Origin of the sequence: Methylobacterium sp., from assembly GCF_019750675.1 — a bacterium.
Taxonomy (GTDB): Bacteria; Pseudomonadota; Alphaproteobacteria; order Rhizobiales; family Beijerinckiaceae; genus Methylobacterium.
This window is the reverse complement of sequence record NZ_JAIEOF010000246.1, coordinates 1-54,038: the sequence shown is the minus strand read 5'-3', so window position 1 is coordinate 54,038 and position 54,038 is coordinate 1. Positions and strand designations below refer to the sequence as shown.

Here is a 54,038-nt window from a genome sequence, read left to right as displayed (position 1 = left end):
GCGCAGGCAGGCGGTGACGGAGGATCAAAGGTTGCAACGAGAACCCAAGACACGATGATGACACGCGCGCATCGCCTTGCCTTACGTAAATCACGCCATACACATTAAACCAATAATCCCGGCCGCGCACAATACGGTTGCGCGCAGCCTAACGCCTCGCAAACGGCGCAGCCCCACGAAAAGTTTCAAGCCGAATACCGAATTGGCAGGTTCGGGCGCGCACGCGATAAGCGGCCCATGAAGAATACCCGCCATCCCAAGCCGAACAGCCGTCCCAAGCGCACCAGCCTTGCGGGCCTGCGCGTGCGCGCCCTCGTGACCGATCCGAGCCGGGGCCAGCTGATCGCCGGGGCGGCCGTCATCCCCTGCGCCCTCGGGCGGAGCGGGATCAAGCAGGCCAAGCGCGAGGGCGACGGCGCCTCGCCCCGGGGCACGTTCCGCCTGCGCGGCGGCGTCTACCGGCCCGACCACTTCGCGAGCCGGCCGGTCAGCCCCCTCCCCGTGCGCCCGAGCGCGCCCGGCGACGGCTGGTGCGACGATGCCCGGGACCGCCGCTACAACCGGCCGATCCACCTGCCCGCCCCGGGGGTCGGGCACGAGCGGATGTGGCGCGAGGACGGGCTCTACGACCTCGTGGTCGACCTCGACTACAATCGCGGGCCGATCCGGCCCGGGCGCGGCTCGGCGATCTTCCTGCACGTGGCGCGGGGCGGCTTCCTGCCGACCGAAGGCTGCGTCGCCCTGCGCCGGGCCGACCTCGTCCGCCTGCTGCGCCGGGTCGGCCCGGGGACCCGCATGCGGATCGGCTGACCGGGTTCAGGCGGCGCGCGCCCGCAGGGCGGCGAGGCTCGCCGCCACCGCCGCATCGAGGGGCGTGTGCGGCTCCGCGCCGAGGCGGGCGACGAGGCGGGCATTGTCCGGCTGGAGGGTCGCCGACCAGAGATAGCGCATCTCGATCACCTCGCGCAGGAAGGTGACGAAGGGCGCCCCGAGATAGACCGGCGCCCAGGCGAAGGGCCGAATCGGAGGCCGGCCGCCATCCGCCCGCGCCACCGCCTCCGCCATGGCGCGGCCGTGCAGGGCATGGCCCCGGAAGTTCAGGGACAGGTGGTGCGGCAGGGTCGCCGCGTCGTCGAGGAGGCGCGCGAAGGTTTCGGCGAGGTCGGGGAGGTAGGCCCAGGCATGCCCCGCCCCCGGAACCTCCGGCGTCACCACCCGCCGCAGGGGCCGGCCCTCCCGCATCAGCACGGTGGTGACCCAGGAACTCGGCGCACGCGGGCCGAAGAAGTCGCCGGCGCGGACGATCAGGTGGGCCAGCCCGGCCGCGGCCTCCAGCATCGCCTCCATCTCGACGCGGATCGCGCCCTTGCGGGTGCGGGGCCGGCGCGGCGCGTCCTCCCCGACCTGCGGACCGGCCTCGGGGGCGTAGACGTAGAGGTTGCCCGGCAGGACGAGGCGGGCGCCGGCCCCCGACGCCGCCGTGATGGCATGCCCCAGCATGGGGACCGCGAGGCCGCGCCAGTCGCGGTAGCCGGGCGGGTTCACCCCGTGGAATAGAATGCGGGCGCCGCGCGCCGCCGCCACCATGTCGGCCTCCCGCATGGCGTCGCCCGCGACCCAGTCGACGCCCTCCGGACCCGCCCGGCGCGCCCGGTCGGGGTCCCGCGCGAGGCCGCGCACCCGCCAGCCGTGCCGAAGCAGCGCCTCCGCCACCGCCCCACCGATTCCCCCCGTCGCCCCGGTAACCAGGGCCAGCCTCTCCGTCATCGCATCCGTCTCCTGCGCGTCCGCCTCTCGTGCATCCACCGTTCGGGGAGCGGACCGAGAGTGGCGTGCCGGCGGCTCATCGCCCATTGCCGAAAGGTGGCGCATTGCCATACGAAAACGCATGGACGAGCCGGACTGGCACCTGTGGCGGGCATTTCTCGGGGTGGTCCGCGCGGGCAGCCTGTCCGGGGCGGCGCGCGACCTGCATCTGACTCAGCCGACCCTCGGGCGCCAGATCGCCGCCCTGGAGCGCGGCCTCGGCCTGACCCTGTTCACCCGCGCCACCGACGGCCTGCGGCCCACCGACCGGGCCCTCGACCTCGTGCCCCAGGCCGAGGCGATGGCGGCCGCGGCGGCGGCGCTCCTACGCCGGGCCTCAGGCGATGCCGATGCGATGCGGGGGCGCATCCGCCTCACCGCCAGCACGTTCCTCGGCGGCGCGGTGCTGCCCGACCTGCTCGCCGGGTTCCACGCGGCCCATCCGGACGTCGGTCTCGAACTCTCCCTGAGCGACCGCACCGAAGATCTGCTGCGCCGCGACGCGGACCTCGCGGTGCGCAACGTGGCCCCGACCCAGGGCGCCCTCGTGGCTCGGCGCATCGGCGCGGCCCCGGTCCGGTTCTATGCCCACCGCGCCTACGCAGCCCGCCGCGGCCTGCCCGCCACTGTGGCGGAGCTCGGGCGCCACAGCCTGATCGGCCGGGCGGTCCATGCGGCGCAGGTGCGCCCGACGCTCGGCCATGACCTAACCTTCGCCTTCTCGTGCGACGACGACCTCGGGCTCCTGGCCGCACTGCGCGCCGGCCTCGGCATCGGCTACTGCCAGGACGGCCTCGCCCGCCGCGACCCGGACCTCGTGCCGGTGCTACCTGAACTCGTACTCGCCGAGATCGGCATCTGGCTCGTCATGCACGAGGACCTGCGCAGCACCCGCCGCATCCGCGCGCTGTTCGATCATCTGGCGGAAGGACTGACGGGGTATCTCGGCGAAGAGTTGCCGGCTTACTAATCGTGTAGCCGGCTGTCTGTTGTGTCGTGCCGTGGTCTCTCGACCCGGCCCGGCCTTATACGCGAGGGCTGCCTTCACCCCCCGTCATTCCGGGGCCGCGCAGCGAAACCCGGGATGCAGACACGCAGGTCGGGCAAGGCCTTGCACCGTCGGCGGCTCTGGCTTCCACGCCGCCGACGTCCGGAAGTACGGCGCGGGGGGAGAGGCTGCCCCCTCCCCTGCCCTGGCTCAGCCGGCCACGTCGGCGGACGCCGCCGTCAGGGCCGTCATGTTGACGATGCCGCGCACGGTGGCGGTGGGGGTGAGGATATGGACCGGGCGCGCCGCGCCGAGCAGGATCGGGCCGACGGAGACGCTCTGACCGGCCACCACCTTGAGGGCGTTGAAGGTGATGTTGGCTGCCTCCAGGTTCGGCATGACCAGGAGGTTGGTCTCGGCGGTGAGGGCCGAATCCGGCCGCAGGCGGCCGAGGATCGTGCGGCTCAGCGCCGTGTCGGCCGACATCTCCCCGTCGACCTCGAGATCCGGCGCCTGGGCGCGGATCAGGGCGAGGGCCTCCTGCATCTTGCGCGACACCGGATCGTCGACGCTGCCGAAGTTCGAGGACGCGACCAGGGCCACGTGCGGCGTCTGCCCGAAGCGGCGCATCTCCGCGGCGGCCAACACGGTCATGTCGGCGATCTCCGCCGCGCTCGGGTCGCGGTGGATGTAGGGATCGCAGATGAACAGCGTGTGCCGGGGCAACTGTAGTAGGCCCATGGCGGCGAGGCCGTGCGCGCCCGGCTTCAGGCCGATCGCCCCAGTCACCTCCGCGAGGTGGGCCGGATAGGTGCCGGTGGTGCCGCAGAGCATGCCGTCGACCTCGCCGGCCGCGAGGAGCCGGGCGGCCTGCACGGTGGCGCTGGTCTCGGGGCTGGTCTCGGCGACATGCACGTCCGTGCCGATGCGGATGCGTAGGCCGAGGCTGGCGATCTTGCTCGCGATGGTCTCCGTCCGGCCGACGAGGACCGGGGTGGCGAGGCGCTCGTCCACCACCACCTGGGCGGCGCGCAGCACCCGGTCCTCCTCGCCCTCCGCGTAGGCGATCCGCTTGGCCCCGGCCTCGGAGGCGGCGGCGAAGACCGGCTGCATCACGGTGCCCGAGGTGTAGACCAGTCGCTCCAGGGAGCGGCGGTAGGTCTCGATGTCCTTGAACGGCCGGGCGGCGACGCCGCTGTCGATTGCGGCCTGGGCCACCGCCGGGGCGACGGTGGTGATCAGGCGCGGGTCGAAGGGCCGGGGGATCAGGTAGTCGGGCCCGAAGCGCAGGTCGTTGGCGCCGTAGGCCGCGGCCACCACGTCCGACTGCTCGGCATGGACGAGGTTTGCGATGGCGCGCACGGCGGCGAGCTTCATCGCCTCGTTGATCTCGGTGGCGCCGACGTCGAGGGCGCCCCGGAAGATGAAGGGGAAGCACAGGACGTTGTTGACCTGGTTCGGGTAGTCCGAGCGGCCGGTGGCGATGAGACAGTCCGGCCGGACCTCCTTGGCCAGCGCCGGCAGGATCTCCGGGTCGGGGTTGGCGAGCGCCAGGATGATCGGCTTGTCGGCCATGTTGGCGACCATCTCGGGCTTGAGCACGCCGCCCTGGGAGACGCCGAGGAAGATGTCGGCGCCCGCGACGGCGTCGCCGAGGGTCTTGGCCCGCGTGTCCCGCGCATAGGCCCGCTTCTGCTCGTCGAGGGTGGCCATCCGGTCGGTGGAGACGACGCCGCGGGAATCGCAGACGAGGATGTTCTCGCGCTTCAGGCCGAGGCCCACCAGGATGTTGAGGCACGCGATGGCGGCCGCACCCGCGCCCGAGCAGACCAGGGTGGCGGATTCGATCGGCTTGCCCACCACTTGCAGCGCGTTGATCAGGGCGGCGGCGGCCACGATGGCGGTGCCGTGCTGGTCGTCGTGGAAGACCGGGATCTTCATGCGCTCGCGCAGCTTCGTCTCGATGACGAAGCATTCGGGGGCCTTGATGTCCTCGAGGTTGATGCCGCCGAAGGTCGGCTCCAGCCGGGCGACGGTCTCGATGAACTTCTCCGGGTCGGTCTCGTCGATCTCGATGTCGAACACGTCGATGCCGGCGAACTTCTTGAACAGGCAGCCCTTGCCCTCCATCACCGGCTTGCCGGCGAGGGCGCCGATGTTGCCGAGGCCGAGCACCGCCGTGCCGTTGGTAATGACGGCGACGAGGTTGCCGCGCGAGGTCAGGCTGTAGGCCTCGTCGGGCTCGTGCGCGATCGCCATGCAGGCGGCGGCCACACCCGGGGAATAGGCGAGCGCGAGGTCGCGCTGCGTGCTCATGTCCTTGGTCGGCTGCACCGAGATCTTACCCGGCGTCGGGAAGCGGTGGTAATCGAGGGCCGCCCGGGTCAGGGCGGCCTCGGTGCCGGCATCGGCGTTGGCGGCGGCGCCCGCGGCGCGCAGGTCCGTGTCTTTGCTCATGGGGTGATCCTTTCGGTGTTGGGGTGACAGGCGCCGTCCGCCCCGCCGGGGGCGGGGTCGGTCGGCATCTGGGTGAGGGTGTCGGACGGTTCGCGCGTCGGCGGATCAGGCTGGGTCGGCGGGGGGCGCCGGCGGCTCCGGAGCCGCAGCCTCCGGTTCGCCCGGCGGCGGCGGCGGAACCGGTTCGGGTTCGTCCTCGGCCGTTCCGCGCCCCTCGGCCAGGAGGGCGAGGGTCTGGGTCCGGGCCAGGTCCCAGTCGCGCATCGCCCAATCCATCTGACGCCGCAGGAAATCCTGCTGGAGTTTCAGCATCGCCGGCAGGGTGCGCGCCTCCATCAGCCCCTGCACCAGGGTCAGGTTGGCGGCGAGCTGACGGCGGGTGTTGCGGGCCATCAGCCGGCGGGCGGCCAGGAGGTCCGCGTCGACGTCGGCCCGGGCCGTGCGGCTCACCGCAGCGAGGCGTTCGAGGGTGGCCTCGATGGCCTCCGCGACGGCGTCACGAGCGGCCTCGGCGCGGCGGAGGGCGGGGTCGGATTCGGGCTCGTTCGATGACATTGGCACCTCTCCCGAAAGCGCGTCTTCCGAAGCCGGAGCCGGTACGGGCTCCGCGAGGATCGCGCCGGCCCCGGCGCGATCCTGTCTTCCCGATGCGGCGGCGCCCGTCCCCGGTGCGCCGCCGATCCCGCCGACCGGTCTTCAGTGACCGGCCTTTTTCGGCCCGTCCTTCCGGGGCATGTAGAGGTCGGTGATGGTGCCCTCGAAGGCCTCGGCCGCCAGTCCGATCGTCTCCGACAGGGTCGGGTGCGGGTGGATGGTCAGGCCGATATCCTCGGCATCCGCCCCCATCTCGATGGCGAGTGCGGCCTCCGCGATGAGGTCGCCCGCCGACGGCCCGACGATGCCGCAGCCGAGGATGCGGTCGGTCTCGGGGTCGAACAGGACCTTGGTCAGGCCCTCCTCGCGCCCCAGCGCCAGGGAGCGCCCGGAGGCCGCCCAGGGGAACACGCCCTTGCCGACCTTGATGCCCTTCGCCTTGGCCTCGTTCTCGGTCATGCCGACCCAGGCCACCTCGGGGTCCGTGTAGGCCACCGAGGGGATGACCTTGGCGTCGAAGGCGCTGGCCTTGCCGGCGGCGACCTCGGCCGCGACCTTGCCCTCGTGCGTCGCCTTGTGGGCCAGCATCGGCTGGCCGACCACGTCGCCGATGGCGAAGATGTGGGGCACGTTGGTGCGCATCTGTTTGTCGACGGCGATGAAGCCGCGCTCGTCGACGGCCACACCCGCCGCCTCCGCGCCGATGCGCTTGCCGTTCGGGCGCCGCCCCACCGAGACCAGCACCTTGTCGAAGGTGTCGCTCGCCGGCGCGGTGCCGCCCTCGAACGAGACCTTCAGGCCCTCCGGCGTCGCCGCGACGGCGGTGACCTTGGCCTTGAGGTGGATGGCCTCGTACTGCTTTTGGATCCGCTTCATCAGCGGCGTGACCATGTCCTTGTCCGCGCCGGGGATGATCTGGTCCATCAGCTCGACGATGGTCACCTTCGAGCCGAGCGCGTGATAGACGGTGGCCATCTCCAGTCCGATGATGCCGCCGCCGATCACGAGGAGGCGGGCCGGCACGCCGTCGAGTTCGAGCGCGCCCGTCGAGTCGATGACCCGGGGGTCGTCGTGCGGGATGAAGGGCATCTGCACCGGCTCGGAACCCGCCGCGATGATCGCGTGATCGAAGCCGATGATCCGGGTCTTGCCCTCGTGCTCCACTGCCACCTGGTTCGGCGAGACGAAGCGGGCCTCGCCCGTCACCACCGTGACCTTGCGCTGCTTGGCGAGACCGTTGAGGCCCCCGGTGAGGCGCTTGACCACGCCGTCCTTCCATTCGCGCAGCTTGTCGATGTCGATCTGCGGCGCCGTGAAGGAGATGCCGTGCGCCGCCATGGCGTGGCTCTCGTCGATGACCTTGGCCGCGTGCAGCAGGGCCTTCGACGGGATGCAGCCCACGTTGAGGCAGACGCCGCCGAGGCTCGGCCAGCGCTCCACGAGCACCACCGACTGCCCGAGATCGGCCGCCCGGAAGGCGGCGGTGTAGCCGCCGGGGCCGGCGCCGATGACGAGGACCTGGGCCCGCATCTCCTCGCCGGAGACGGGGGCCGCACCCTTCGGAGCGGCGGAGGCTTGGGCACCGGCACCGCCCTGGGTCGCGGCCGAGCCGTAGCCGGCCTGGCCTTCGCCCGGGGCGTGGGCGGCGGCCGGAGCGGCAGCGCCGGTCTTGGTGGTGTCCGTCACGGCGGGCTTGGCCGCGCCGGCACCGGCGGTCTCGGCCATCACCAGGATCAGGTCGCCCTGGCTCACCGTGTCGCCCGGCTTGATCCGAACCTCGGCCACCGTGCCGGCCACCGGGGACGGGATGTCCATGGTGGCCTTGTCGGATTCCAGGACGATGATGACGTCGTCGGCCGAGATCACGTCGCCCGGGCTGACGCTGACCTCGATCACGGGCACGTTCTTGAAGTCGCCGATATCCGGCAGGTGGACGTCGTTGCTGCTCATCGCTTCACCTCTTTAGAGTTCGCGCGGTTCTGCCTGTCGTCCTCAGACGACGAGGCGCCGGACGTCCTCGAGGACGTGGGCGAGGTGGCGGGCAAAGCGCGCGGCGAGCGCACCGTCGATGACGCGGTGGTCGTAGGAGAGCGAGAGCGGCACGATCAGGCGCGGCTTGAACTCCGTGCCGTTCCAGACCGGGCTCATCTTGGAGCGGGCGACGCCGAGGATGGCCACTTCCGGCGCGTTGACCAGCGGCGTGAAGGAGGTGCCGCCGATGCCGCCCAGACTCGAGATCGAGAAGGTGGCGCCCTGCATGTCGGCCGCCGAGAGCTTGCCGTCGCGGGCCTTGGCCGAGATCGCACCGAGGTCGCGGCTGATCTCGATGATGCCCTTGCGGTCGGCATCCTTGATCACCGGCACGACGAGGCCGTCCGGCGTGTCCACCGCCACGCCGATGTTGTAGTAGCGCTTGAGGATCAGCGCGTCCTTCTCAGGCGAGAGCGAGGCGTTGAACTCGGGATGCTTGCGCAGGGCCGAGACGGCGGCCTTGATCAGGAAGGCCAGCAGGGTGACGCGGTAGCCCTTGTCCTTGAGATCCTTGCCGGCGTTGTCGAGTTCCTTGCGGTAGGCATCGGTCTCGGTGATGTCCGACTCGTCCTGGTGGGTGACGAGGGGCACGTTGAGCCAGGACCGGTGCAGGTGCGCGCCGGAGATCTTCTTGATCCGCGACAGGGCTTGCGTCTCGATCGGACCGAACTTCGAGAAATCGACGGCCGGGATCTCCGGGATACCCATGCCGCTCCCTGAGAAGGCGGCCGTGCCGGAGGCCGCGGGGGCCGGGGCTGCCGAGCGGGTGAGATGGCCCTTCACGTCCTCCTTGGTGATCCGGCCCTTCTCGCCGGTGCCCTTCACCGCCGTCAGGTCGAGCCCGAGCTCGCGGGCCAGCCGGCGCACGCCGGGGCTGGCATGGACCTGCGAGAAGTCCGGGAGGTTGCCGGCCGGGGCGGCCGGGGCGGGCGCGCTCGGAGCGGCGCTCAGGGCCGGCTCCTGCTGCGTCACGAGGGCGGCGCCGTCGGCACCGGCGGGCGCGGCGGCGGCCGTCTCTGCGGCCTTGGCCGACTCGCCCTTGAACACGAGGAGCGGCGAGCCCTCGCTGACCTTGTCGCCCAGCTTGACCAGGATCTTCTCGACCACGCCGGCGCTCGGCGAGGGCACGTCCATGGTCGCCTTGTCGGATTCCAGCGAGACCAGCGGGTCGTCGGGCCCGATCGTATCGCCCTCCTTCACGTGGATCTCGATGATCGGGATGTCCTTGAAGTCGCCGATGTCCGGAATCTGGATCTCGATACCCACTGCGTAGTCTCCCTGGCTGAGTCGAGGCCTCTGGCGGGCCCCCTCGTGCGGTCTTCTCGGTGAAAGGGTCGGGACGTCGGGGCGCCGGCCGCGCTCGGGCGGCCGGCGCGAAGTCGGATCAGACGGTCCAGGGTGCCGGCCGGTCCGTATCGATGCCGTACTTGGCGATGGCGTCGGCCACGGTCTGGGCCGGGATCACGCCGTCCTCGGCGAGGCTGTGCAGGGCCGCCACCACGACCCAGTGCCGGTTGACCTCGAAGAAGTCGCGCAGGCGGACCCGGTAATCCGAGCGGCCGAAGCCGTCGGTGCCGAGCACGCGGTAGCGTCCGGGCACCCAGGTGCGGATCTGGTCGGCGAACAGGCGCATGTAGTCCGTCGAGGCGATCACCGGGCCGGTGCGGCCGGTGAGGCAGGTCTCGACGTGGGAGAGGCGCTTGCCCTCCAGCGGGTGCAGGAGGTTCCAGCGCTCCGCCGCCATGGCGTCGCGGCGCAGTTCCGTGAAGCTCGGGCAGCTCCAGATGTCGGCGCTGATCCCGAAATCCTGCTCCAGGAGTTCGGCGGCCGCGATGACCTCGCGCAGGATGGTGCCCGAGCCCAGGAGCTGCACCCGGTGACCCTTGGTCGTCTCCGCGGGGCCTTCCTTGAACAGGTACATGCCCTTGATGATGCCGGCCTCCGCGCCCTCCGGCATGCCGGGGTGCTCGTAGTTCTCGTTCATCACGGTGATGTAGTAGAACACGTCCTCCTGCTCGGCATACATCCGGCGCAGGCCGTCCTGCACGATCACCGCGACTTCATACGAGAAGGTCGGGTCGTAGGAGACGCAGTTCGGGATCGTCGAGGACATGAGGTGGCTGTGGCCGTCCTCGTGCTGCAGGCCCTCGCCGTTCAGGGTCGTGCGCCCGGCGGTGCCGCCGATCATGAAGCCGCGGGCCCGCATGTCGCCCGCCGCCCAGGCGAGATCGCCGATCCGCTGGAAGCCGAACATCGAGTAGTAGACGTAGAACGGGATCGTCGGCGCGTCGGAATGCGAATAGGAGGTCGCGGCCGCGATCCAGGACGACATCGCGCCCGGCTCGTTGATGCCCTCCTGGAGCATCTGACCGTTCTTGTCCTCCTTGTAGTACATCAGCTGGTTGGCATCCTCCGGCCGGTAGAGCTGGCCGACCTGGGAGAAGATGCCGAACTGGCGGAACATGCCCTCCATGCCGAAGGTACGGCTCTCGTCGGGCACGATCGGCACGATGCGGTTGCCGATGTTCTTGTCGCGCAGGAGCGTGTTGAGGATGCGCACGAACGCCATGGTGGTGGAGATCTCGCGGCCCGCGGTCTCCTTGAGCTGGGCCGAGAAGGCCGAGAGCGGCGGAATCTCCAGGGATTGCGACTTGCGCCGCCGGGCCGGGAGGGGACCGCCGAGCGCCGCGCGCCGCGCCATCAGGTAGTTGTGCTCGGGGCTCCCCTCGGAGAACTTGATGAAGGGAATCTCCTTCAGCTGGTCGTCCGAGAGGTCGATCTGGAAGCGGTCGCGGAACTGCTTGAGGACCGCTTCACCCATCTTCTTCTGCTGGTGGGTGATGTTCTGGCCCTCGCCGGACTCGCCCATGCCGTAGCCCTTGACGGTCTTGGCGAGGATGAGGGTCGGCTGGCCCTTGTGCTTGGAGGCGGCGCTGTAGGCCGCGAACACCTTGCGCGGGTCGTGGCCGCCGCGGGTGAGGCGCCAGATGTCGTCGTCCGACCAGTCGGCCACCAGGGCCGCCGTCTCCGGGTACTTGCCGAAGAAGTGCTCGCGCACGTAGGCGCCACTCTTCGACTTGAAGTCCTGGTACTCGCCGTCGACGCATTCCTCCATCAGGCGGGCCAGCATGCCGGTGCTGTCCTTCTGGATCAGGGCATCCCACCCTGAGCCCCACAGCACCTTGATGACGTTCCAGCCGGCGCCCCGGAAATCGGCCTCGAGCTCCTGCACGATCTTGCCGTTGCCGCGCACCGGGCCGTCGAGGCGCTGGAGGTTGCAGTTGATGACGAAGACGAGGTTGTCGAGTTTCTCACGCGCGGCGAGCGCGATCGCACCCAGGCTCTCCGGCTCGTCCATCTCGCCGTCGCCCATGAAGGCCCAGACCTTGCGGCCGTCCGTCTGCGCGAGGTTGCGGTGGTGCAGGTAGCGCAGGAAGCGGGCCTGGTAGATCGCCATCAGGGGGCCGAGGCCCATCGAGACGGTGGGGAACTGCCAGAAATCCGGCATCAGCCAGGGATGGGGATAGGAGGACAGGCCCTTGCCGCCGACCTCCTGGCGGAAACCGAGGAGTTGCTCCTCGGTCAGGCGGCCTTCGAGGAAGGCGCGGGCATAGACGCCGGGCGAGGAATGGCCCTGCACATAGATCAGGTCGCCGCCGTGATTGGCGTCGGCGCCCCGCCAGAAATGCATGAAGCCGGTGTCGTAGAGGGTCGCGGCCGACTGGAAGCTGGCGATGTGGCCGCCGAGCTCGGACGAATCCTTGTTGGCCCGCAGGATGATCGCGATGGCGTTCCAGCGGATCGCCGAGCGGATGCGGTGCTCGATCGCGCGGTCGCCGGGATGCGGATCCTGCTTTTCCGGCAGGATCGTGTTCAGGTATGCAGTATTGGCCGAATACGGAACCGGAGCGCCCTTCTTGCGGGCCCCGTCGATGACCTGCTCGATCAGGTAATGGGCGCGTTCCGGGCCGTCGACGTCCAGGACGCCGTCCAGCGAATCTAGCCATTCCTGAGTCTCGACCGGGTCGAGGTCGCGGCTACGCTCCATGGGCATCCTCCATTAACTTTTATGCGGATCGCGGGACCCGCTTATTTGGCTGAGCGCACTTGAGCAGCGTTCGTGCCAAACCCAACCAAGCGCTTTTCGCGTTTTGTGGCAATGGGTTCGCAAAAAGACAAAGCCGTCGGTCTGCGATATTTGTTACGCGTTTGAATTTTTTTGTCTGGGTTTCCGGACACGTCCCGATGACGTTGATCGCCGGGTACTCGGCCCTCCGGCGCGAGACGCATGGATTCGCGTCCGCACGTGCCTAGGGTTGCATCCGGGGCGGGCCTTCGGCCACACCGCCCTCGGGGGCGTCAACCCAGCCCTGCACGCCCCGCAAGGCAGCGCGGATCTGTCCTGAAATCCGCACCACGCCTCAGGCGCGTTGCGACGAGCCGCGCACGATGAGCCGACCGCTCAGGGTGACCTTGCGGACGGGCTGGTCCGGCGCCTTCAGGCGGTCGAACAGCAGCGCCATCGCCTGGGCGCCGATCTCGGCGACCGGCTGCTCGATCACCGTGAGGCCGGGTTCCACGAGGTCGCTCCAGGGCTCGTTGTCGAAGCCGGCGAGGCCGAGTCTTCCGGGCGTGGCGAGCCCGAGGCGCCGGGCCGCCCGCACCGCACCCATCAGCATCAGGCCGTTGGAGAGGACCAGCGCGTCCGGGCGGTCGTCCCCGGCCAGCCATTCCGCCAGGATCGCCTCGGCGGCGGCGGCGTTGGGGGCGGCCACCCGCGCCAGGGGCTCGGCCCCGACCCGGCGCAGCGCACCCTCGTAGCCCGCCCGGCGCTCCTGCGCGGTGGAGCTCGTCGCGCCGAACAGGCCGCCGATCCGGCGGTAACCCTGTGCCCAGAGGTGTTCGGCCAGCTGGGCGGCGGCCGCCACGTTGTCGAGGACCACGCTGTCATGGGCGCCGGGCGGGCCGGCCCGGTCGATCAGCACCGCCGGCACGTCGAGGTCGCCCGCCTTCATCGCCTCGGCGGTGACCCGGGTCGGGGCGAAGATGAGGCCGGTGACGCGCTCCTCCTCCATCAGGCGCAGGTACAGGGCCTCGCGGTCCGGGTCCTCGTCGGTGTTGCAGAGGATCACCCGCATCCCGGCGGCATAGGCCGCATCCTCCACGGCCCGGCTCACCGCCGTGAAGAACGGGTTGCGGATATCGGCCACGATCAGGCCGATGGTCTGGGTCGATTGCGAGCGCAGGCGGCGGGCCGAGAGGTTGGGCCTGTAGCCGGTGGCCCGCACCGCCGCCTCGACCTGCTGGCGCAGGGCCTCGCTGACCGGCCCGCGCCCGAGGGCCCGCGAGACCGTCGCGGTCGAGACCCCCGCCGCGCGGGCGACATCGCGAATTCCGACGCTCATCGGGCGAGACGCCCGGAACGGTGCGCGACATCCGGGTCCGGACGGCCCGCGGTAGGAAACGTTTTCAGCATCATGGCGTCGACATTGGCACCGATGCGCGGAGCGGGCAATCGCCGATTTTGCACTATTTCACCAATCTGGATTGACAGAGTTTATGAAAACGTTTTCATTGGTTGCAACGACAAACCCCACACCATTGACGGGAGGAGCACGCCATGCTCGCACCGACACCCCCCTTGGGCCCGCGCCTGCTCATTCGCCTCGCCGCCGCGCCCGCCACCAAGGAGGCGGCCATCCGTGAGGCGGCGCAGCTCCTCGTGGCGGCCGGCTGCATCGATCCGGCCTACGAGGCCAGCATGCTGCGCCGGGAGGCGGTGTCGAACACCTATCTGGGGCACGGCGTCGTCATCCCCCACGGCATGGTCGACGACCGCCACCTCGTCCGTCAGAGCGGGCTCGCGGTGCTGCAGGTGCCCGGGGGTATCGTCTGGCACGACGGCCAGGTCGCGCATCTGGTGGTGGCCATCGCGGCGCAATCCGACACGCACATCACGGTGCTGCGCCGCCTCACCCGCCTGATCCAGGACGAGGCCCGCCTCAGCGCCCTGCGCGACACGACCGCCAAGGAGGAGATCGCCGCCGCCCTCAGCGAGGACGCGGCGAGTCCCGGCGCGGCCGGCCCCGCCACCGATCTCAGCCAGCGCTTCGAGTGGACGGTCGATTATCCGACCGGGCTGCATGCCCGCCCGGCCTCGCACTGGGTGGAGGTGGCCCGGACCTGCCCGGCGCGGATCCAGGTGCGGCACGGCGCCGAGGTGGCCGATGCCAAGAACCTCATCGCCCTCCTCCAACTCGGCCTGCGCTGCGGCGACGCGGTGACGATCTCGGCGGAGGGTGACGACGAGGCCGGGGCGCTCGCGAAGATCTGCAAGGCGGTGACCGGCCTCAGCGCCGCCGAGAAGGCCGCCGCGAAGGCGGCCGCCGATGCCGCCGCCAAGGCGTCAGGCCCGGTGGCGGGCTGGAACCCGGCCGAGGCGCCTCGTGCCCTTGCCGGCCTCGGGGCCAGCCCCGGCCTCGTCATCGGCCCCATCCACGTCCTCAGCCTCGCCGAGCCCGTGGTGCCGGACGAGCCGGAGCCCCTGACGAGCGGCGGCGACCGCCTGCACGCGGCCCTCGAGGCCACGGACGGACAGCTCCGGGCGCTCGCCGACGACACCGCGCGCCGTCTCGGCGCGGCCGATGCCGGCATCTTCAAGGCCCAGGGCGAGCTCATCGCCGACACCGACCTCATCACCCTGGCCTGCCAGCTCATGGTGGAGGGCCACGGCGTCGCCTTCGCCTGGAACCAGGCCGTGGAGCGGATGGCCGCCAAGCTCTCGGCCCTGGGCAACCCCGTGCTCGCCGCCCGCGCGGCGGACCTGCGCGACGTCGGCCGCCGGGTGCTGGCCCAGATCGATCCGGCCCTGAAGAGCGGCCACGACCTGCCGGACGTACCCTGCATCCTCGTGGCCCCCGACCTCGCCCCCTCCGACACCGCCGGGCTCGACCCCGCCCGCGTCATCGGGCTGGCCACGGCGCAGGGCGGTCCGACCTCGCACACCGCGATCCTCGCCCGGACGCTGGGCATCCCCGCCATGGTGGCGGGCGGGTCCGGGCTGCTCGCCCTGGAGAACCGTACGCAGGCCATCCTCGACGGCGGCACCGGTCGCCTCTACCTCGACCCGAGCGCGGCGGACCTGGCCTCGGCCCGGGCCTGGAGCGAGCGCCAGCGCGCCAAGGCCGAGGACGAAGCCCGCGCCCGGGCGCTGCCCGCCCGCACCACGGACGGGCACGTGGTCGCCATCGGCGCCAACGTGAACAACCCCGAGCAGGTGCCGCTGGCCCTCGACCAGGGCGCGGAGGGCGTCGGCCTGATGCGCACGGAGTTCCTGTTCCTGGAGCGCGGCGACACGCCTTCCGAGGACGACCAGTACGCCACCTACCGGGGCATGCTCACGGCGCTCGCCGGCCGGCCGCTCATCGTGCGGACCCTCGACATCGGCGGCGACAAGCAGGTGGCGCATCTCCACCTGCCCAAGGAGGAGAACCCCTTTCTCGGGGTGCGCGGCGCCCGCCTACTCCTGCGCCGGCCCGACCTGATGGAGCCGCAGCTGCGCGCCCTCTACCGTGCCGCCAGGGACGGCGTGTCGGCAGGCGCCCCCCTCGGCCAGCATGCGCCGCTCTCGATCATGTTCCCGATGATCACCTCGGTGCCCGAGGTGCTGGCCCTGCGCACCCATTGCGACCGCATCCGGGTCGAACTCGGCGCCCCGGAGGTGCCGATCGGCATCATGATCGAGGTGCCGGCCGCCGCGATCCAGGCCGATGCGCTCGCCCGCCACTGCGATTTCTTCTCCATCGGCACCAACGATCTGACCCAGTACGCGCTGGCCATCGACCGCCAGAACACCGACCTCGCGCCCGAGGCCGACAGCCTGCACCCGGCGGTGCTGCGCCTGATCCACATGACCTGCGAGGGGGCGGCCCGGCACCGGCGCTGGGTCGGCGTCTGCGGCGGCATCGCGGGCGATCCGTTCGGGGCCTGCCTGCTGGCCGGGCTCGGCGTGCACGAGCTCTCGATGACGCCCCGGGACGTCTCCGCGGTGAAGGCGCGCCTGCGCGCCTCCGAGATCGGCGACCTGCGGGCGCTCGCCGCCCGGGCCTGCGCCCAGGAGGATGCGGCCGGCGTCCGGGCGCTCGCCCACGAGATCATGGGAGCGGTCGCATGAGCGTCGACGGCGCGCGGGTCGTGACCTGCACCCTGAACCCGGCCCTCGACCAGACCGTCGTGCTCGACGCGCTGGTTCCCGGGGCGGTCCACCGCGCCCGCAGCGTGCGCAGCGACGCCGGCGGCAAGGGCGTGAACGTGGCCGCCTGCCTGGCCGACTGGGGCGTGCCCGTCGCCGCCACCGGCGTGCTGGGCCAGGACAACGCCGCTCCGTTCCAGGCCCTGATGGAGGCCAAGGGCATCGCGGATGCCTTCGCGTGGATTCCCGGCGAGACCCGGACCAACCTCAAGCTCCTCGACGCGCAGAGCGGCGACACCACCGACATCAACCTGCCGGGGCTAGCCGTGACGGCGGACGCCCTGGTCACGGTGCGGGCGGTCCTGCGCAGCCGCGCCACCGAAGGCACCCTCGCGGTCCTGGCCGGCAGCCTGCCCGGCGGCCTGCCGGCCGGGACCTATGCGGATCTCACTGCCGCCCTGGTGGCGCGGGGCGTCCGCGTGATCCTCGACGCGTCCGGGCCGGCCCTCGCCGCCGCCCTCGCGGCCCCGACGGACGCCCTCCCCTTCGCGATCAAGCCGAACCGACACGAGCTGGAGGAATGGGCCGGGCGCTCCCTGCCGACGCTCGCCGACGTCGCCGCCGCCGCCCACGACCTGCGGGTGCGGGGCATCCCTCTGGTGGTGGTGTCCTTGGGCGCCGAGGGGGCCCTGTTCGTCACCGAGGCCGAGACGCTGCACGCCCTGCCGCCCCCGACCACGATCGCCAGCACGGTGGGGGCCGGCGACGCCCTGGTGGCCGGGCTCGTGGCCGGACTGCATGCGGAGCTGCCCCTGGCCGATACCGCCCGCCTCGCCCTTGCCTTCGCGGCCGGCAAGCTCGGCCAGGCCGGGGCGAACCTGCCGCCGCGTGAAACCGTGCGGGCGATCGCCGCGACGGTGCGGGTCGAGCGCCTCGCGGGCTGAGCGGAGGCCCGTCGCGGGCCGACGAGCCGCCCGTGAGACGATCAACCGAAACAAGAACCGACAGGAGGAAGCCATGACCCAGGTGTTGGCGGTGGTGGGAGGTGGGGATCAGGGCCTGCACGCGGTGCTGGCCGGGGCGGCCCTGCGCAAGGCGGCCGAGCGGCGCCGGCAGGCTGTCGAGGTGGAGCTGCGCGGCAAGGGCGTCGGCGGGAACCCGCTCAGCGCCAGCGCGATCCAGGGCGCCCAGGCGGTGCTGCTCATCGGCGAGGGCGATCTCGGCGAGGGCCGGTTTGGGGCGATGCGCCGGGCCCGCATCCGGATCGAGGACGTGCTTACCGACGCGCAGGCTGTGCTGGACCGCGTCCTCTCCGGGGACGCCCCGACCCCGGTCGCCGCGAGCATCCCGAAAAAAATCGTCGCCATCACCTCCTGCCCCACCGGCATCGCCCACACCTTCATGGCGGCCGAGGGCCTTCAAGCGGCGGCCGAGGTCCTGGGCCATCCGATCCGCGTGGAGACGCAAGGCTCGGTGGGTGCCCGCGACGCCCTCACGCCGGAGGAGATCGCGGCGGCCGACCTCGTGCTGATCGCCGCCGATACGGGCGTGGACCGGGCGCGCTTTGCCGGCAAAAAGCTCTATGCCACCAACACCAAGGCGGCGATCCGGGACGGCAAGGGCCTGATCGCCACCGCCTTCGCGGAAGCCCAGGTCCACGGGGGCGAAGCCGCCGCCGAGGGACCGGCCCGCCCGGTCGCCGCCGAGACGAAGGCCGGCGCCTACAAGCACCTGATGACCGGCGTCTCGTTCATGCTGCCCTTCGTGGTGGCGGGCGGCCTGCTCATCGCGCTCGCCTTCGCCTTCGGGGGCATCGACGCGATGAAGCCCGAGAATGCCGGAACCCTCGGCTTCGCGCTGGGCGAGATCGGCGCTAAGGCGGCCTTCGCTTTGATCGTGCCGGCGCTCGCGGGCTACATCGCCTATTCCATCGCCGACCGGCCCGGCATCGCGCCCGGCATGATCGGCGGCATGCTGGCCGCCAACCTCCAGGCGGGCTTTCTCGGCGGGATCGCGGCCGGATTCATCGCCGGCTACGCGACGTCCTTCCTCAACAAGCACATCCGCCTCCACCGGAACCTGGAGGGGTTGAAGCCCGTCCTGATCCTGCCCCTGCTCGCCACCGCGATCACCGGGCTCCTGATGATCTACGTGGTCGGCGTGCCGGTGGCGGCGATCCTGGCCGCGCTCACCGAATGGCTGAAGGGCATGCAGGGCACCAGCGCGGTGCTCCTCGGCCTCGTCCTCGGCGGCATGATGGCGGTCGACATGGGCGGTCCCGTCAACAAGGCGGCCTATGCTTCCTCCGCCGCGCTGATCGCCTCCGGCATCACCGCCCCGATGGCGGCGGTGATGATCGGCGGCATGACCCCGCCGCTCGGCATCGCCCTCGCCACCCGCCTGTTCCCGGCCCGCTTCTCGAAGCCCGAGTGCGAGGCCGGCGGCGCGGCGGCGGTGCTGGGCGCGGCCTTCATCACGGAAGGCGCGATCCCCTTCGCGGCGGCCGACCCGCTCCGGGTCATCCCCGCGATGGTGGCGGGCTCCGCGCTCGCGGGCGCCATCGCCCTGAGCCTCGGCGTCGAGATCAAGGTGCCTCATGGCGGCCTGTTCATCCTGCCGATCCCCAACGCGGTGACGAACCTGCCCGGGGCCCTGATCGCCCTTGCCGTCGGCACCTTGGTGACGGGGCTGCTGGTCGGCCTCCTGAAGAAGCGGGCTGCCTGACCGTACCGACCACGACACGACGGACCCGGCGCCAAGACCGGGCACATCGGAACGCCGAATCACAGGGGAGACGAGAGATGGGCAGGGGATTGAGGGCGGCCGTGATCGGCCTCGGACTGGCGACGATGGCCGCCGCGCCGGATGCGCGGGCGCAGGGGCTGGACGCCGGGACCGGCCTCGGCGTGCCGGAGACGGTGCAGCGCCCCGCCCTGCGGCGGACCCGTGCCCGGCCGCCGCAGCCGGACGGCCAGGGCTTCGCGGGCGCCGACAGCGCGGCGGGGGCCGCCGACACCCTGGGCCAGACCGCGACCCCGCCGACCCTGGCGGCCGGCACCTTCGACCTCGGCAACGGGCTCAGCCTCATCGCCAACTACACCGGGCAGGCGGCCGCCAACCCCATCGGCGGCATCCGCCAGGGCGGCGCCTATGCGGGACAGGTGTTCTTCGGCATCGACGCCGACCTGAACCGGCTCGCCGGCATCACGGGCGGCGCGGTCCACATCGCGGTGACGAACCGGCACGGCAACAGCCTGTCGGAGCGCTACATCGGCAACAACACCTCCGTGCAGGAGATCTTCGGCGGCGGTCAGACCACCCGGCTCACCTTGCTCAGCTACGAGCAGAAGCTGTTCGACGACCGGCTGATCGTCGAGTTCGGTCGGCTTGTCGCCAACATCGCCTTCCTCAATTCGCCGATCTACTGCAATTTCCAGTCGAACTCCGCCTGCGGCAACCCGACCTTCGTGTTCAAGACCTCGAACTTCACGTTCTGGCCGGTCTCGAGCTGGGGCGCGCATGCCAAGGCCTGGCTCACCGACCGGGTGTTCTTCCACGCGGGCGTCTACGAGGTGAATCCGCGCCACCAGCAACCCGGCGACAACGGCCTCGACTTCTCGACCCGGGGCGCCACCGGCGCGATCCTGCCGTTCGAACTCGGCTATTCCACCACCTTCGCCAACGATCCCCTGCCCCGGAACTACGGCATCGGCGGCTGGTACGACGCCTCCGACTATGCCGATCCGGTCCGCGACGTCACCGGTCAGCGCTCTGTGCTCACGGGCCTCGCCCCCGCCACCCGGTTCGGGCGCTCCGGGGTCTATGCCCGCTTCGACCAGATGGTGTGGCGGCCCGACCCCGCCGGCATCCAGGGCCTGACCCTGTTCGGCGTCGCCATGGCGGGTACCTCGGGGCGTCTGGTGGAGGATTACTTCCTGGAGATCGGCGCGCTCCAGACCGGCACCTTCGCGGGCCGGCCCTTCGACACGCTGGGCTTCGTCATCAACACCCAGAAGTTTTCGCCCCTCGCGCTCTCCAACATCGTGCTGGCGCAGAACAGCCTCGGCGTCGACCGCACGATTCCGCGACAGCAGATCATGATGGAGCTGAACTACGGCATCCAGGTCGCGCCCTCGGTGCGGCTGACGCCGAACCTCCAGTACATCATCAACCCGGACCAGACCCGCTTCCCGTTCTACCGCAAGAACATCCCCGACGCCTTCGTCATCGGTGCCAAGCTGTCCGTGGACCTGTTCACCCTGGCGGGGCTCGCCCGGGGGCCGGGGCAGTAGCTTCGGGCACGCCGATCAGGTCGGCGAGGCCGTCCGGGCAGGCGCCGTCGCGGGGGACGATGTGGGTCGCCACGGCACCGTGGCGGGCGATGGCCCCGGCGACGAAATCGGGCGGCGTCGGGGCGTCGGGGCTCTCGCAGACAACGGCGGCGAGGAGCGGCACGCCGTGCGCCCGCAGGGTCTCGATCGCCGTCAGCGCGTGGCTGATGGCGCCGAGATAGGAGCCCGAGACGAGGAGCGCCGGCAGGTCGAGGGCCTTGAGCCAGTCGAGGCCGGTGGCCTCCGGGGTGACCGGGCTCATCAGGCCGCCGACGCCCTCGATCAGCAGGGTGCCGCCGGGCGGCGTCGCCCGAATCGCGTCACGGCACCAGCCGACGAGATCGGCCAAGGCCAGCGCCCTGCCCTCGCGGGCGGCGGCGAGATCGGGGCTGAGGGGCGCGGAAAAGCGCCAGGGCGAGCAGGCCGCGACCGTCCCGGGCGTGACGGCCAGGCCCTGGGCGGCCAGGAGCCGGGCCGTGTCGCTCGCCGCGAAATTGGAATCGGCGAGGGCGGGCACGCCGCTCGCGAGCGGCTTGAGGGTGCGCACGGGGCGACCCGCTTCCCGCAGCCGCCGCGTCAGCGCGGCGGTGACATAGGTCTTGCCGATCTCGGTGCCGGCGCCGGCGACGAAGACGGCGCGGGGGCGGCTCACTTCTCGACGAACGCCTTCTCGATGACGTAGTGGCCGGCCTCGCCGTGGTTGCCCTCCTCGTAGCCGCCATCGGTGAGCAGCATGCGCGTGTCGCGGATCATGTCGGGCGAGCCGCAGAGCATGAAGCGGTCGTTCTCGATCGACATCAGCGGCAGACCGATATCCTCGAACAACTTGCCGGAGGTCATTAGGTCGGTGATGCGGCCGCGGTTGCGGAAGGGCTCGCGGGTGACGGTGGGATAGTAGATCAGGCCGGCGCTGATGACCTCGCCGAGGAACTCGTGGTTGGGCAGGTCCTGCGTGATGGTCTCGCCGTAGGCAAGTTCCTGCACCTGCCGGCAGCCATGGACGAGCACGACCTTCTCGAAGCGCTCGTAGGTCTCCGGGTCCTTGATGATCGACATGAAGGGGGCGAGCCCCGTGCCGGTGCCGAGGAGGTAGAGGTGCTTGCCCGGCATCAGGTTGTCGAGCACCAGGGTACCGGTGGGCTTCTTGCCGACGATGATCGGGTCTCCGACCTTGAGGTGCTGCAGCTTCGAGGTGAGCGGGCCGTTCGGCACCTTGATCGAGAAGAACTCCAGCTCCTCCTCGTAATTGGCCGAGACGACGCTGTAGGCGCGCAGCAGCGGGCGGCCCTCGACTTCCAGGCCCATCATCACGAATTCGCCGTTGCGGAAGCGGAAGGCGGGGTCACGCGTGGTGCGGAAGGAGAACAACGTGTCCGTCCAGTGGTGGACGCTCAGCACACGCTCCTCGTTGAACTTGCTCATCGACGGTCCGTCTCGACTCTCGCTCGAATCTCGAAGCTTTGCCCGGGGTCTTCTCGCACCTGCGGTAGGCCCGTCAAGGCACATGACAACGCACCCGTCCTGCATCGTGCTCAAGCCTCGCACACGGGGCGCAGCCGTGTCGCGGCGGGCACTCCGGTCTGTTCGCGCGAGGAGCCCCCTCCACGGAGAGCCGAGGCCGGACGGGGACCCGATCGCCCGCGCGCAGGATCAGAGGGGCTTCAGACCCGCCTCGATCTCGGCCCGGCGGCCTTCCAGGAACGGTGGCAGGGCGAGGCGTTCGCCCAGGGTCTCCAGCGGTTCGTCGGTGGCGAAGCCCGGCCCGTCCGTGGCGATCTCGAACAGGATGCCGTTGGGCTCGCGGAAGTAGAGGCTGCGGAAATAGTAGCGGTCCACCGGGCCGCTGGAGGGCACGCGGCGCTGCTTCAGGCGGTCCGCCCAGGCGTCGTAATCGGCGTCCGGAATGCGGAAGGCGACGTGGTGCACGGCGCCCGCGCCCTGGCGGGCCGGGGCCAGCTTCGGCTCGGCCACGAGATGGATTTCGGCCGCCGGGCCCCCCGCCCCCATGCGGTAGACCCGGACTTCGCCCTCGGGCAGTTCGTAGACCCGGTCATGGCTCATGCCGAGCACTTCGGTGAGGACGGCTTCCGTGCGGGCGATCTGCGCCACGCTGAGCCGGATCGGGCCGAGGCCACGGATCTGGTGCTCGGCCGGCACCGGGCTCCGCGCCCAGGGGTGAGCCTCGCCCGCCCCGCCATCGTCCACCAGCATCAGGCGCTGGCCCTCGCCGTCCTCGAAATCGAGGGTGAGACGGCCGTCCCGCTCCACCGGCCCGGCGTGGGTGATCCCCTGCCGGGCCAGGTGCTCGCGCCACCAGTCGATCGCCGCCGGCCCGGCGACCCGCAAGGCCGTGCGGCTGATCGCGTTGGTGCCCCGGCGCTCCGGCGGGGCCGGCCAGTCGAAGAAGGTGATGTCGGTGCCGGGCGAGGCGAGGCCGTCGGCGTAGAACAGGTGGTAGGCCGAGACGTCGTCCTGGTTCACCGTCTTCTTCACCAGCCGCAGGCCGAGGACGCGCGTGTAGAAGGCTAGGTTGTCTGCGGCCTGCGCGGTGATGGCGGTGAGGTGGTGGATTCCGGTGAGCTGCATCGTGCGTTCCTGGCTGGCCGCGCGCGGGGCCCCTCACATGGGTGGGAGGGGCCATGAAAGCAAAACGGCCCCCGTGCGGGGGCCGTTCGGTGGGTCGGGGTGGCGCCCGCTGTCAGAGCGCGGCGGTGAGGAGTCCGAGGCCCGCCACGGCGAGGCCGGCGCCGGCGACGCGTAGGGCGGGCAGGCTGCGCGCAAGGCGCCCGGCGGAGAGGCCGAGCCCGAGGCCAACCGCGTGCAGGAGCGCGGTGGCGCCGACGAAGCCGGCCCCGTAGGCGAGGCCGGAGGCCGTCTCCGGCATTTCGGCGCCGTGGGCATGACCGTGGAAGACCGCGAAGGCACCGACCAGGAGCATGGCGGCGGCCACCGGCAGGGCGGGGCGCAGGGCCAGGGCCGCGCCGAGCACCACCACCGAGAGGGCGATTCCGATCTCCACGAACGGCAGATCGGTGCCGGCGACACCGAGAGCGCCGCCGAGGACCATCATGCCGACGAAAGCCAGCGGCACGAGGAGGAGGGCGCGACCGCCGATGCGGGCCGCGATGAGGCCCACCGCCACCATCGCCAGCACGTGATCGAGCCCGCTCAGGGGATGCAGGAAGCCTTCCGTGAAGCCCGACGCGGCCTCGTGGCCCGGATGCGCGAGGGCGGGCGTCGCGACGAGAACCGACGTCGCCGCGAGGGCGACGCGGGCCGGCAGGGAGGCGAGGCGTGGTGTCATCGACGAATCCCGGATCTGGAATGGGGGGCGACGGCCCCGCTCGCTGTAACTAGCAACCGGCATGCCCGTGTACAGCCCCCGGGGCCGCGTGGGCGACGCGGCTCCCGGAAATGCGGCGTCGGTACCACCGGGCGCTTAGGCCTGTTTCCCGTGAAATCTCTCCCGCAAGATCCCCGGGGGCGCAGCGCTCAATCCGTCGTGCGTTCGAAGGTGACGATGCTGCGGGTCTCGCCCTGGTCGGCCCAGTTCGGCATCACCCGCCAGGGGGTGAGGACGCGCAGACGGTCGCCCTCGATGGCGAAGGTGCGGGTCTGCTCGGTGCCGACCCATTTCGGGTCCCAGGCGGCGTCGAGCTTGGCGGTCCACTGATCGCCCTTGAGGGTGACCTTGCCGGTGTAGGAGACGAGGGTCTTCATCAGGGCCGCGCGCTCGGCGTCGGTCTCGGCGGGCTTGCGACCCTCCCCCGTGAGCAGGAAGAACACCCGCTCGTCCGGCGTGAAATAGGCAAAACCCGTGGGGTGGTCGCCCATCACCGGCTGCTTCCTGCCGTCGGCGCGAACCTCGACCTCGTAGGAAACCAGCTTCCAGAGGCCCTTCAGGGCCGGCGGTGTCTCGGCCCGGGCTGGGCCGGCGAGCAGGCCGGCCGCGGCGAGGCCGGCAAGGATCATCGTGGTGCGTGTCCGCATGGATGGTGTCTCTCCCTGAAGGTGCGGACCTCGCGATGCTTCCCGCATAGCCACCCGTCCGTTTCGGGGCGGGGCCGCCCGCCGATGAAACTCGGCCCTCCCGGCATAGAGCGTTTCGGGGGCCGGGGGAGCCGGACGGGCGCCCTGAGGCGGGCGTTCGAACGACAGAGAGGCGGTTCCGTCTCACCGGAACCGCCTCTCTCGAGCCGACGCGACCGTGGGGTTCGCCGTGCGCGGATCAGTGCGCGCGGTTCGACGGACGATTCAGTGGACGAGGATCTTCGACAGGAAGTTCTGCGCGCGCTCGGAGCGGGCATTGGCGAAGAAGTCCTCCTTGGTGGCGTCCTCGACGATCTCACCCTTGTCCATGAAGATCACCCGGTTGGCGACCTTGCGGGCAAAGCCCATCTCGTGGGTCACGCACATCATGGTCATGCCTTCGCGGGCGAGCTGCACCATGACGTCGAGCACCTCGCCGACCATCTCGGGATCGAGGGCCGAGGTCGGCTCGTCGAAGAGCATGACCACCGGGTTCATGGCCAGGGCCCGGGCGATGGCCACGCGCTGCTGCTGTCCGCCGGAGAGCTGGCCGGGGAACTTCTTGGCGTGCGCCGAGAGGCCAACCCGGTCGAGGAGCGACAGGCCGGTCTTGAGGGCGGTGTCCTCGTCGCGCTTGAGCACCTTCCTCTGGGCCAGGGTCAGGTTCTCCGTGATGGAGAGGTGCGGGAACAGCTCGAAGTGCTGGAACACCATGCCGACCCGGGCGCGCAGCTTCGGCAGGTTGGTCTTCTTGTCGTGCACGGGCGTGCCGTCGACGACGATCTCGCCCTTCTGGAAGGGCTCCAGGGCGTTGACGCACTTGATCAGGGTCGACTTGCCGGAACCCGAGGGGCCGCAGACCACCACGACCTCGCCCTTGTTCACGGCGGTGGTGCAGTCGGTGAGGACCTGGAAGTCGCCGTACCATTTGCTGACGGACTTCATGGTGATCATGGGGCCCGTGGTCACGGGGGCCTGGGCGGTGTTGAGCGACGTGGTCATGGCGGAAATCCTCGTCTCGGGTGCGGCGACGTCACGACAATGGGACGTCCGGCGTCAGCGGATGATGGCGATCTTCTTCTGAAGGCGGCGCACCGCCATGGAGGCCACGAAGCAGACCGCGAAGTAGACCACGGCCGCGAACAGGTACATTTCCACGAGGCGACCGTCGCGCTGGGCGATCTTCGAGGCGGCGCCAAGGAAGTCGGTGATCGAGAGCACGTAGACCAGCGAGGTATCCTGGAACAGCACGATGGTCTGGGTCAGCAGGATCGGCGTCATGTTCCGGAAGACCTGGGGCAGGATCACGCTGCGCATGGAGGCGAAGTAGGTCAGGCCCAGCGCCGAGGCGGCCGCGGCCTGGCCCTTGGGGATCGACTGGATGCCCGCGCGCATGATCTCGGAGAAGTAGGCCGCCTCGAACAGCGTGAAGGTCACCAGCGACGAGGTGAAGGCGCCCACCGTCATCGGCCGGTCGGCCCCCGTCACCCATTGCCCGAGATAGGGCACCAGGAAGTAGAACCAGAAGATCACCAGCACGAGAGGCAGCGAGCGCATCAGGTTGACGTAGCCCTTGGCCACCAGCGGGATCACCGGCAGGCTGGAGAGCCGCATCATCGCGATGAGCGTGCCGAGGATGATGCCGCCGACGGCCGCGAGCGCAGTCAGCGTCAGGGTGAAGCGCATGCCGTCCAGGAACAGGTACGGCAGCGCGGAGGTGATGACGGAGAAATCGAAATTCGAGAGCATCGTGGGCGATCCTTAATGGGGGAGGCGCGAGGGCGGAGGACCCTCAGCGGTGGCCCGGGACGGCGACGCGGCGCTCGATCCAGCCGGAGGTGAAGATCACCACGATGTTGATGAGGACGTAGAGGATGGTGGCGGCGGTGAAGGCCTCGAACACCTGGAACGAGAATTCCTGCATGGCGCGCGCGCGGGCCGTGAGTTCCAGGAGGCCGATGGTCAGCGCCACGGAGGTGTTCTTGAGGTTGTTCAGGAATTCCGACGTCAGGGGCGGCAGGATCATCCGGTAGGCGTTGGGCAGGAGCACGTGGCGGTAGGTCTGGCTCACGGTCAGGCCCATGGCGGTGCCGGCCATCTTCTGCCCGCGGGGCAGGGCCTGGATGCCGGCGCGCACCTGCTCGGCGACGCGGGAGGCGGTGAAGAAGCCGAGACACACGACCGCCGTGTAGAACGGGGCGTTCGGCAGCTGCTTGATCCAGCCGCCCCAGGATTCCGGCAGCACCTCCGGCAGGACGAAGTACCAGAGGAACATCTGCACCAGGAGCGGGATGTTGCGGAACAGTTCGACATAGGCCGTGCCGACCGCGTTGGCGGTCTTCGAGGGCAGGGTGCGCATGACGCCGATCATCGAGCCGAGGAAGAACGCGATCACCCAGGCGCACAGAGCCGTCACCACCGTCCAGGTCAGGCCCGAGAGCAGCATGTCGGCGTAGGTGCCGGTGCCCTCCGGAGAGGGTTCGAAGAAGATGCCCCAGTTCCAGTTGTAGTTCATCGCGTCGTCGTCCCTTGTGAGCGGGCATCCGGGCGAGCGCCCGTGAATGTGGCGGTGCTGTGTCGGACAGTGCCGAGACCTTGGCCGCAAGGTCCAGGGCCCGGGGCGTCCCGCCCGGGTCGCACACTGACATTTCCAGAGATTTGCTGCTTTTCCGGGCAGATCCGGGCTTGCGGCGCGCAAAGGCCGTCGGCCCGCCCGGGATGGGCGGGCCGACGGCCTCCGGGTCGATTCGAAAGGGAACCTGGACAGGACATCGGTGCCCGCCCCCCAAGCATCATCCGGACCAGAACCCGACGGCCGGGGCCGGCGGACGCCTCAGGCGCGCGCCGGTGTGGCGGCGGGAACATCCTGCGGGGCCGGGCGGCCGAGGGTGAGGATCAGCCCGGCCGCGGCGAGGCAGAGCGCCCCGGCGGCGAAGAAGGCCGGCAGGTAGCTCGCAAGCTCCGTGCGCGAGAGGCCGGCCCCGTAGGCGATCGTCGCCGCGCCGAGCTGGTGGCCGGCGAAGACCCAACCGAAGACGAGGTTGGCCCGCTCGCGCCCGAACCGCGCCGCGGTCAGCCGCACGGTGGGGGGCACCGTGGCGATCCAGTCGAGGCCGTAGAACACGGCGAACAGCGACAGGCCCACGAAGGAGAAGTCCGAGAACGGTAGGAACATCAACGAGAGCCCGCGCAGGCCGTAGTACCAGAACAGGAGCCAGCGGTTGTCGTAACGGTCGGAGAGCCAGCCCGACGCCACCGTGCCGATGAAGTCGAACACACCCATGGCGGCGAGCACGCTGGCCCCCTGCACCGGACCGATGCCGTAATCGGCGCAGAGGGGGATGAAGTGGGTCTGGATCAACCCGTTCGTGCTGGCCCCGCAGATGAAGAACGTGGCGAACAGCACCCAGAACACGCGGGTGCCGGCGGCGTCGCGCAGGGCGGACAGGGCCCCGGTCGCACTGGGTCCCGGCGTCGCCGGGGCGGCGAGGGGGCGGGTCTCGCCGTAGGGCGCGAGCCCGAGATCCTCCGGCCGGTCGCGCATCAGGGCGACGACGCCGAGGCCCGCCGCGAGGAGCAGCGCGCAGATCACCAGGAGGGCGGCGCGCCAGCCCAGGGCCTCGGTGAGAACGGCGAGCAGGGGCAGGACGACGAGCTGCCCCGTAGCGGAACTCGCGGTGAGGAGCCCGACCACGAGACCGCGCCGGTGCGAGAACCAGCGCGTCGCCACCGTGGCGCCGAGCACCAGGGCGGTGAGCCCCGTGCCGATTCCCACCACCACGCCCCAGAGCAGGACGAGCTGCCAGACTTGGCTCATCCCGAGGGAGGCCAGCAGGCCTCCGGCGATCAGCCCCAGCGCCAGGAGCACGATCCGGCGCGGGCCGTAGCGGTTCATCAGGGCGGCGGCGAAGGGCCCCATCAGGCCGAACAGGACGAGGCGCACAGCCAGCGCCGAGCCGATCGTCGCCGTGTCCCAGCCGAATTCCTTCTGGAGCGGCAGGATCAGGACACCCGGTGCCCCGACCGCGCCCGCGGTCACCAGCATGGTCAGGAAGGTCACGCTCGCGACCGCCCAGCCGTAATGGATGCCGCGGCGGGCGAGCGCCGTCGCGACGGCGTCGGACAGGCGCAGGGTGGGGTCGGTGGCCATGGCACGGGGCTCCCAGGCGCCCGCTGCCGAGGCGCCGGAGCCTTGCATAAGCGCATATGCACGCTTTAGACAAGGCGCCGACCGCGTGGATTGCCCGATGGACGACCCCCCACCCCAAGCCGTGCTCTGCCACTGCACCGCGCTCCGCCGGGGCGCCCGGCAGGTGACCCAGTTCTACGACCGCCATCTGGCGCCGTCCGGCCTGCGCACGTCGCAATACGCGATGCTGGTGGGGCTGCGTCGCCTCGGCCCGATCTCGATCAACGCCTTCGCGGACGCCATGGCCATGGACCGCACGACCATGGGCCGGGCCCTGAAGCCCCTGGAGCGCGACGGCCTCCTCGCCATCGGCCCGGGGCCGAACGGGCGGACCCGGGCCCTGCGCCTGACCGAGGCGGGGAGCCGGCGCATCGACGAGGCCGAACCCCTCTGGCGCGTGGCGCAGGCGGGCTTCGAGGCGCGCTACGGCGCCGAGGCGGCGGCGGACCTTCGCGGCGCCCTGGCGCGGGTGGTGCGGACGGTGTGAGGCGGGACACCTATCCCTTGCGCGGGCGGGCGCCGAAGATCGCGGTGCCGACCCGGACATGGGTCGCGCCCATCTGGATCGCGGCGGGGTAGTCCGCGCTCATGCCCATCGAGAGGATCGGCAGGTTGTGGCGCTCCGCGATGCGGGCCAGCAACGCGAAGTGGGGCGAGGGCGGCGCTTCGGCCGGCGGGATGCACATCAGCCCCTGGATCGCGAGACCATGGGTCTCGCGGCACTCGGAGAGCAGAGTATCGACCTGGGACGGCGAGACGCCGCCCTTCTGCGGCTCGTCGCCGGTATTGACCTGGATCAGGAGCTTCGGCGCCCGGCCCGCCCGCTCGATTTCCTTGGCCAGCGCCGCCGCCAGGGACAGGCGGTCGAGGCCGTGGATGACGTCGAACAGCTCCACCGCCTCCCGGGCCTTGTTGGATTGCAGCGGGCCGACGAGGTGGAGTTCGACATCCGGGTAGCGCTCCCGGAGGGCGGGCCACTTGGCCTTCGATTCCTGCACGTAGTTCTCGCCGAACAGGCGCTGCCCGGCCTCGAGGGCCGGCAGAATGCCCGCGGCGGGGATCGTCTTCGACACCGCCACCAGGGCGACCGAGGCGGGATCGCGCTCGGCATCCGCCGCCGCCTGGGCGATCTGGTGGCGCACCGCCGCCAGCCCGGCCACGACGTCGGCGGCGCTCGGGGGCGACGGGGCGTTTCCGGTGAGGGCGCCCTCGGCAAGGGTGTCTTCGGGAAGCGCGTCGTCGGGAACTGTGTCGGCCATGCTGCCTCGAAGGGATCGTTTCGGTGAACCGGTCGGCCCGGGGACTACCATTCCGGACGCGGCCCGCAAGGGATGGTTCGTCTGGATGAACGCGGGCGTCGGCCCGAGGCTCCCACGGGCGGCCCGGCGCGCGTCCGTGTTGACCCCTCCCCTCCCCGTGGTAGTCCGGCCCCCAGCCTCTCCGGGCAGGCCCGCGCCGCGCGGGCCGCCCCTCACCCCCAGAACCCCGGCGCCCGGCCCATGACGACCACCCCCAAACCCGCTCCCGAGCGCTACAACGCCAAGGAGACCGAGCCGCGCTGGCAGCAGGCGTGGGACGCGGCGGGCATCTACGCGACGCAGAACGACGATCCCCGTCCGAAATACTACGTGCTGGAGATGTTCCCCTATCCCTCGGGGCGCATCCACATGGGCCACGTGCGCAACTACGCGATGGGCGACGTGGTGGCGCGCTACAAGCGGGCGCGCGGCTTCAACGTGCTGCACCCGATGGGCTGGGACGCCTTCGGCCTGCCGGCCGAGAACGCCGCCATGGAGCGCAAGGTCAATCCGCGCGACTGGACCTACGCCAACATCGCGACGATGCGCGGCCAGCTGCAGAGCATGGGCCTGTCGCTCGATTGGAGCCGGGAGATCGCGACCTGCGATCCCGACTACTACAAGCACCAGCAGCGCATGTTCCTCGATTTCCTCGGCAAGGGGCTGGTGACGCGCCGCACGGCCAAGGTGAACTGGGACCCGGTGGACCACACCGTGCTGGCCAACGAGCAGGTCATCGACGGGCGCGGCTGGCGCTCCGGCGCCCTGGTGGAGCAGCGCGAGCTGACCCAGTGGTTCTTCAAGATCACCGATTTCGCGCAGGACCTCTACGACGCCCTCGACGGCCTGGAGCGCTGGCCGGAGAAGGTCCGGGTGATGCAGAAGAACTGGATCGGACGCTCGGAGGGGCTGGAGGTCCGCTTCGCCCTCGCTACGGCGCCGGCCCATGTCGAGCCCGAGATCAAGGTCTACACCACCCGGCCCGATACCCTGTTCGGGGCAAAGTTCCTGGCTATCGCCGCCGACCACCCGATCGCGGCGGCGCTCGCCCCGGCCCACCCGTCGCTCCAGAGTTTCATCGAGGAATGCCGGCGCACCGGCACGGCCCAGGCCGCCATCGACACGGCGGAGAAACTCGGCTTCGACACCGGCCTGAAGGTCCGCCACCCCCTCGACCCGTCCTGGCTGCTGCCGGTCTATGTCGCGAACTTCGTGCTCATGGAGTACGGCACCGGCGCCGTGTTCGGCTGCCCGGCCCACGACCAGCGCGACCTCGACTTCGCCAACAAGTACGGGCTCGGCAACACGCCGGTGGTCTGCCCCGAGGACCAGGATGCGGCGAGCTTCGTCGTCACCGACACCGCCTATGACGGCGACGGGCGCATGATCAATTCGCGCTTCCTCGACGACATGACCACCGACGAGGCCTTCCACGCGGTGGCCAACCGCCTGGAGGCGGAAATTCTCGACGGCGAGCCGGTGGCGCAGCGCAAGGTGCAGTTCCGCCTGCGCGACTGGGGCGTTTCGCGCCAGCGCTACTGGGGCTGCCCGATCCCGATCATCCATTGCGAGGCCTGCGGGCCCGTGGCCGTACCGGTGGCCGACCTGCCGGTGAAGCTGCCCGAGGAGGTCTCCTTCGACGTGCCCGGCAACCCGCTGGAGCGGGACCACGCCTGGCGCAACGTCCCCTGCCCCACCTGCGGGCAGCCGGCACGGCGCGAGACCGACACCATGGACACCTTCGTGGACTCGTCCTGGTACTATGCCCGCTTCACCGCGCCCTGGCTGCAGGATGCGCCCACCGACCGCCGGGCCGTCGACCAGTGGCTCTCCGTCGACCAGTATATCGGCGGCATCGAGCACGCGATCCTGCACCTGCTCTACGCCCGCTTCTTCATGCGGGCGATGAAGGCCACCGACTGGTCGGGCGTCTCGGAGCCCTTCGACGGCCTGTTCACGCAAGGCATGGTCGTCCACGAGACCTACAAGGACGCGGCCGGAGCGTGGGTGCCGCCGGCCGATATCCGGATTTCGGCCGAGTCCGGGACGCGTGAGGCGTTTCACGTGAAAACGGCGGAGCCGATCACCATCGGCGCCATCGAGAAGATGTCGAAGTCGAAGAAGAACGTCGTCGACCCGGACGACATCATCGCCAGCTACGGCGCCGACACGGCACGCTGGTTCATGCTCTCCGATTCGCCCCCCGAACGCGACGTGATCTGGACCGAGGACGGCGTCCAGGGTGCCGCCCGCTTCGTGCAGCGCGTCTGGCGCCTCGTCTCCCTGGCGAGCGCCGTCGAGACGGCCGAGGGTACGGGCGACGCCGCCCTGCGCAAGGCCGCGCACAAGGCTCTCGCCGCCGTGGAAGAGGATGTGGAACGCCTGCGTTTCAACCGCTGCGTGGCCCACATCTACACCCTCGCCAACGCCCTCGACGAGGCCCTGCGGGTCGGCGTTTCGCGGAGTGTTGCCGGGGAGGCGGCCGGAATCCTGACCCAGCTGATCGCTCCGATGATGCCGCATCTCGCCGAGGAATGCTGGCGGGCGCTCGGCCGCGACGGCCTCGTCGCGCAGGCGGCCTGGCCGGAGGTGGAGCGCACGCTCCTCGTCGAGGACAGCGTCACCCTCCCCGTCCAGCTCAACGGCAAGAAGCGGGCGGACGTCACGGTGCCGCGCAGCGCCGACGTGACGGCGGTCCAGGCCCTGGTGCTCGCCGACGAGGCTGTGCAGCGGGCCCTGGAGGGCCGGGCGCCGAAGAAGGTGATCGTGGTCCCTGGCCGAATCGTGAACCTCGTCGTCTAGGGACACGATCCGGCGACCATGATCCCGCCGGATAGGAAACGTAAAGCTTGCGCCGAATAGGCTGTCGTCGAACCCCGGTTCGCCGTACAGACGGGCGGGACGAGACAGCGAGACGGCGGCGGGCATGATGCGCTTGGCAAACGGGGCAGGGGCGGTTCGGACAGCGGCGACCGGCACGGTCGGCCGAGCCGTGCGGGTCGCCACCGTCGCCGCCCTGGCGCTCAACCTGTCGGCCTGTTTCCGCCCCCTCTACGGTCCCACCGCCTCGGGCGAGCCGATGTCCGCCCTCCTCGCCTCGGTGCAGGTGGACGACGTTCTCATGGCGCAGGGCCAGGAGCGCCTCGGGCATTATCTCCGCAGCGAACTCATCTTCGACCTCGACGGCTCGGGGCAGCCCTCGGCCAAGCGTTATCGCCTAAAGATGCAAGGCAGCGAGTCGGTGCAGACCCCGATCGTGTCCTCGCAGACCGGCCGCGCCGAGGCCGGCACCATCGTGGGAACGATCAAGTACGCCCTGGAAGACCTCAGCGGCACGAAGATCATCAGCGAGGGCGTGGCGACCTCGACCGCCACCTATGACCGCTCGATCCAGCGCTTCGCCAGCCTGCGCGCCGCCCGCGACGCCGAGATCCGCCTCGCCAAGGTCCTGGCCGAGCAGATCAAGACCCGCATCGCCTCCGTGCTGGTGACGAAGCCCTGAGCGCGACCGCACCGTGACCGCCGTCAAGGCCAGCGATGTCGACGGGCTGATCCGGCGCGGGCCCGACCCGCGCATCGCCATCCTGCTCGTCTACGGCCCGGATACCGGCCTCGTGTTCACCCGCGCCAAGGCGCTGGCGGAGGCGTTCGTCAGCGATCCGGGCGATCCCTTCGCCATGGTGAAGATCGACGGGGACGTGCTCGCCCAGGACCCCGGCCGTCTCGTGGACGAGGCCGGCACCGTCGGGCTGTTCGGCGGCACGCGCACCATCTGGGTCCGGTCGGGCAGCCGCAACTACGCCCCCGCGGTCGAGGCGGCCCTGAAGGCCGAGATCCAGAACGCCCGCATCGTGGTGGAAGGGGGCGACCTCGCCAAGAGCGCGCCCCTGCGGACGCTGTGCGAGAAGTCGCCGAAGGCCCTCGCCCTGCCCTGCTACCCGGACGACGAGCGGGCGCTGGCCGATCTCATCGATCGCACGCTCCAGGATCAGGGCCTGCGCATCGCCCGCGACGCCCGGGACGTCCTCGCCACCAGCCTCGGTGGCGACCGCGGCGCCAGCCTTTCGGAGATCGAGAAGCTCGCCCTCTACGCCCGCGGGCAGGGCCAGGTGAGCCTCGACGATGTCGAGGCGGTGGTCAGCGATGTCGCCGGGAGCGTGCTCAACACGCTGATCGATGCGGCCTTCGCCGGGCGCAGCGGCGAAGTCGAGCGCGACTACCGCCGCTTCCGCCACGAGGGCATGGACCCCTCGGTCATGCTCGGCTCGGCCCTGCGGCATGCCCTGACTCTCCTGGCCACGCGGCTCGCCGGGGAGGGACAGAGCGCCAGTCTGATGGTGGCGAACTGGCGCGGCCTGCATTTTCGGCGCAAGGCCCTAGTGGAGACGCAGCTCGCCCGCTGGTCGCCCCCGGCCCTGCGGCACGCGATCCAGCTGCTACAGGACGCGGTCCTGGCCTGCCGCCGCGCGGACCCGGAGCTGGCCCACGCGCACGCATCAAGCACGCTCCTGCGCATCGCCACCGAGGCGGCCCGGCGGCGCTGAGGTTCAGGACTCCGGCAGGGAGACCTTGAAGCGGTTGCAGAGGCCGCGAAGCTCCTCGGCGGTCTCATAGCGGATACGGATCTCGCCGGCGCCCGCCACCTTCGATTTCAGGGCCACGGTCACGCCGAGCGCCCGGGCCATGGCCTGTTCGAGGGTACGGATCTCGGCGTCCTTCTCGGCCGTACGGCGGGGCCGACCGGGGCGGGGGCCGTCGCCCTCGGGCACCTCGGCGGAGGCCAGGGCCTCGACCTCGCGGACCGAAAGCCCCTCCTCCACGATCCGACGGGCGACACCCTCGGCGTCGCGCACGCCCAGGAGCGCGCGGGCATGGCCCGCCGTGATCTCGCCGGCCACGACCCGGTCCTGTATCGCCGGGGCGAGCTGGAGCAGGCGCAGGGTGTTGGCGAGGTGGCTCCGGCTCTTGCCGAGGATCTCGGCGAGTTCGCTCTGGCTATACTGGAACTCGCTCATCAGGCGCTCGTAGCCGGCGGCCTCCTCGATGGCGTTGAGGTCGGTGCGCTGGACGTTCTCCAGGATCGCGAATTCGAGGGAGGTCCGGTCGTCGATCTCCACCGTCACCACCGGCACCTCGTGGAGGCCGGCCCGCTGGGCTGCGCGCCAGCGGCGTTCGCCGGCCACGATCTCGTAGGTGTCCGGCACGCCCGCGAGCGCCCGCACGACGATCGGCTGGATGATGCCGCGCACCTTGATCGAGGCCGAGAGCTCCTCGAGGTCCGACTCGTTGAAGCGCCGGCGCGGATTGCGCGGGTTCGGGCGTAGGAACTCCACCGCAACCTTGCGCTGCGCCTGGGACTTGCTCGCCTCCGCGTTGTCATCGCCGAAATCGCCGATCAGGGCCGCGAGGCCGCGACCGAGCCGGGGCCGCACCACATCATCCGCCATCGCCACCTGCTTCAACTCCGAACCTGACTGAACCGCTTCCTAGGGCGGGGGCAGGGCGCCCCCGCCTCGTCACGCCGCCACGGGCAGCCGCCCCTCGCGCTGGATGATCTCGGAGGCGAGGCGCAGATAGGCTTGGCTACCCGCGCATTTGAGATCGTAGAGCAGCACCGGTTTGCCGTGCGACGGTGCCTCGGACACGCGTACGTTGCGCGGGATCATGGTCTCGTAGACCTTCTCGCCCATGAAGCTGCGGACATCCGCCACCACCTGCGCCGACAGGTTGTTGCGTGGATCGAACATCGTCAGGACGATGCCCTGAATGGTCAGGCGCGAATTGAGGGCGCCACGCACCTGCTCCACGGTGCGCAGCAACTGGCTCAGGCCCTCCAGAGCGAAGAACTCGCATTGCAGGGGCACCAGCACCGCGTCGGAGGCGGCCAGAGCGTTGATGGTGAGAAGGTTGAGGGAGGGCGGGCAGTCGATCAGCACATAGGTGACGCCCGCCGTGGCGCCGGTCTCCCCGACGCCCTTGAGCACGTTGCGCAGGCGATGGGCACGGTCCGGCGCGCTCGCCATCTCCAGCTCCAGGCCGAGGAGGTCCATGGTGGAGGGCGCCACCATCAGGCGGGGCACCGCGGTCGGGATGCAGGCCTGTCCCAGGGAGGCCTCCCCCGCGAGCACGTGGTAGGTCGAGACCTTGCGCTGCCGGCGGTCGATGCCGAGGCCCGTCGAGGCGTTGCCCTGCGGATCGAGGTCGATCACCAGCACGCTCTCGCCGATGGCGGCGAGCGCCGTGCCGAGATTGATCGCCGTCGTCGTCTTGCCGACGCCGCCCTTCTGGTTGGCCAGGGCCAGGATGCGCAGCGGCCGATCCGGGTTGCCGCCGGTCGTCGGTACGGGAGTCGGATCGCTTGTCATGAATCCACGCGAGATAGGGCCGTGACGCGGACGATCCGCGCTTCCGACTCGGTTCGGCTCGGCACGAGATCGTAAACGAATCTCCACCGTTGCGCGGCCTCGGTCAATTCCGATTGGACGTCACGCCCTTTCGGAAACAGGCCGACCGTGCCGGTTGTCAACAAGGGCTCCGCCCAGGCGAGCAGCTGGGTGAGGGGGGCGAGGGCCCGCGCGCAGACCACCGCGACGCCTTGATGGCCGCCGATGACCTGCTCGATGCGGGCATTGTGCACCCTGGCCGGCGCGCCGGTGAGGCGGGCGGTTTCGGTGAGGAAGGCGCATTTGCGCGCGTTGCTCTCGACCAGATCGACTTGGAACCCAGGACGCTCGTGGCCGGCGATGGCCAGGACGAGCCCGGGCAGGCCGGCGCCGGCGCCGAGGTCGAGCCAGGTCTCCGGCTCCGGCGCGATCTCACGAAGCTGCAGCGCATCGGCGATGTGGCGGGTCCAGACATCCGACAGGGTGGCGGGCCCGACGAGGTTCTTCACGTTCTGCCAGCGGCGGAGCTGCTCGACATACAGATCGAGGCGCCGGGCTGTTTCACGTGAAACACCCGCTGCGGCCAAGACCCGATCGCGGTCGCGATCAGAGGCCATGGGCGGCCCCGCGATCGGCCCGGCGGGCGTGGGCAGCGAGCAGGGTGAGGGCAGCCGGGGTCACGCCCTCGATCCGCGCGGCCTGACCCAGGGTCCCGGGGCGCACGGCCTCGAGCTTCAGGCGCATCTCGTTCGATAGCCCCGGAATGCCTGCGTAATCCAGGCGGATCGGCAGGGCCACCGCCTCGTCCCGGCGGAAAGCGGCGATGTCCGCCTGCTGGCGGTCGAGATAGACCGCATAGGTTGCGTCGGTGCAGAGCCGCTCGGCCACGCGGGGTGGGACGGCGGCGAGCTCCGGCCAGACCGCACTCAGCCGCGCCCAATCGATTTCCGGATAGGACAGCAGCTGAAATGCGCTGCGGCGGATGCCGTCCTGATTGAGTTCGATGCCGACGGCGCGGGCCTGGTTGGGGGTCAGGCTCAAGGTGTCAAGTTGCGCGCGTGCGGCGCCGAGGGCCGTCTGCGCGGCGGCGAAATGCGCCGCCCGTGGTGTGCCGACGCAGCCGAGGGCGGCGCCCTTCGGCGTCAGGCGCTCGTCGGCATTGTCGATGCGGAGCGAAAGTCGGTACTCCGAGCGCGAGGTGAACATGCGGTAGGGCTCGCTCACCCCATGGGTGACGAGGTCGTCGATCATCACGCCGAGATAGGATTCGGCCCGGTCGAAGGTGGTCAGCGCGGAGCCGTCGGCGAGGCGAGCGGCGTTGATGCCAGCCACGAGGCCTTGGCCTGCCGCCTCCTCGTAGCCCGTGGTGCCGTTGATCTGCCCGGCCAGGAACAGGCCCGGCAGGCGCTTGGCCTGGAGGGAGGCGTCGAGTTCGCGGGGATCGACGTAGTCGTACTCGATGGCATAGCCCGGGCGCAGGATGGTCGCCCGCTCCAGGCCGGGGATCAGCGCGATGACGTCGCGCTGGACGCTCTCGGGCAGCGCGGTCGAGATGCCGTTCGGGTAGACCGTCGGGTCGTCGAGGCCCTCCGGCTCGAGGAAGATCTGGTGTCCCTCCCGATCACCGAAGCGGACGACCTTGTCCTCGATCGACGGGCAGTAGCGCGGGCCCCGGCTGGCGATGCCGCCCGAGTACATCGGCGAGCGATGGAGGTTGGCACGGATGAGATCGTGCACCGCCTGCGTGGTGCGGGTGATACCGCACTGGATCTGCGGGGTGGTGATCCGCTCCGTCAGGGTCGAGAACGGGACGGGATCCGCGTCCGCCGACTGCATCTCCAGGCCGGACCAGTCGATGGTGCGACCGTCGAGGCGGGCGGGCGTGCCGGTCTTGAGGCGGCCGAGAGCGAAGCCGGCGCGGTCGAGGGTCTGCGCCAAGCCGACGGACGGGGCTTCGCCGACGCGGCCGGCCGGGATCTGGGTCTCGCCGATATGGATCAGGCCGCGCAGGAAGGTGCCGGTGGTCAGCACGACGGCGCCGCAGGGGAGGGTGCGCCCCTCGGCCAGGATCACGGCGGAGACCCGACCCTGCGCGAGGGCGATGTCAGCGACCTCTCCCTCGATCACGCGCAGGTTCGCGGTCTCGGCGATCGCTGCCTGCATGGCGGCCGCATAGAGCTTGCGGTCGGCCTGGGTGCGAGGACCGCGCACCGCCGGGCCCTTACGCCGGTTAAGAAGCCGGAACTGGATGCCGGCCGCATCGGCGACGCGCCCCATCAAGCCGTCGAGGGCATCGACCTCGCGCACGAGATGGCCCTTGCCGAGACCGCCGATCGCCGGGTTGCAGGACATCGCGCCGATGGTGGCGGCTCGATGGGTGACCAGGGCTGTCCGCGCGCCGATCCGGGCGGCGGCAGCAGCGGCCTCGACGCCGGCATGGCCTCCGCCGACGACGATGACGTCGTAGGAATTAGGGGTTTGGTGCATGGGTTCGATTAAGCGGTTGCGGTCGGAATGGTCAACGGATCGGTGACCCGGAAGTCTGTTTTCACGTGAAACCGGACACCCGTGCCTCCACGGTCACAGGGCGGGCGTCGCGATCGGCTACTTGCCGATGCAAAATCCGGCGAACAGGCGGTCCAGCATCTCTTCCACGCCGACATGTCCGGCCACCTCCCCGAGGGCGCGAACGGCGAGACGCAAGTCTTCGGCCGCGAGTTCGGGTAGGGCGGTGCCCGCCAGTAGCCGGTCGAGGTGCTCGCGGCAGCGGGACAGGCCGAGGCGGTGGCGCTCACGGGTGATCAGGGCATCGCCGTGTCCGACAGCCCGAGCCGCCTCGTCCTCGATCGCCGTCATCAACCGATCCAGTCCGGATCCGGTGAGCGCCGAGATGCCGATCGTGGTGTCCGGCAGCGCGGAGACAGGATCGAGGTCGCGTTTGGTGCGAACCTGGAGCACGGGCACGGCGGGCATCGATCCGGGCATCACCGTTTCCGCGTCCGGGCCCTCGAGCATCACGACCAGGTCGGCCTGCTGCATCCGGGCCCGCGTGCGACGGATGCCCTCCGCCTCGATCGCGTCGCCCGCCTCGCGCAGGCCTGCAGTGTCGACGAGGATCACCGGCAGGCCGCCGAGGTCGCAGCGGATCTCGATGAGGTCCCGGGTGGTGCCGGGCGTGGATGAGACGATCGCCGCGTCGCGCCGGCTGAGGGCATTCAGGAGCGTCGACTTGCCGGCATTGGGCGGCCCGGCGAGGACGACGGTAAAGCCGTCCCGCAGGCGCTCACCGCGGCGCGAATCGGCCAGCACCGCCGCCACCTCGTCGCGGATCGCCCACGCCTTGTCCGCCAGGGCGGCATCCAGGGCCGCGTCGTCGACGTCGCCCTCGTCCGAGAAGTCGAGGGCCGCTTCCACGCCCGCGAGCAGGTCGACGAGGCGGCGGCGCCAGTCGGCCACGATCCGGCCGAGGGCGCCATCGAGCTGGCGCAACGCTTGACGCCGCTGCGCTTCGGTCTCGGCGTCGATGAGGTCGGCGATACCCTCGGCCTCGGTGAGATCCAGGCGGCCGTTGAGGAAGGCGCGGCGCGTGAAGGCTCCGGGTCCGGCCGGCAGGCAGCTGGGAATCTCGGCCAGCGCCCGCAGGACTACGCCGCGGACCGCGATGCCGCCGTGGAGGTGGAGTTCAACCATGTCCTCGCCGGTGAAACTGGCAGGCCCAGGCATCCAGGCGACGAGGGCCTCGTCGAGCGGCGTGCCATCGGAGGCGCGCAGAGTGCGAAGGGAGAGGCGCCGGGGGGCGGGGAGAGGGCCGGCGAGCATGCGGATCACGTCCGCCGAGGCCGGCCCGCTGATCCGAATGACGCCGACGGCCGAGCGGCCCGGGCCGGTGGCGGGCGCGAAGAGGGTGGTCTGTTCGGGCATGAGGACGACGCCCTGGACGCCGACGCCTGTCGCGTCAAGCGATCGTTAACCAGCTAACGGATTTGTTTCAGCGGGAAATCGTCGAGTGCAAGCAAGGAGTTGGCCGAACGCGACGTGCCGCGCACCCGCGTCCGACCGGAGGGCTCTCAGGTGTTCATGGAGTCGAAGAAGTCGTTGTTGCTCTTCGTCTGGCGCAGCTTGTCCATGAGGAACTCGATCGCGTCGGTGACGCCCATCGGGTTGAGGATGCGGCGCAGGACGTAGGTCTTCTTGAGCGCGTCCGGCGGCACCAGGAGCTCTTCCTTGCGGGTGCCCGAGCGGGTGATGTCGATGGCCGGGAAGATGCGCTTGTCGGAAACCTTGCGGTCGAGAATGATCTCGGAGTTGCCGGTGCCCTTGAACTCTTCGAAGATCACCTCGTCCATGCGCGAGCCGGTGTCGATGAGCGCGGTCGCGATGATGGAGAGCGAGCCGCCTTCTTCGATGTTGCGGGCCGCGCCGAAGAAGCGCTTTGGGCGCTGCAGGGCGTTGGCGTCGACGCCGCCCGTCAGCACCTTGCCGGAGGAGGGGACGACCGTGTTGTAGGCGCGGCCGAGGCGGGTGATCGAATCGAGCAGGATGACCACGTCCCGGCCATGCTCCACGAGGCGCTTGGCCTTCTCGATCACCATCTCGGCGACCTGCACGTGGCGAGTGGCCGGCTCGTCGAAGGTCGAGGCGATGACCTCGCCCTTCACCGAGCGGATCATGTCGGTCACTTCCTCGGGCCGCTCGTCGATGAGCAGGACGATGAGGTAGCATTCCGGGTGATTGATGGTGATCGACTGCGCGATGTTCTGCATCAGCACGGTCTTGCCGGTGCGCGGCGGCGCCACGATCAGGGCGCGCTGGCCCTTGCCGATCGGGGCGACGATGTCGATGATCCGCGGCGAAAAATCCTTCTTCGGCGGATTGTCCAGTTCGAGCTTGAAGCGCTGCGTCGGGAACAGCGGCGTCAGGTTGTCGAAATGGACCTTGTGCTTGATCTTCTCCGGGTTCTCGAAGTTGATCGTGTTGACCTTCAGCAGCGCGAAGTAGCGCTCGCCGTCCTTGGGGCCGCGGATCGGGCCCTCGACGGTGTCGCCCGTGCGCAGGCCGAAGCGCCGGATCTGGGTCGGCGAGATGTAGATGTCGTCGGGGCCCGGCAGGTAGTTCGAGTCGGAGGAGCGCAGGAAGCCGAAGCCGTCCTGCAGCACCTCGACGGTGCCGGCACCGATGATCTCGACCTCCTTGGCAGCGAGCTGCTTCAGGATGGCGAACATCAGCTCCTGCTTGCGCATGGTCGAGGCGTTCTCGACCTCGACCTCTTCGGCGAAGGCGATCAGATCGGTCGGCGTCTTGGACTTGAGGTCCTGGAGCTTGACCTCGCGCACGGCGTCAAGGTCTGCGGCGACGATTCCGACGTCGGCCGAATGGTCCACGGGGAGGGCTTCGTACGGTGACGTCATGGCAGATTCGGAACCGGCGGGAAGGGTAGGGAATCGGGGCAGATTCAAATCGATGGTATCGGGGAGTTTGATCGCCGGGCGCCTTTTCGGCGCCTGTCAGTCGAAGCGTTCGTGCGAAGAACGGCTCCGCGCATCGTCTTTGCGGAGCCTCAGGGCTCGCGGATGCAGCACGGCGTAACGAGGAGAGGCTTCACCCGTAGCGGGTTTGCCCGGTCTTCGCAAGGTCCGTCCGCGCGTCAAGCCGGATCAGCGGCGGCGTAGGCGCACATAGAGGGCGCCGGCCCCGCCGTGGTGGCGCGCCGCCTCCTCGAAGCCGAGCACCACGCCCCGGAGTTCCGGCGACCGGAGCCAGTGCGGCACGCTCCGGCGCAGCACGCCCCGCTCCGAGAAGGCTTCGTCGTAGCCCGGGCCGCCCTTGCCGGTGACCACGAGAACGTGGATGTGTCCGCTGGCCCGCGCCCGCATCAGGAAGCCGATCAGCGCCCCGTGCGCTTCCGCCTGATACATCCCGTGCAGGTCGATCCTGGCGTCGACCTGGAGCGCGCCCCGGCGCAGGGCGAGCCGGACGCGGCGCTCCAGGCCGGGCGCCTGGGGCGGCGCCGGGGCGACGACGGGGGCCGCCGGGGCCGGCGGCGGGGTCGGCTTCAGGGCGGCGCGCTTGGCGAGCGTACGCGGCATGGGTTTCGGGGGCGCCGGCTTCAGGGGCAGGGGTTTCGGGGGGAGGGGCTTGAGCGCGGACGGCTTGTGGCCGGAGACCTGGCTCGCCGGAACCGGCGCCGAGGTTTTCGTCGGCACGGCGTCCGCGCGCGGCAGCGCGCGGCCGCGCAGGGGCGTGATCAGGCGGGCGATCTCGCCCCACAGGTAGGCGTCCTCCCCCGAGAGGCCGCGCGGGCGCCGGGGTGTCTTCATGGGGCGGCGGGTCCGGCGCCGCGCGGCAGCAGCACCACGAAACCGACCGCGTCGCGCAGGTTGCCGGCGCGCATGCCCGCCTCCGTGCCGGTGCCGAGATAGAGGTCGCCCCGGGCTGGGCCGACGATGGCCGAGCCCGTATCGGCCGCCACGACGAGGCGCCCCGGCGCGGCGTCGCCCGCGATCCGGCCCTCGAGCCAGAAGGGGAGGCCGTAGCGCCAGAGCGTGGCATCGACGGCGACGTTGCGGCCCGGGCTCAGGGGAACACCGGCCGCGCCGGGGGGGCCGAGGGCGGGATCCGCGATCTCGGCGAGGCGGAAGAAGATGTAGGAGGCGTTGGCCCGCATCAGCCGCCGCGCGTGGCCCGGATTGGCCCGCAGCCAGCCGGTCCAGCGCGCCAGGGTGAGGCCCTCCAGCGGCAGGTGGCCTTCGCCGACGATGAGCTTGCCGATGGAGGTATAGGGGCGCCCGTTGCGCCCGTCGTAGAGCACCCTCACGGAGCGCCCGTCGGTGAGGCGGACGCGGCCCGAGCCCTGGACCTGGAGCACGAACAGGTCGACGGCGTCGCGCAGGTAGAGGAGCGGGCGCGCCCGCGCGCCCAGGGCGCCGTTCTCGATGGCGGCCCGGTCCGGATAGGCCTCGAAGGCGTCGCCGACCCGGCGCGCCGCGCGCAGGGCGGGGTCGAGGCCCGGACGCGTCTCGCCGGGTTCCAGGCCGACGAGGTCGTCGGGCCGGGCCAGCACGGCCGCGGTATAGCCGGGACCGGGTGTCGCGGAGCCGTCGAGTTCCGGCTCGAAATAGCCGGTCAGGAAGCCGCTGCGGCGCTCGGGCGTTCCCGCCGCCGCGGGGCGGACGACCCGGTAGGCATCGAAGGTTTCCGTGAAGAAGCGGCCCGCCTCGGTCTCGGGCACCGCCGCCGCCCGGGCGCAGGCCGCCGCCAGGGCCTCGGCGGAGCCGGCGACGCCGGTGGGCTGGGGGGCTGCCGGGCTCGCCGCGCAGGTCCGCCGGAAGGCCGCCAGGGCCTCGCTTGCGTCGGGGCCCGGAAATCCGCCCAGGCGCGCGGTCTCCACCGGCTCCAGCACCGCGTCGCCCACGCGCAACGGCTCGGCCGCGGGGGCGGCCGAGCCGGGGACGGGGAGGCAGAGCAGGACGAGGGCGGCCGCGACGGCCGCAGGCCGGGATGTCACGCGGTCAGCCGTCCATTCAGGCGCCGGCTTCCGTCGCCACGAGCTGCCAGTTCGGGTCGCGGGTGCCCAGCGTCCGGGCGAAGGTCCAGACGTCGGGCACCTCGACCACGGTCTCGGCGCTGCCATCCGTCACCTGGCCCTGCGCGTTGCGGGTGGCGGTGATGAGGTGGGAGAGGAAGCGCACGGTGATCTGGGCCACGCGGTTCTTCACGTCGACCGCCACGATCTCGGCCTTGTCGAGGGAGACGAAGGTGGTCTCCACCGTTTCGCGGCGTCCCTCGCGGGCGTCGATCTCGCGCTCGAAGCCCTCGCAGACCTCGCGGGAGAGCAGGCTGCGCAGGGTCTTGCGGTCCCCCTTGGCGAACGCGATCACGATGGCCTCGTAGGCGCTCTTGGCCCCCTCCACGAAGGCGCGCGGATCGAAGTTCGGCTCCACTTGGACGACGTTCTCGAGACCCTGGGCGATGGCCGAGCCCGGCTCGGCGATCCCGCGCCAGTCACGGGCATCCGCCTTCGGCGCCACCTGGCCCCGGTCGGCCTGGGCCTGCGCGCGGTCGGCTCCGGGCAGGCGCACCACGTTGTCGCCGTCCCCGCGCGCGGCCGGCGGCTCGGTGCGGCTGCGATCCACCGGCTTGAAGGGCGAGCGCTCCGTTCCGGTCTTCTGGCCCAGCACCGAGCGCAGCCGCCAGATGACGAAGACCGCCAGCGCGAGGAAGATCAGGGTGGTCAAGTCGAAGGAGTCCTGCATCACTGATCCGATCGTGGCCGTCGCACGAATACGTTGTTCCAAGGGGCTCCGAAACCCGGTCCGGTCCCCGGCAGGAGCACGCGGCTGGAGGTTCCGGCCGAGACACGCGGCCGAGAAGCTCGACCATGTGGCGCTTTAGCCGAGTGCCGCGCAAGGATCGAGCCGCGTCTTCGCGGTCCGGAGGGCGGCGGGCCGACGCGGGTCAGGCCCGGTGCGGAAGGGCACGGTCTCGGGATGGCTCGAACCTCCGGGGTCGCGCACAGGGATATGGGGCGGCCGGTCCGCCGGTTCCAGGCGGGCGTTCCGGGTGCGGACCGGCCGCGCCCGTTCCGGCGCCGTGGGGCCTGCGCCCCGGCCCGTCGCCTTGTTCCGCCCGGACGGGCGTGATAGCGCGCTCCCGCGCCGGCCGGGTGGTCGCATCGTCGCGGGTCGCGCTCACGCACGATCCGCCGGGATGCGGAGATCGGCGGAGGCCTCGATCCGGTACGGCACCGCCCATCCGCAGACCCAGGAAGAGGATACAACGCCATGGCCGACAATCCCGCACCGAACGGCAACGGTGGCGCCACGGCGCAGCCCGACGACGGCACCCCCACCATCAACGCACTCGCGCAATACACCAAGGATCTCTCCTTCGAGAATCCGAATGCGCCGCGCTCGCTGCAGCCGCAGGAGAGCGGTCCGCAGATCAACATCCAGGTGAACGTCAACGCCAAGCAGATCGCCGAGGTGGATTTCGAGGTCGAGCTGACCCTCGAGGGCGACGCCAAGATCGCCGGCGAGGTGCTGTTCGCCTTCGAGCTGACCTATGCGGGCATCTTCCGCATGCGCAACATCCCGGAGGACCAGCTCCACCCGGCCGTGATGATCGAGTGCCCTCGCCTGCTCTTCCCCTTCGCGCGCCAGATCGTCGCCGAGGCCGTGCGCAACGGCGGCTTCCCGCCCCTCTACATCGACCCGATCGACTTCGTGGGCCTCTACCGCCAGAAGGCGATGGAAGCTCAGGCGCAGCAGGGCGCGCCCGGTCCGCTCGCCTCCTGAACGCGTACCGTGCCGCATCCGCCGGCCATCCGGTGGATGCGGGACCTGAGCGCCACCGCGTGTTGCACGCCTGCCGCACCGTGCCGTCTAGGATTGTGCTAGCAGGCGTCCCGCGCCGCGACAGTCCGGCGCGGCAGGCCGGGACGGGGGACGTCTTGGTCCTGCCCAGGACCGGTCCCGCGAGACGCCTTCAAATGATCCGATCCCGCGGCGCGCACCGGATTCCGGCCCTTGGCCGCCTGACCCGGGCCGGCACTCTCGCGCTCCTGCTGAGCCTGGGGCTCGGCCTCTCCGGCTGCGTCACGCCAGCCCCGAACGGTCTGTCGGCGCTCGAGACCGCCGAGCTTCGCTTCGCCAGCCTCGATGTCCGCGTGCCCGAGACCGCGCCCATCGTCTGGGGCGCGGCCGAGGAGGATTATGCCCGCGCCCATGGCCTGGCACCGAACGATCCGGCCGTCGCGGCGACGCCGGCCGGCCGCGCCTTCGTGCGCGACCTGACCGCACGGCGCCTCCGCGCAAAGCTGGAACTCGTCACCGCCAAACGGCCGCCGGGCACGCGCCCGGTGCGCCTCGTGGCCACGGTCACCCACGTAGACATTCCCTCCGCCATCCGGCGGATCACCATCGGCGGCAACCCCGTCGTCAGCGCCGACATCGACGTGGTCGACGCGCGCACGAACGCCGTGCTCACCACCTACAAGGGAGGCATCGGCGTGAAGGCGGTCGGGCAGGGCGTCACCGGCATCCTCATCGACGCCGCCCTCACGGCGGGCGAGACGGACGACCTCTTCGACCGCGCCGCCGATAATTACGCGCAGGGCTTCGGCCGCTGGCTGGCCGCCGGCCCCTGAGCCGCGGAGCCCCACGGCGGGGCCGAACCACGCGAAGATCGCGTCCGCGACGGGACGCGCCCAGGTAGGCTCGGGATCGAAGTCCGGGCTTGGCCGTTACTCGCATCCAGTTTCGCCGCCCTCGGCAGGCCGACCGGTCCCCGCGCCGCAGCGCCGTGGGATCGGCGGATCGATTGCAGCCCCCGGATCGCATGCTCGCCACGCATCACCTCGCCCTGATCAACGTCTTCACGGGCGACATCCAGGGCGGGCTCGGACCGTTCCTGGGCACCTGGCTGGCGGAATCCGCCAATTGGAGTCCGTCGCGGGTCGGCTTCGTCACCACCCTGGTGGGCATCGGCTCGCTGCTCATGAGCGGCCCCTGCGGCGCCCTGGTCGACCGCCTCGGCCGGCCCCGGCTGCTGATCGCCCTGGCCTGCGGGGCGATCCTGTGCGGCACCCTGCTGCTGCTGCCGGCCCGGGGCGTGATCCCGGTCTTCGCCGCGCAGATGCTGGCGGCGGCGGGCGGCACGCTGCTGCTGCCGGCGGTGACCGCGCTCACCCTCGGCATCGTGGGCAAGGACCGCTTCCCGAAGCAGCAGGGGCGCAACCAGGCCTTCAACCATCTCGGCATCCTGCTCGCGGCCGGCGGCATCGGCCTCGGCACCGGCTGGTTCGGCCCGGCCATCGCCTTTTGGGTGCTCGGCGCCATGGCGGTGCTGGCGATCCTCGCCACGCTCACCACGCCGGGGCATTGCTACAACGCGCGCCGGGCGGTGGGCTGGCAGGAGGATTCCGACGACAAGCCCGAGCGCGCCGGCCTGCGCAGCATCGTGTCCGACCGCCGGCTCCTCGTGCTCGCCGTGGCCCTCGCCCTGTTCAACCTCGGCAACGGCGGCATGCTCTCGCTGCTCGGACAGAAGCTGGTGGCCACCGCCGTCGACGCCACGAGCTGGACCGCCCGCTACGTCATGGTGGCGCAACTCGTGATGATCCCGGTGGCGCTGTTCGCGGGCTCGCTCGCCGACAGGCGAGGCCGGCGCCAGCTCCTCGTCGCCGCCTGCGCGGTGCTCCCCGTGCGCGCCGCGCTCTCGGCCTTCATCGACGATCCCGTCTGGCTGATCTCGGCCGAGATCCTCGACGGCATCGCCTCCGGCATCATCGGCGTCGCGGTGCCCGTGGTGGTGGCCGACCTCACCTGGGGCTCCGGCCGGACCCAGACCGCGCTCGGCTCCCTCAATGCCATCCAGGGCATCGGCGGCGCCCTCTCGGCCTGGTACGGCGGCCTCGCGCAATCGGTGCTCGGCTGGACCGGCGCCTTCCTGGCGCTGGGCGCCCCCGCCCTCGTCGCCCTCGCGCTCGTCCTCTGGCTCGACACCACCAGTGAGGGCCGCAGCGGGCGCGGGCGCGACGCCGCGGCCGAGACGTCTTCCGGGGAGACTTCCTCCGGGGAGGGGACGCGGCAGGCCCGGCGCGAGCCCGAGCCCGAGCGCAAGCCGGAGACGGCCTGAGGGCGGATTGCCGCCGGGGGGAACAGGCCGGTCCCGCCCCGGTTGGCGAGGGTGCCTCAGCCACCGGAGCCCCAGACGATGGACGATCGACCCGACGGACGGACCCTGCGGGTCACGGAACCCCGCGCCGTGCCGTGGCTCAGCATCGTGTTCGGCTACGGGCCGATGCTGCCCTTCGCCGCCGGTGCGCTGGCCGCCTGGGGCTGGCGCGGCACCGACCTCGGGCAGGCCGCCGCCGCGCTGACGATCCTGTGGGGCTGCGCCATCCTGCTGTTCCTGTCGGGGGTGCGCCGGGGCGTCAGCTTCCGCACCGAGGGCGGGGCCACCGTCGCGCAGATCGCCACCATGATCGGGCTGTTCAGCCTCGGCTTCGCCGCCCTGGTGCTGGCGACCCTCGGCGCGGCCGTGCCGGCCCTGCTCGTGCTCCTCGTCGGCTTCACCGCCATCGCGGTCCTCGATCCGATCGCGGCCCGGCGGGGTGAGGCGCCGCTGTTCTTCGCCCGCCTGCGTCCGGTGCAGATCCCCATCGCCCTCGTGAGCCTCGCGGCCCTTCTCGCCCTGGCGCTCTGACGCGGGGTGCTCGGGCGCCAGACACCCGGCGCGCTTGCCGCCTCCGGCCACCCGCGATAGAGCCCCCGGAACCCCGAACAGCTCCGACGGACGCGAAGATCACCATGGCCAAGGCCGATTCAAACAAGGCCGATACCCTGAAGCCGCGCTTGCCGCGCGGTTTCGTCGACCGTCGCGAGGACGAGATCGCCGCCCAGCACCGCATGCTGGAGACGATCCGCCGGAGCTTCGAACTCTATGGCTTCGAGGCGCTTGAGACGCCCTTCGTCGAGTACACCGAGGCGCTGGGCAAGTTCCTGCCCGACCTCGACCGCCCGAACGAGGGCGTGTTCTCGTTCCAGGACGACGACGAATCCTGGCTCTCGCTGCGCTACGACCTCACCGCGCCGCTCGCCCGGCACGTGGCCGAGCACTTCGACGCGATCCCCAAGCCCTACCGGAGCTTTCGCGCGGGCTACGTCTTCCGCAACGAGAAGCCGGGTCCGGGCCGCTTCCGCCAGTTTATGCAGTTCGATGCCGACATCGTCGGGGCCGGCTCGGTGGCGGCCGATGCCGAGATCTGCATGCTGATGGCCGACACCCTGGAGAAGCTCGGGCTCACCGGCCAGTACGTGGTGAAGGTCAACAACCGGAAGGTGCTCGACGGCCTGATGGAATCGATCGGCCTCAGTGGTCCCGACAAGGCCGGCCAGCGCCTGACCGTGCTGCGCGCCATCGACAAGCTCGATCGCCTCGGCGATGCGGGCGTGCGCGAATTGCTGGGCGCCGGCCGCAAGGACGAGAGCGGCGACTTCACCAAGGGCGCGGGGCTGGCGGACGAGGCGATCGGGCGCGTCCTGGCCTTCACCGGCTGGACCGGAACCGGATCGGCGCCCGCCGACAACGCCACCACCTTGGCGAACTTCGAGGCATCGCTCGCGGGCAGCGCCATCGGCCTGGAGGGCGTGCGCGAACTCGCGGACATGGCCGCCCTGTTCGCTGCCGCCGGCTACGAGGATCGCATCCGCATCGACCCGTCCGTGGTGCGCGGGCTCGAATACTACACCGGCCCGGTCTACGAGGCGGAGCTGACCTTCCCGGTCACCAACGAGGACGGCCAGACCGTGCGCTTCGGCTCGGTCTCCGGCGGCGGGCGCTACGACGGCCTCGTCGGGCGCTTCCGCAGCGAGCCGGTGCCGGCCACCGGCTTCTCAATCGGCGTCTCGCGCCTGTTCTCGGCGCTGCAACTCGTGAAGAGCCCGCTCCTGGAGGGCACCGCCAAGCCCGGCCCCGTCGTTGTCTTGGTGCTGGATCGCGAAAACATCGCCGATTACCAGCGGCTGGTCTCGAGCCTGCGCGAGGCCGGCATCCGGGCCGAACTCTATCTCGGCGGCTCGGGCATGAAGGCGCAGATGAAATACGCCGACCGGCGCGGCAGCCCCTGCGCGATTATTCAGGGCTCGAACGAGCGCGAGGCCGGCGAGGTCCAGATCAAGGACCTGATCGAGGGCGCCAAGGCGGCGGCCGCCATCACCAGCAACGCGGAGTGGAAGGCCGCGCGCCCGGCCCAGTTCTCGGTGCCGGTCGCCGAGATGGTCGAGCGGGTCTGGGACGTGCTGGAAACGCATTTCCCGGGGAGCAGGCCCGAGGCTTCGGCCGAGCGGAACTGACCGCCCGGCCGACGCGAAAGCTCAGGCGACCGAGATGTCGACCTGGATGTTGCCGCGGGTGGCGTGGGAGTAGGGGCACACCACGTCGGCGCGCTTCACCAGATCCTCGGCGACGGCGCGCTCGAGGCCCGGCAGGGTTGCCTTGAGGGCGACCACGAGGCCGAAGCCGGTGCCGTCGTCGCGCGGGCCGATGCCGACGCTCGACTCGATCTTGGAATCCTCCGACACCTGGATCTTGTCCTTGCCGGCCACGAACTTGATCGCGCCGAGGAAGCAGGCCGCGTAGCCGGCCGCGAAGAGCTGCTCCGGATTGGTGCCGGCGCCACCGCCGCCGCCGAGCTCCTTCGGGGTCGAGAGCTTGACGTCCACCTTGGAATCGTCGGTCGCGGCAGAACCCTCGCGGCCGCCGGTGGCATGGGCGTGTGCGGTGTAGAGTGCCTTCATGTCGGTCTCTCCTCGTCGTGGAACGGGGTGGTCGGATCGGACGCACCGCTCCGGCGGCGGCCGGAGCGATCTCGATTGCGCACAATCTAGTTTTCATCTCGCACGGAACTTGATTGTGCGCAATATGAGTTTTGCATAAGGTCGTGACAGGCCCCCGGTTCCGTCCGGTCGCCATAAGGCAATCGTCCACAGGAAGGACACCGCATCATGTCGGGACGGACCACCCGCCCCCGCACCGAGCCCGTCGCAGATCCGTGCGCCGACGCCCTGAGCCTCGACAGCCAGCTCTGCTTTGCCGTCTACGCCACGGCGCATGCCTTCGGGCGCGCCTACCGGGCGCTGCTGGCGGGGCACGACCTGACCTACCCGCAATATCTGGTGTTGCTGGTGCTGTGGGAAGAGGAGGGCCTGACGGTCAAGGAGATCGGTCAGCGCCTGTTCCTCGATTCCGGAACCCTGACGCCCCTGTTGAAGCGCCTGGAAGCGGCCGGACACGTCCGCCGCGCCCGCGACCGCACCGACGAGCGGCAGGTCAGCATCTTCCTCACCCCGGGCGGGCGGGCCCTGCGCCAGCGCATGGAATGCGTGCCGGGCCTCGCGGGCGGGCTCACGGGCCTCGACATGGACGGCCGGCGCGCGCTCCTCGACACCCTCGTCCAGTTGCGCGCCTCCCTGCACCAGAACCTCGCGAAAGACGCGAGCCCGGGCGCGGCGCGGGCAGAGGAACGGGCCGAGGCCGGAGCCTGAACGCGAGGGCCGCCCCCGCCGGAGGCGGGGACGGCCCATCCGCAGGCTTTCGCCGGCGGAGACAAGCATTGCAGACGGCGAATCCGGTCCCGCGCGGGACCGGGCGCGACGCTTACTTCTGCGTGCCGAGGTACGCGATCACGTCGGCGAGCTTCTTGTCGTCCTTGAGGCCCGGATAGACCATCTTGTTGCCCGGCACCTTCGCCTTGGGGTCCTTCAGCCACTCCTTGAGGTTGGCCTCGTCCCAGGTGATGCCCGAGCCCTTCAGGGCGGCGGAATAGTTGTAGCCCTCGTGCGCGCCGGCCTTGCGACCGACGACACCCTTCAGGTCGGGGCCGACGCCGTTCTTGCCGAAGGCGTGGCAGGCCTTGCAGGGCGCGAAGGCCTTCTCGCCGGCCGCGGCGTCGCCGGCCTCCTGGGCCTGTGCGGAGAGCGGCAGCAGGAGCGCGAGCGCGGCGCCGAGGATCAGGTGACGCATGGTTGTTTTCCTCCTTATGAGCGGCCGAAGCCACCTTTGGTTATGGCAGAGCTTAGGGTTTTAGAACAGATTGAGACTGGAAACGCCCCAACCCGCGCTCCTATCCTGCGACGAAACGAAGCTTCACGGCGTGGGTTTCGTCTGCCCTCCGGTATCCGGAGCGTCCACGGGATGCGGTCGCCGCCGGTTTGGCCTACACTCGGCGGCAATCGCCCCCTGCGCCGCGCCAAGGTCTAGACCGGCGCGCCTGAGCGCAGGCTGAAGGCGAACCGATTGCGAGGAGCGCCCATGTCGATCGCCTTTCCCGTGCCGGATGCCGGTGTCGTCGCCCGCCGCGATGCGATCATCGCCGGCCTCGCCCCCCTGGTCGCCCCCGAGGCCCTGGTGATCACCGAGGACGAGCGCCGCGCCTTCGAGACGGACGGGCTCACCGCCTACCGCAAGATGCCGCTGGCCGTGGTGCTGCCCTCGACCACTGCGGAGGTCTCGGCCGTGATGGCGTTCTGCCACACCAACGGCGTGCGGGTGGTGCCGCGCGGCGCCGGCACCTCGCTCGCCGGCGGCGCCATCGCGCAGGAGGACGCGGTGATCCTGGGCGTGGCCAAGATGAACCGCATCCTCGCCGTCGACTACGAGAACCGCACCGCGCGGGTCGAGGCCGGCATCACCAACCTCGCCATCTCGGGCGCGGTGAGCCACGAGGGCTTCTTCTACGCGCCCGACCCGTCGAGCCAGCTCGCCTGCACCATCGCGGGCAACATCGCGATGAATTCCGGCGGCGCGCACTGCCTCAAGTACGGGGTGACCACCAACAACCTGCTCGGCGTCACCCTGGTGATGAACGACGGCACCGTGGTGGAGATCGGCGGCGAGCACCTCGACGCGCCCGGCTTAGACCTCCTCGGTCTCGTCTGCGGCTCGGAGGGGCAGCTCGGCATCGTCACCGAGGCCACCGTGCGCATCCTGCGCAGCGCGGAGGGCGCGCGCCCGGCGCTCGTCGGCTTCGGCTCGGTGGAGGATGCGGGCGCCTGCACGGCCGCCATCATCGGCGCCGGCATCATTCCGGTGGCGATCGAATACATGGACCGCGAGGCGATCCTCATCACCGAGGATTTCGCGAAAGCCGGCTACCCGCGCGACGCCGAGGCCATGCTGATCATCGAGGTCGAGGGCTCGGACGCCGAATGCACGGCGATGCTCGCCCGCATCGAGGCCATCGCCCGCGACTTCAACCCGACCAGCATCCGGGTCTCGAAATCGGAAGCCGAGAGCGCCGCGATCTGGAAGGGCCGCAAGTCCGCCTTCGGCGCCACCGGCCGGATCTCGGACTACATCTGCATGGACGGCACCATCCCCACCGGCCAGCTGCCCGGGGTGCTGGAACGCATCGGCGCGATCTGCGCCGAGAAGGGCCTGCGCGTCGCCAACGTGTTCCATGCCGGCGACGGCAACCTGCACCCGCTGATCCTGTTCGACATCAACAAGCCCGGCGAGATGGAGAAGGCGGAAGCCGCCGGGGACGAGATCCTCAAGCTCTGCGTCGAGGTCGGCGGCTGCCTCACGGGCGAGCACGGCGTCGGCATCGAGAAGCGCGAACTCATGCGCTTCCAGTACGCCCAGGCCGACCTCGAGCAGCAGATGCGGGTCAAAAACGTGTTCGACCCCGGCTGGCTGATGAACCCCGCCAAGGTGTTCCCCCTGGAGGGGCGGGTCGGAATCTGATCCGGCCGGGGCCGGGCCCGCTCAGTGCGGGCTCGACAGCTTCATCAGGACGAGGCCGGACACGATCAGGGCCGCCGCGGTGAGCCGCATCGCGCTCGCCTGTTCCCCCAGCACCGCGATGCCGACCAGGAAGGCGCCGACGGCGCCGATGCCCGTCCAGATGGTATAGGCGGTGCCGAGCGGCAGGGTGCGCATGGCGAGCGCCAGCAGCCCGACGCTGCCCACCATCGCCACCGCCATGATCGTGGACGGCCAGGGCCGGGTGAAGCCGTCCGACAGCTTCATCGCGTAGGCCCACACGACTTCGAGCACGCCCGCGGCGACGAGATAGATCCAGGCCATGTCAGCCCTCCTGAAAGGGCCGGGCCGTCCCGGACTTCTGCCCCGCGCGTGCGGGGGGAGGACGTGGCCTCGCGGGCCGGGAGGTAGGTTGCGGGGGCGGGCGGGTCAACCGTCCCGCGCGCCGGGCAGGGCGGGCACCTGCCTCAACGAAGCCA

General features: G+C 70.8%; 46 protein-coding genes. 17 read left to right on the top strand and 29 right to left on the bottom strand.

The features are described from left to right. The first annotated feature begins 237 nt into the window (after nt 1-237). Nucleotides 238-810, top strand: a complete 573-nt coding sequence (locus K2X24_RS12730) for a L,D-transpeptidase family protein (RefSeq protein ID WP_292498579.1) — start codon at nt 238-240, stop codon at nt 808-810. A 6-nt stretch (nt 811-816) separates the two neighbouring features. On the opposite strand, the gene K2X24_RS12725 is transcribed toward K2X24_RS12730, so the two are convergent. Further along, nucleotides 817-1,767, bottom strand: a complete 951-nt coding sequence (locus K2X24_RS12725) for an NAD(P)H-binding protein (RefSeq protein ID WP_292498577.1) — start codon at nt 1,765-1,767, stop codon at nt 817-819. A gap of 121 nt (nt 1,768-1,888) precedes the next feature. Between K2X24_RS12725 and K2X24_RS12720 the strand changes: the two genes are divergently transcribed. Next, nucleotides 1,889-2,776, top strand: a complete 888-nt coding sequence (locus K2X24_RS12720; RefSeq protein WP_292498574.1) for a LysR family transcriptional regulator — start codon at nt 1,889-1,891, stop codon at nt 2,774-2,776. A 228-nt stretch (nt 2,777-3,004) separates the two neighbouring features. On the opposite strand, the gene K2X24_RS12715 is transcribed toward K2X24_RS12720, so the two are convergent. The 6 genes from K2X24_RS12715 to K2X24_RS12690 form a co-directional block, all read right to left on the bottom strand. Then, entirely contained in the window at nt 3,005-5,251 is a 2,247-nt protein-coding gene (locus tag K2X24_RS12715) for an NADP-dependent malic enzyme (RefSeq protein WP_292498572.1), read from the bottom strand. 105 nt (nt 5,252-5,356) lie between these two features. Beyond that, entirely contained in the window at nt 5,357-5,806 is a 450-nt protein-coding gene (locus K2X24_RS12710; protein ID WP_292498569.1) for a hypothetical protein, read from the bottom strand. 141 nt (nt 5,807-5,947) lie between these two features. Next, on the bottom strand, nt 5,948-7,795 hold the full coding sequence (gene lpdA / locus K2X24_RS12705) for a dihydrolipoyl dehydrogenase (RefSeq protein ID WP_292498566.1): 1,848 nt from the start codon (nt 7,793-7,795) through the stop codon (nt 5,948-5,950). 42 nt (nt 7,796-7,837) lie between these two features. Next, nucleotides 7,838-9,292 carry a dihydrolipoyllysine-residue acetyltransferase gene (aceF, locus tag K2X24_RS12700; protein WP_292498589.1) on the bottom strand — a complete coding sequence of 485 codons (1,455 nt, stop codon included), beginning with the start codon at nt 9,290-9,292 and terminating at the stop codon, nt 7,838-7,840. After that, nucleotides 9,261-11,924, bottom strand: coding sequence for a pyruvate dehydrogenase (acetyl-transferring), homodimeric type (gene aceE / locus K2X24_RS12695; RefSeq protein WP_292498563.1), 2,664 nt, complete (start codon nt 11,922-11,924; stop codon nt 9,261-9,263). The genes aceF and aceE overlap by 32 nt, the downstream gene beginning before the upstream one ends. Nucleotides 11,925-12,297: 373 nt before the next feature. Beyond that, nucleotides 12,298-13,281, bottom strand: a complete 984-nt coding sequence (locus tag K2X24_RS12690) for a LacI family DNA-binding transcriptional regulator (RefSeq protein ID WP_292498561.1) — start codon at nt 13,279-13,281, stop codon at nt 12,298-12,300. A 215-nt stretch (nt 13,282-13,496) separates the two neighbouring features. Here K2X24_RS12690 and ptsP point away from each other — a divergent pair, with 215 nt between their 5' ends. From ptsP to K2X24_RS12670, 4 genes are all read left to right on the top strand, one after another. After that, on the top strand, nt 13,497-16,049 hold the full coding sequence (ptsP, locus tag K2X24_RS12685) for a phosphoenolpyruvate--protein phosphotransferase (protein ID WP_292498558.1): 2,553 nt from the start codon (nt 13,497-13,499) through the stop codon (nt 16,047-16,049). Next, the gene (gene pfkB / locus K2X24_RS12680; protein ID WP_292498555.1) at nt 16,046-17,011 is read left to right on the top strand and encodes a 1-phosphofructokinase; all 966 of its coding nucleotides are present in this window, start codon (nt 16,046-16,048) and stop codon (nt 17,009-17,011) included. Before ptsP ends, pfkB begins: the two co-directional genes overlap by 4 nt. A gap of 73 nt (nt 17,012-17,084) precedes the next feature. After that, complete coding sequence (locus K2X24_RS12675) at nt 17,085-18,791, top strand: fructose-specific PTS transporter subunit EIIC (protein WP_292498552.1); 1,707 nt, start codon at nt 17,085-17,087, stop codon at nt 18,789-18,791. 77 nt (nt 18,792-18,868) lie between these two features. After that, on the top strand, nt 18,869-20,359 hold the full coding sequence (locus K2X24_RS12670) for a carbohydrate porin (RefSeq protein ID WP_292498549.1): 1,491 nt from the start codon (nt 18,869-18,871) through the stop codon (nt 20,357-20,359). On the opposite strand, the gene bioD is transcribed toward K2X24_RS12670, so the two are convergent. From bioD to K2X24_RS12625, 9 genes are all read right to left on the bottom strand, one after another. Further along, entirely contained in the window at nt 20,322-21,050 is a 729-nt protein-coding gene (gene bioD, locus K2X24_RS12665; protein WP_292498548.1) for a dethiobiotin synthase, read from the bottom strand. The genes K2X24_RS12670 and bioD overlap by 38 nt on opposite strands. Beyond that, nucleotides 21,047-21,820: a ferredoxin--NADP reductase gene (locus K2X24_RS12660; protein WP_292498546.1), complete on the bottom strand. Its 774-nt coding sequence runs from the start codon at nt 21,818-21,820 to the stop codon at nt 21,047-21,049. The genes bioD and K2X24_RS12660 overlap by 4 nt, the downstream gene beginning before the upstream one ends. Before the next feature lie 228 nt (nt 21,821-22,048). Next, nucleotides 22,049-22,984 (bottom strand): ring-cleaving dioxygenase, encoded by a 936-nt coding sequence (locus K2X24_RS12655; protein ID WP_292498544.1) that lies wholly within the window; start codon nt 22,982-22,984, stop codon nt 22,049-22,051. Nucleotides 22,985-23,096: 112 nt separating this feature from the next. After that, on the bottom strand, nt 23,097-23,702 hold the full coding sequence (locus K2X24_RS12650; RefSeq protein ID WP_292498542.1) for a HupE/UreJ family protein: 606 nt from the start codon (nt 23,700-23,702) through the stop codon (nt 23,097-23,099). Between the two features lie 188 nt (nt 23,703-23,890). Beyond that, a complete protein-coding gene (locus K2X24_RS12645) occupies nt 23,891-24,388 on the bottom strand; it encodes a lipocalin-like domain-containing protein (RefSeq protein WP_292498539.1) in 498 nt (165 codons plus the stop codon). A gap of 264 nt (nt 24,389-24,652) precedes the next feature. Then, nucleotides 24,653-25,381: an amino acid ABC transporter ATP-binding protein gene (locus K2X24_RS12640; RefSeq protein ID WP_292498586.1), complete on the bottom strand. Its 729-nt coding sequence runs from the start codon at nt 25,379-25,381 to the stop codon at nt 24,653-24,655. Between the two features lie 102 nt (nt 25,382-25,483). Continuing rightward, a complete protein-coding gene (locus K2X24_RS12635; protein ID WP_292498537.1) occupies nt 25,484-26,176 on the bottom strand; it encodes an ABC transporter permease subunit in 693 nt (230 codons plus the stop codon). A gap of 43 nt (nt 26,177-26,219) precedes the next feature. Continuing rightward, on the bottom strand, nt 26,220-26,942 hold the full coding sequence (locus tag K2X24_RS12630; RefSeq protein ID WP_292498535.1) for an amino acid ABC transporter permease: 723 nt from the start codon (nt 26,940-26,942) through the stop codon (nt 26,220-26,222). A 318-nt stretch (nt 26,943-27,260) separates the two neighbouring features. Then, on the bottom strand, nt 27,261-28,577 hold the full coding sequence (locus K2X24_RS12625) for an MFS transporter (protein ID WP_292498532.1): 1,317 nt from the start codon (nt 28,575-28,577) through the stop codon (nt 27,261-27,263). Nucleotides 28,578-28,674: 97 nt separating this feature from the next. On the opposite strand from K2X24_RS12625, the gene K2X24_RS12620 reads away from it, so the two are divergent. Further along, a complete protein-coding gene (locus tag K2X24_RS12620; protein WP_292498530.1) occupies nt 28,675-29,103 on the top strand; it encodes a MarR family winged helix-turn-helix transcriptional regulator in 429 nt (142 codons plus the stop codon). A 10-nt stretch (nt 29,104-29,113) separates the two neighbouring features. On the opposite strand, the gene K2X24_RS12615 is transcribed toward K2X24_RS12620, so the two are convergent. Next, nucleotides 29,114-29,875 carry a YggS family pyridoxal phosphate-dependent enzyme gene (locus K2X24_RS12615; protein ID WP_292498528.1) on the bottom strand — a complete coding sequence of 254 codons (762 nt, stop codon included), beginning with the start codon at nt 29,873-29,875 and terminating at the stop codon, nt 29,114-29,116. 240 nt (nt 29,876-30,115) lie between these two features. On the opposite strand from K2X24_RS12615, the gene leuS reads away from it, so the two are divergent. From leuS to holA, 3 genes are all read left to right on the top strand, one after another. Continuing rightward, nucleotides 30,116-32,716, top strand: coding sequence for a leucine--tRNA ligase (leuS, locus tag K2X24_RS12610; RefSeq protein ID WP_292498526.1), 2,601 nt, complete (start codon nt 30,116-30,118; stop codon nt 32,714-32,716). A 124-nt stretch (nt 32,717-32,840) separates the two neighbouring features. After that, nucleotides 32,841-33,416, top strand: a complete 576-nt coding sequence (gene lptE, locus K2X24_RS12605) for an LPS assembly lipoprotein LptE (RefSeq protein ID WP_292498523.1) — start codon at nt 32,841-32,843, stop codon at nt 33,414-33,416. 13 nt (nt 33,417-33,429) lie between these two features. Next, nucleotides 33,430-34,458, top strand: a complete 1,029-nt coding sequence (gene holA / locus K2X24_RS12600) for a DNA polymerase III subunit delta (protein ID WP_292498520.1) — start codon at nt 33,430-33,432, stop codon at nt 34,456-34,458. 3 nt (nt 34,459-34,461) lie between these two features. On the opposite strand, the gene K2X24_RS12595 is transcribed toward holA, so the two are convergent. The 9 genes from K2X24_RS12595 to K2X24_RS12555 form a co-directional block, all read right to left on the bottom strand. Beyond that, nucleotides 34,462-35,361 (bottom strand): ParB/RepB/Spo0J family partition protein, encoded by a 900-nt coding sequence (locus tag K2X24_RS12595; RefSeq protein ID WP_292498583.1) that lies wholly within the window; start codon nt 35,359-35,361, stop codon nt 34,462-34,464. A 69-nt stretch (nt 35,362-35,430) separates the two neighbouring features. Then, complete coding sequence (locus K2X24_RS12590) at nt 35,431-36,279, bottom strand: ParA family protein (protein WP_292498518.1); 849 nt, start codon at nt 36,277-36,279, stop codon at nt 35,431-35,433. Then, on the bottom strand, nt 36,276-36,914 hold the full coding sequence (gene rsmG / locus K2X24_RS12585) for a 16S rRNA (guanine(527)-N(7))-methyltransferase RsmG (protein WP_292498515.1): 639 nt from the start codon (nt 36,912-36,914) through the stop codon (nt 36,276-36,278). Before rsmG ends, K2X24_RS12590 begins: the two co-directional genes overlap by 4 nt. Further along, entirely contained in the window at nt 36,904-38,784 is a 1,881-nt protein-coding gene (gene mnmG, locus K2X24_RS12580) for a tRNA uridine-5-carboxymethylaminomethyl(34) synthesis enzyme MnmG (protein ID WP_292498512.1), read from the bottom strand. The genes rsmG and mnmG overlap by 11 nt, the downstream gene beginning before the upstream one ends. Before the next feature lie 117 nt (nt 38,785-38,901). Next, entirely contained in the window at nt 38,902-40,218 is a 1,317-nt protein-coding gene (gene mnmE / locus K2X24_RS12575) for a tRNA uridine-5-carboxymethylaminomethyl(34) synthesis GTPase MnmE (protein ID WP_292498509.1), read from the bottom strand. 146 nt (nt 40,219-40,364) lie between these two features. Further along, nucleotides 40,365-41,705, bottom strand: a complete 1,341-nt coding sequence (gene rho / locus K2X24_RS12570; RefSeq protein ID WP_292498507.1) for a transcription termination factor Rho — start codon at nt 41,703-41,705, stop codon at nt 40,365-40,367. Nucleotides 41,706-41,951: 246 nt separating this feature from the next. Next, nucleotides 41,952-42,614 (bottom strand): Smr/MutS family protein, encoded by a 663-nt coding sequence (locus K2X24_RS12565; protein ID WP_292498505.1) that lies wholly within the window; start codon nt 42,612-42,614, stop codon nt 41,952-41,954. Continuing rightward, nucleotides 42,611-43,762 carry a murein transglycosylase A gene (locus tag K2X24_RS12560; protein WP_292498580.1) on the bottom strand — a complete coding sequence of 384 codons (1,152 nt, stop codon included), beginning with the start codon at nt 43,760-43,762 and terminating at the stop codon, nt 42,611-42,613. Before K2X24_RS12560 ends, K2X24_RS12565 begins: the two co-directional genes overlap by 4 nt. A gap of 55 nt (nt 43,763-43,817) precedes the next feature. After that, nucleotides 43,818-44,549: a Tim44/TimA family putative adaptor protein gene (locus tag K2X24_RS12555; protein WP_292498503.1), complete on the bottom strand. Its 732-nt coding sequence runs from the start codon at nt 44,547-44,549 to the stop codon at nt 43,818-43,820. A 528-nt stretch (nt 44,550-45,077) separates the two neighbouring features. On the opposite strand from K2X24_RS12555, the gene secB reads away from it, so the two are divergent. From secB to hisS, 5 genes are all read left to right on the top strand, one after another. Beyond that, on the top strand, nt 45,078-45,590 hold the full coding sequence (secB, locus tag K2X24_RS12550; RefSeq protein WP_238278925.1) for a protein-export chaperone SecB: 513 nt from the start codon (nt 45,078-45,080) through the stop codon (nt 45,588-45,590). A 194-nt stretch (nt 45,591-45,784) separates the two neighbouring features. After that, nucleotides 45,785-46,441, top strand: coding sequence for a hypothetical protein (locus K2X24_RS12545; RefSeq protein WP_292498500.1), 657 nt, complete (start codon nt 45,785-45,787; stop codon nt 46,439-46,441). A 191-nt stretch (nt 46,442-46,632) separates the two neighbouring features. Beyond that, complete coding sequence (locus K2X24_RS12540; RefSeq protein ID WP_292498498.1) at nt 46,633-47,931, top strand: MFS transporter; 1,299 nt, start codon at nt 46,633-46,635, stop codon at nt 47,929-47,931. 78 nt (nt 47,932-48,009) lie between these two features. Further along, nucleotides 48,010-48,501, top strand: coding sequence for a DUF3429 domain-containing protein (locus tag K2X24_RS12535; protein ID WP_292498495.1), 492 nt, complete (start codon nt 48,010-48,012; stop codon nt 48,499-48,501). A gap of 104 nt (nt 48,502-48,605) precedes the next feature. Next, the gene (gene hisS / locus K2X24_RS12530; protein WP_292498493.1) at nt 48,606-50,150 is read left to right on the top strand and encodes a histidine--tRNA ligase; all 1,545 of its coding nucleotides are present in this window, start codon (nt 48,606-48,608) and stop codon (nt 50,148-50,150) included. Nucleotides 50,151-50,171: 21 nt separating this feature from the next. Here the strand turns inward: hisS and K2X24_RS12525 are convergent, their stop codons facing one another. Then, the gene (locus K2X24_RS12525; RefSeq protein WP_292498491.1) at nt 50,172-50,594 is read right to left on the bottom strand and encodes an organic hydroperoxide resistance protein; all 423 of its coding nucleotides are present in this window, start codon (nt 50,592-50,594) and stop codon (nt 50,172-50,174) included. Nucleotides 50,595-50,801: 207 nt separating this feature from the next. On the opposite strand from K2X24_RS12525, the gene K2X24_RS12520 reads away from it, so the two are divergent. After that, a complete protein-coding gene (locus K2X24_RS12520) occupies nt 50,802-51,341 on the top strand; it encodes a MarR family transcriptional regulator (protein WP_292498489.1) in 540 nt (179 codons plus the stop codon). 112 nt (nt 51,342-51,453) lie between these two features. Here K2X24_RS12520 and K2X24_RS12515 read toward each other — a convergent pair whose 3' ends face one another. Next, complete coding sequence (locus K2X24_RS12515; protein WP_292498487.1) at nt 51,454-51,819, bottom strand: cytochrome c family protein; 366 nt, start codon at nt 51,817-51,819, stop codon at nt 51,454-51,456. Nucleotides 51,820-52,107: 288 nt separating this feature from the next. Between K2X24_RS12515 and K2X24_RS12510 the strand changes: the two genes are divergently transcribed. Next, complete coding sequence (locus K2X24_RS12510) at nt 52,108-53,541, top strand: FAD-linked oxidase C-terminal domain-containing protein (RefSeq protein ID WP_292498484.1); 1,434 nt, start codon at nt 52,108-52,110, stop codon at nt 53,539-53,541. Between the two features lie 21 nt (nt 53,542-53,562). On the opposite strand, the gene K2X24_RS12505 is transcribed toward K2X24_RS12510, so the two are convergent. Continuing rightward, the gene (locus K2X24_RS12505; RefSeq protein ID WP_292498481.1) at nt 53,563-53,883 is read right to left on the bottom strand and encodes a multidrug efflux SMR transporter; all 321 of its coding nucleotides are present in this window, start codon (nt 53,881-53,883) and stop codon (nt 53,563-53,565) included. Nucleotides 53,884-54,038: the final 155 nt, after the last annotated feature.

Bases quoted from the DNA above. Each gene is read 5' to 3' on its own strand.
- K2X24_RS12730 (WP_292498579.1), top strand. From the start codon at position 238: ATGAAGAATACCCGCCATCCCAAGCCGAACAGCCGTCCCAAGCGCACC.
- K2X24_RS12725 (WP_292498577.1), bottom strand. From the start codon at position 1,767: ATGACGGAGAGGCTGGCCCTGGTTACCGGGGCGACGGGGGGAATCGGT.
- K2X24_RS12720 (WP_292498574.1), top strand. From the start codon at position 1,889: ATGGACGAGCCGGACTGGCACCTGTGGCGGGCATTTCTCGGGGTGGTC.
- K2X24_RS12715 (WP_292498572.1), bottom strand. From the start codon at position 5,251: ATGAGCAAAGACACGGACCTGCGCGCCGCGGGCGCCGCCGCCAACGCC.
- K2X24_RS12710 (WP_292498569.1), bottom strand. From the start codon at position 5,806: ATGTCATCGAACGAGCCCGAATCCGACCCCGCCCTCCGCCGCGCCGAG.
- lpdA (WP_292498566.1), bottom strand. From the start codon at position 7,795: ATGAGCAGCAACGACGTCCACCTGCCGGATATCGGCGACTTCAAGAAC.
- aceE (WP_292498563.1), bottom strand. From the start codon at position 11,924: ATGGAGCGTAGCCGCGACCTCGACCCGGTCGAGACTCAGGAATGGCTA.
- K2X24_RS12690 (WP_292498561.1), bottom strand. From the start codon at position 13,281: ATGAGCGTCGGAATTCGCGATGTCGCCCGCGCGGCGGGGGTCTCGACC.
- ptsP (WP_292498558.1), top strand. From the start codon at position 13,497: ATGCTCGCACCGACACCCCCCTTGGGCCCGCGCCTGCTCATTCGCCTC.
- pfkB (WP_292498555.1), top strand. From the start codon at position 16,046: ATGAGCGTCGACGGCGCGCGGGTCGTGACCTGCACCCTGAACCCGGCC.
- K2X24_RS12675 (WP_292498552.1), top strand. From the start codon at position 17,085: ATGACCCAGGTGTTGGCGGTGGTGGGAGGTGGGGATCAGGGCCTGCAC.
- K2X24_RS12670 (WP_292498549.1), top strand. From the start codon at position 18,869: ATGGGCAGGGGATTGAGGGCGGCCGTGATCGGCCTCGGACTGGCGACG.
- K2X24_RS12660 (WP_292498546.1), bottom strand. From the start codon at position 21,820: ATGAGCAAGTTCAACGAGGAGCGTGTGCTGAGCGTCCACCACTGGACG.
- K2X24_RS12655 (WP_292498544.1), bottom strand. From the start codon at position 22,984: ATGCAGCTCACCGGAATCCACCACCTCACCGCCATCACCGCGCAGGCC.
- K2X24_RS12650 (WP_292498542.1), bottom strand. From the start codon at position 23,702: ATGACACCACGCCTCGCCTCCCTGCCGGCCCGCGTCGCCCTCGCGGCG.
- K2X24_RS12645 (WP_292498539.1), bottom strand. From the start codon at position 24,388: ATGCGGACACGCACCACGATGATCCTTGCCGGCCTCGCCGCGGCCGGC.
- K2X24_RS12640 (WP_292498586.1), bottom strand. From the start codon at position 25,381: ATGATCACCATGAAGTCCGTCAGCAAATGGTACGGCGACTTCCAGGTC.
- K2X24_RS12635 (WP_292498537.1), bottom strand. From the start codon at position 26,176: ATGCTCTCGAATTTCGATTTCTCCGTCATCACCTCCGCGCTGCCGTAC.
- K2X24_RS12630 (WP_292498535.1), bottom strand. From the start codon at position 26,942: ATGAACTACAACTGGAACTGGGGCATCTTCTTCGAACCCTCTCCGGAG.
- K2X24_RS12625 (WP_292498532.1), bottom strand. From the start codon at position 28,577: ATGGCCACCGACCCCACCCTGCGCCTGTCCGACGCCGTCGCGACGGCG.
- K2X24_RS12620 (WP_292498530.1), top strand. From the start codon at position 28,675: ATGGACGACCCCCCACCCCAAGCCGTGCTCTGCCACTGCACCGCGCTC.
- K2X24_RS12615 (WP_292498528.1), bottom strand. From the start codon at position 29,875: ATGGCCGACACAGTTCCCGACGACGCGCTTCCCGAAGACACCCTTGCC.
- leuS (WP_292498526.1), top strand. From the start codon at position 30,116: ATGACGACCACCCCCAAACCCGCTCCCGAGCGCTACAACGCCAAGGAG.
- lptE (WP_292498523.1), top strand. From the start codon at position 32,841: ATGATGCGCTTGGCAAACGGGGCAGGGGCGGTTCGGACAGCGGCGACC.
- K2X24_RS12595 (WP_292498583.1), bottom strand. From the start codon at position 35,361: ATGGCGGATGATGTGGTGCGGCCCCGGCTCGGTCGCGGCCTCGCGGCC.
- K2X24_RS12590 (WP_292498518.1), bottom strand. From the start codon at position 36,279: ATGACAAGCGATCCGACTCCCGTACCGACGACCGGCGGCAACCCGGAT.
- rsmG (WP_292498515.1), bottom strand. From the start codon at position 36,914: ATGGCCTCTGATCGCGACCGCGATCGGGTCTTGGCCGCAGCGGGTGTT.
- mnmG (WP_292498512.1), bottom strand. From the start codon at position 38,784: ATGCACCAAACCCCTAATTCCTACGACGTCATCGTCGTCGGCGGAGGC.
- mnmE (WP_292498509.1), bottom strand. From the start codon at position 40,218: ATGCCCGAACAGACCACCCTCTTCGCGCCCGCCACCGGCCCGGGCCGC.
- rho (WP_292498507.1), bottom strand. From the start codon at position 41,705: ATGACGTCACCGTACGAAGCCCTCCCCGTGGACCATTCGGCCGACGTC.
- K2X24_RS12565 (WP_292498505.1), bottom strand. From the start codon at position 42,614: ATGAAGACACCCCGGCGCCCGCGCGGCCTCTCGGGGGAGGACGCCTAC.
- K2X24_RS12555 (WP_292498503.1), bottom strand. From the start codon at position 44,549: ATGCAGGACTCCTTCGACTTGACCACCCTGATCTTCCTCGCGCTGGCG.
- secB (WP_238278925.1), top strand. From the start codon at position 45,078: ATGGCCGACAATCCCGCACCGAACGGCAACGGTGGCGCCACGGCGCAG.
- K2X24_RS12545 (WP_292498500.1), top strand. From the start codon at position 45,785: ATGATCCGATCCCGCGGCGCGCACCGGATTCCGGCCCTTGGCCGCCTG.
- K2X24_RS12540 (WP_292498498.1), top strand. From the start codon at position 46,633: ATGCTCGCCACGCATCACCTCGCCCTGATCAACGTCTTCACGGGCGAC.
- K2X24_RS12535 (WP_292498495.1), top strand. From the start codon at position 48,010: ATGGACGATCGACCCGACGGACGGACCCTGCGGGTCACGGAACCCCGC.
- hisS (WP_292498493.1), top strand. From the start codon at position 48,606: ATGGCCAAGGCCGATTCAAACAAGGCCGATACCCTGAAGCCGCGCTTG.
- K2X24_RS12525 (WP_292498491.1), bottom strand. From the start codon at position 50,594: ATGAAGGCACTCTACACCGCACACGCCCATGCCACCGGCGGCCGCGAG.
- K2X24_RS12520 (WP_292498489.1), top strand. From the start codon at position 50,802: ATGTCGGGACGGACCACCCGCCCCCGCACCGAGCCCGTCGCAGATCCG.
- K2X24_RS12515 (WP_292498487.1), bottom strand. From the start codon at position 51,819: ATGCGTCACCTGATCCTCGGCGCCGCGCTCGCGCTCCTGCTGCCGCTC.
- K2X24_RS12510 (WP_292498484.1), top strand. From the start codon at position 52,108: ATGTCGATCGCCTTTCCCGTGCCGGATGCCGGTGTCGTCGCCCGCCGC.
- K2X24_RS12505 (WP_292498481.1), bottom strand. From the start codon at position 53,883: ATGGCCTGGATCTATCTCGTCGCCGCGGGCGTGCTCGAAGTCGTGTGG.